53 protein-coding genes (1 of these 53 running past the window's edge) are annotated in these 55,363 nt (G+C 64.7%); 25 read left to right on the top strand and 28 right to left on the bottom strand.

Annotation, left to right across the window (positions count from 1 at the left end):
• Positions 1 to 47: 47 nt before the first annotated feature.
• On the top strand, positions 48 to 1,733 hold the full coding sequence (locus tag AC1RR3_RS05090) for a S8 family serine peptidase (RefSeq protein WP_492821403.1): 1,686 nt from the start codon (positions 48 to 50) through the stop codon (positions 1,731 to 1,733).
• Positions 1,734 to 2,214: 481 nt separating this feature from the next.
• The gene (locus AC1RR3_RS05085) at positions 2,215 to 3,009 is read left to right on the top strand and encodes a TIGR03809 family protein (RefSeq protein WP_492820007.1); all 795 of its coding nucleotides are present in this window, start codon (positions 2,215 to 2,217) and stop codon (positions 3,007 to 3,009) included.
• On the opposite strand, the gene AC1RR3_RS05080 is transcribed toward AC1RR3_RS05085, so the two are convergent.
• From AC1RR3_RS05080 to AC1RR3_RS05005, 16 genes are all read right to left on the bottom strand, one after another.
• Positions 3,006 to 4,376, bottom strand: a complete 1,371-nt coding sequence (locus AC1RR3_RS05080; protein WP_492820005.1) for a TIGR03808 family TAT-translocated repetitive protein — start codon at positions 4,374 to 4,376, stop codon at positions 3,006 to 3,008. The genes AC1RR3_RS05085 and AC1RR3_RS05080 overlap by 4 nt on opposite strands.
• Before the next feature lie 93 nt (positions 4,377 to 4,469).
• On the bottom strand, positions 4,470 to 5,129 hold the full coding sequence (locus tag AC1RR3_RS05075; RefSeq protein WP_492820003.1) for a pyroglutamyl-peptidase I: 660 nt from the start codon (positions 5,127 to 5,129) through the stop codon (positions 4,470 to 4,472).
• Positions 5,126 to 6,115, bottom strand: coding sequence for a methylmalonyl Co-A mutase-associated GTPase MeaB (gene meaB, locus AC1RR3_RS05070; protein ID WP_492820001.1), 990 nt, complete (start codon positions 6,113 to 6,115; stop codon positions 5,126 to 5,128). Before meaB ends, AC1RR3_RS05075 begins: the two co-directional genes overlap by 4 nt.
• Positions 6,116 to 6,166: 51 nt before the next feature.
• On the bottom strand, positions 6,167 to 7,678 hold the full coding sequence (locus AC1RR3_RS05065; protein ID WP_492819999.1) for a tripartite tricarboxylate transporter permease: 1,512 nt from the start codon (positions 7,676 to 7,678) through the stop codon (positions 6,167 to 6,169).
• A 4-nt stretch (positions 7,679 to 7,682) separates the two neighbouring features.
• Entirely contained in the window at positions 7,683 to 8,177 is a 495-nt protein-coding gene (locus AC1RR3_RS05060) for a tripartite tricarboxylate transporter TctB family protein (protein WP_492819997.1), read from the bottom strand.
• Positions 8,178 to 8,350: 173 nt separating this feature from the next.
• The gene (locus AC1RR3_RS05055; protein WP_492819995.1) at positions 8,351 to 9,343 is read right to left on the bottom strand and encodes a tripartite tricarboxylate transporter substrate binding protein; all 993 of its coding nucleotides are present in this window, start codon (positions 9,341 to 9,343) and stop codon (positions 8,351 to 8,353) included.
• A gap of 131 nt (positions 9,344 to 9,474) precedes the next feature.
• On the bottom strand, positions 9,475 to 10,245 hold the full coding sequence (locus AC1RR3_RS05050; protein ID WP_492821401.1) for an RsiV family protein: 771 nt from the start codon (positions 10,243 to 10,245) through the stop codon (positions 9,475 to 9,477).
• 32 nt (positions 10,246 to 10,277) lie between these two features.
• Positions 10,278 to 10,574 carry a nucleotidyltransferase family protein gene (locus tag AC1RR3_RS05045; RefSeq protein ID WP_492819993.1) on the bottom strand — a complete coding sequence of 99 codons (297 nt, stop codon included), beginning with the start codon at positions 10,572 to 10,574 and terminating at the stop codon, positions 10,278 to 10,280.
• 37 nt (positions 10,575 to 10,611) lie between these two features.
• Complete coding sequence (gene scpA, locus AC1RR3_RS05040; RefSeq protein ID WP_492819991.1) at positions 10,612 to 12,768, bottom strand: methylmalonyl-CoA mutase; 2,157 nt, start codon at positions 12,766 to 12,768, stop codon at positions 10,612 to 10,614.
• A gap of 23 nt (positions 12,769 to 12,791) precedes the next feature.
• The gene (locus tag AC1RR3_RS05035) at positions 12,792 to 13,256 is read right to left on the bottom strand and encodes a GFA family protein (protein ID WP_492819989.1); all 465 of its coding nucleotides are present in this window, start codon (positions 13,254 to 13,256) and stop codon (positions 12,792 to 12,794) included.
• The gene (locus AC1RR3_RS05030; protein WP_492819987.1) at positions 13,253 to 15,124 is read right to left on the bottom strand and encodes a methylmalonyl-CoA mutase family protein; all 1,872 of its coding nucleotides are present in this window, start codon (positions 15,122 to 15,124) and stop codon (positions 13,253 to 13,255) included. Before AC1RR3_RS05030 ends, AC1RR3_RS05035 begins: the two co-directional genes overlap by 4 nt.
• An 80-nt stretch (positions 15,125 to 15,204) precedes the next feature.
• Positions 15,205 to 15,696 (bottom strand): 2-amino-4-hydroxy-6-hydroxymethyldihydropteridine diphosphokinase, encoded by a 492-nt coding sequence (folK, locus tag AC1RR3_RS05025; RefSeq protein WP_492819985.1) that lies wholly within the window; start codon positions 15,694 to 15,696, stop codon positions 15,205 to 15,207.
• Between the two features lies 1 nt (position 15,697).
• The gene (folB, locus tag AC1RR3_RS05020) at positions 15,698 to 16,066 is read right to left on the bottom strand and encodes a dihydroneopterin aldolase (RefSeq protein ID WP_166098614.1); all 369 of its coding nucleotides are present in this window, start codon (positions 16,064 to 16,066) and stop codon (positions 15,698 to 15,700) included.
• Positions 16,063 to 16,935: a dihydropteroate synthase gene (gene folP, locus AC1RR3_RS05015; protein WP_492819982.1), complete on the bottom strand. Its 873-nt coding sequence runs from the start codon at positions 16,933 to 16,935 to the stop codon at positions 16,063 to 16,065. Before folP ends, folB begins: the two co-directional genes overlap by 4 nt.
• A 236-nt stretch (positions 16,936 to 17,171) precedes the next feature.
• The gene (locus tag AC1RR3_RS05010) at positions 17,172 to 17,579 is read right to left on the bottom strand and encodes a DUF4332 domain-containing protein (protein ID WP_492819980.1); all 408 of its coding nucleotides are present in this window, start codon (positions 17,577 to 17,579) and stop codon (positions 17,172 to 17,174) included.
• A 26-nt stretch (positions 17,580 to 17,605) separates the two neighbouring features.
• Positions 17,606 to 17,971, bottom strand: a complete 366-nt coding sequence (locus AC1RR3_RS05005; protein WP_492819978.1) for a DUF2267 domain-containing protein — start codon at positions 17,969 to 17,971, stop codon at positions 17,606 to 17,608.
• A gap of 349 nt (positions 17,972 to 18,320) precedes the next feature.
• On the opposite strand from AC1RR3_RS05005, the gene AC1RR3_RS05000 reads away from it, so the two are divergent.
• From AC1RR3_RS05000 to AC1RR3_RS04990, 3 genes are all read left to right on the top strand, one after another.
• Complete coding sequence (locus AC1RR3_RS05000; protein WP_492819976.1) at positions 18,321 to 19,943, top strand: helicase HerA-like domain-containing protein; 1,623 nt, start codon at positions 18,321 to 18,323, stop codon at positions 19,941 to 19,943.
• A gap of 151 nt (positions 19,944 to 20,094) precedes the next feature.
• A complete protein-coding gene (locus AC1RR3_RS04995; RefSeq protein ID WP_492819974.1) occupies positions 20,095 to 21,444 on the top strand; it encodes a glycosyltransferase family 87 protein in 1,350 nt (449 codons plus the stop codon).
• A gap of 24 nt (positions 21,445 to 21,468) precedes the next feature.
• Positions 21,469 to 22,863, top strand: coding sequence for a M20/M25/M40 family metallo-hydrolase (locus tag AC1RR3_RS04990; protein WP_492819972.1), 1,395 nt, complete (start codon positions 21,469 to 21,471; stop codon positions 22,861 to 22,863).
• Positions 22,864 to 23,065: 202 nt separating this feature from the next.
• On the opposite strand, the gene AC1RR3_RS04985 is transcribed toward AC1RR3_RS04990, so the two are convergent.
• Complete coding sequence (locus AC1RR3_RS04985; protein ID WP_492819970.1) at positions 23,066 to 23,845, bottom strand: class II aldolase/adducin family protein; 780 nt, start codon at positions 23,843 to 23,845, stop codon at positions 23,066 to 23,068.
• Positions 23,846 to 24,028: 183 nt separating this feature from the next.
• Positions 24,029 to 25,678 carry a glycosyltransferase family 39 protein gene (locus AC1RR3_RS04980; protein ID WP_492819968.1) on the bottom strand — a complete coding sequence of 550 codons (1,650 nt, stop codon included), beginning with the start codon at positions 25,676 to 25,678 and terminating at the stop codon, positions 24,029 to 24,031.
• 318 nt (positions 25,679 to 25,996) lie between these two features.
• Between AC1RR3_RS04980 and AC1RR3_RS04975 the strand changes: the two genes are divergently transcribed.
• Positions 25,997 to 26,884: a DUF308 domain-containing protein gene (locus tag AC1RR3_RS04975; RefSeq protein ID WP_492819966.1), complete on the top strand. Its 888-nt coding sequence runs from the start codon at positions 25,997 to 25,999 to the stop codon at positions 26,882 to 26,884.
• Positions 26,885 to 27,040: 156 nt separating this feature from the next.
• On the top strand, positions 27,041 to 27,457 hold the full coding sequence (locus tag AC1RR3_RS04970) for a Ros/MucR family transcriptional regulator (RefSeq protein ID WP_492819964.1): 417 nt from the start codon (positions 27,041 to 27,043) through the stop codon (positions 27,455 to 27,457).
• Positions 27,458 to 27,555: 98 nt separating this feature from the next.
• Here the strand turns inward: AC1RR3_RS04970 and AC1RR3_RS04965 are convergent, their stop codons facing one another.
• The 5 genes from AC1RR3_RS04965 to AC1RR3_RS04945 form a co-directional block, all read right to left on the bottom strand.
• A complete protein-coding gene (locus AC1RR3_RS04965; protein WP_492819962.1) occupies positions 27,556 to 27,984 on the bottom strand; it encodes a SufE family protein in 429 nt (142 codons plus the stop codon).
• A gap of 112 nt (positions 27,985 to 28,096) precedes the next feature.
• Positions 28,097 to 30,982: a phage exclusion protein Lit family protein gene (locus AC1RR3_RS04960; protein ID WP_492819960.1), complete on the bottom strand. Its 2,886-nt coding sequence runs from the start codon at positions 30,980 to 30,982 to the stop codon at positions 28,097 to 28,099.
• A 7-nt stretch (positions 30,983 to 30,989) separates the two neighbouring features.
• Complete coding sequence (locus tag AC1RR3_RS04955) at positions 30,990 to 31,847, bottom strand: hypothetical protein (RefSeq protein ID WP_492819958.1); 858 nt, start codon at positions 31,845 to 31,847, stop codon at positions 30,990 to 30,992.
• Entirely contained in the window at positions 31,847 to 33,583 is a 1,737-nt protein-coding gene (locus tag AC1RR3_RS04950) for a hypothetical protein (RefSeq protein ID WP_492819956.1), read from the bottom strand. The genes AC1RR3_RS04955 and AC1RR3_RS04950 overlap by 1 nt, the downstream gene beginning before the upstream one ends.
• 206 nt (positions 33,584 to 33,789) lie before the next feature.
• On the bottom strand, positions 33,790 to 34,221 hold the full coding sequence (locus tag AC1RR3_RS04945) for a DUF5330 domain-containing protein (protein WP_492819954.1): 432 nt from the start codon (positions 34,219 to 34,221) through the stop codon (positions 33,790 to 33,792).
• Positions 34,222 to 34,629: 408 nt separating this feature from the next.
• Here AC1RR3_RS04945 and AC1RR3_RS04940 point away from each other — a divergent pair, with 408 nt between their 5' ends.
• The 5 genes from AC1RR3_RS04940 to AC1RR3_RS04920 all read left to right on the top strand — a co-directional run bounded on the left by AC1RR3_RS04940 (position 34,630) and on the right by AC1RR3_RS04920 (position 38,198).
• Complete coding sequence (locus tag AC1RR3_RS04940) at positions 34,630 to 36,501, top strand: PAS domain-containing sensor histidine kinase (RefSeq protein WP_492819952.1); 1,872 nt, start codon at positions 34,630 to 34,632, stop codon at positions 36,499 to 36,501.
• Positions 36,494 to 37,210, top strand: coding sequence for a peptidoglycan-binding domain-containing protein (locus AC1RR3_RS04935; RefSeq protein WP_492819950.1), 717 nt, complete (start codon positions 36,494 to 36,496; stop codon positions 37,208 to 37,210). Before AC1RR3_RS04940 ends, AC1RR3_RS04935 begins: the two co-directional genes overlap by 8 nt.
• Positions 37,211 to 37,315: 105 nt before the next feature.
• A complete protein-coding gene (locus AC1RR3_RS04930) occupies positions 37,316 to 37,576 on the top strand; it encodes a BrnT family toxin (RefSeq protein ID WP_492819948.1) in 261 nt (86 codons plus the stop codon).
• A complete protein-coding gene (locus AC1RR3_RS04925) occupies positions 37,557 to 37,850 on the top strand; it encodes a BrnA antitoxin family protein (protein ID WP_492819946.1) in 294 nt (97 codons plus the stop codon). The genes AC1RR3_RS04930 and AC1RR3_RS04925 overlap by 20 nt, the downstream gene beginning before the upstream one ends.
• 3 nt (positions 37,851 to 37,853) lie before the next feature.
• Positions 37,854 to 38,198, top strand: coding sequence for a DUF1491 family protein (locus tag AC1RR3_RS04920; RefSeq protein WP_492819944.1), 345 nt, complete (start codon positions 37,854 to 37,856; stop codon positions 38,196 to 38,198).
• Here AC1RR3_RS04920 and AC1RR3_RS04915 read toward each other — a convergent pair.
• Positions 38,195 to 39,172 carry a DUF2336 domain-containing protein gene (locus tag AC1RR3_RS04915; RefSeq protein WP_492819942.1) on the bottom strand — a complete coding sequence of 326 codons (978 nt, stop codon included), beginning with the start codon at positions 39,170 to 39,172 and terminating at the stop codon, positions 38,195 to 38,197. The two genes, AC1RR3_RS04920 and AC1RR3_RS04915, sit on opposite strands and share 4 nt — an antisense overlap.
• A gap of 256 nt (positions 39,173 to 39,428) precedes the next feature.
• On the opposite strand from AC1RR3_RS04915, the gene AC1RR3_RS04910 reads away from it, so the two are divergent.
• The 3 genes from AC1RR3_RS04910 (at position 39,429) to AC1RR3_RS04900 (ending at position 42,333) form a co-directional block, all read left to right on the top strand.
• Positions 39,429 to 39,617, top strand: a complete 189-nt coding sequence (locus AC1RR3_RS04910; RefSeq protein ID WP_492819940.1) for a hypothetical protein — start codon at positions 39,429 to 39,431, stop codon at positions 39,615 to 39,617.
• A 15-nt stretch (positions 39,618 to 39,632) separates the two neighbouring features.
• On the top strand, positions 39,633 to 40,394 hold the full coding sequence (locus tag AC1RR3_RS04905) for a hypothetical protein (RefSeq protein WP_492819938.1): 762 nt from the start codon (positions 39,633 to 39,635) through the stop codon (positions 40,392 to 40,394).
• A gap of 160 nt (positions 40,395 to 40,554) precedes the next feature.
• Positions 40,555 to 42,333, top strand: coding sequence for a WG repeat-containing protein (locus tag AC1RR3_RS04900; RefSeq protein ID WP_492819936.1), 1,779 nt, complete (start codon positions 40,555 to 40,557; stop codon positions 42,331 to 42,333).
• Positions 42,334 to 42,344: 11 nt separating this feature from the next.
• On the opposite strand, the gene AC1RR3_RS04895 is transcribed toward AC1RR3_RS04900, so the two are convergent.
• Positions 42,345 to 43,205 carry a LysR family transcriptional regulator gene (locus AC1RR3_RS04895; RefSeq protein ID WP_492819934.1) on the bottom strand — a complete coding sequence of 287 codons (861 nt, stop codon included), beginning with the start codon at positions 43,203 to 43,205 and terminating at the stop codon, positions 42,345 to 42,347.
• A 93-nt stretch (positions 43,206 to 43,298) separates the two neighbouring features.
• Here AC1RR3_RS04895 and AC1RR3_RS04890 point away from each other — a divergent pair, with 93 nt between their 5' ends.
• Positions 43,299 to 44,126, top strand: coding sequence for an MBL fold metallo-hydrolase (locus tag AC1RR3_RS04890; RefSeq protein ID WP_492819932.1), 828 nt, complete (start codon positions 43,299 to 43,301; stop codon positions 44,124 to 44,126).
• A gap of 24 nt (positions 44,127 to 44,150) precedes the next feature.
• Here the strand turns inward: AC1RR3_RS04890 and AC1RR3_RS04885 are convergent, their stop codons facing one another.
• From AC1RR3_RS04885 to AC1RR3_RS04875, 3 genes are all read right to left on the bottom strand, one after another.
• Positions 44,151 to 45,350 (bottom strand): hypothetical protein, encoded by a 1,200-nt coding sequence (locus AC1RR3_RS04885; protein ID WP_492819930.1) that lies wholly within the window; start codon positions 45,348 to 45,350, stop codon positions 44,151 to 44,153.
• A 241-nt stretch (positions 45,351 to 45,591) separates the two neighbouring features.
• Positions 45,592 to 46,455, bottom strand: coding sequence for a fumarylacetoacetate hydrolase family protein (locus tag AC1RR3_RS04880; RefSeq protein ID WP_492819928.1), 864 nt, complete (start codon positions 46,453 to 46,455; stop codon positions 45,592 to 45,594).
• A gap of 98 nt (positions 46,456 to 46,553) precedes the next feature.
• Positions 46,554 to 47,255: a GntR family transcriptional regulator gene (locus AC1RR3_RS04875; protein WP_492819926.1), complete on the bottom strand. Its 702-nt coding sequence runs from the start codon at positions 47,253 to 47,255 to the stop codon at positions 46,554 to 46,556.
• Between the two features lie 108 nt (positions 47,256 to 47,363).
• Between AC1RR3_RS04875 and AC1RR3_RS04870 the strand changes: the two genes are divergently transcribed.
• The 9 genes from AC1RR3_RS04870 to AC1RR3_RS04830 form a co-directional block, all read left to right on the top strand.
• Positions 47,364 to 48,356, top strand: a complete 993-nt coding sequence (locus AC1RR3_RS04870) for a zinc-dependent alcohol dehydrogenase family protein (protein ID WP_492819924.1) — start codon at positions 47,364 to 47,366, stop codon at positions 48,354 to 48,356.
• Positions 48,357 to 48,390: 34 nt separating this feature from the next.
• The gene (locus AC1RR3_RS04865; protein ID WP_492819922.1) at positions 48,391 to 49,278 is read left to right on the top strand and encodes a VOC family protein; all 888 of its coding nucleotides are present in this window, start codon (positions 48,391 to 48,393) and stop codon (positions 49,276 to 49,278) included.
• 74 nt (positions 49,279 to 49,352) lie between these two features.
• Positions 49,353 to 50,330 carry a tripartite tricarboxylate transporter substrate binding protein gene (locus AC1RR3_RS04860; RefSeq protein WP_492819920.1) on the top strand — a complete coding sequence of 326 codons (978 nt, stop codon included), beginning with the start codon at positions 49,353 to 49,355 and terminating at the stop codon, positions 50,328 to 50,330.
• A gap of 130 nt (positions 50,331 to 50,460) precedes the next feature.
• A complete protein-coding gene (locus tag AC1RR3_RS04855) occupies positions 50,461 to 50,778 on the top strand; it encodes an ArsR/SmtB family transcription factor (RefSeq protein WP_492819918.1) in 318 nt (105 codons plus the stop codon).
• Positions 50,779 to 50,825: 47 nt separating this feature from the next.
• Positions 50,826 to 52,196, top strand: a complete 1,371-nt coding sequence (locus tag AC1RR3_RS04850) for an NAD(P)-binding domain-containing protein (protein ID WP_492819916.1) — start codon at positions 50,826 to 50,828, stop codon at positions 52,194 to 52,196.
• Between the two features lie 84 nt (positions 52,197 to 52,280).
• Positions 52,281 to 53,462: an MFS transporter gene (locus AC1RR3_RS04845; protein ID WP_492821399.1), complete on the top strand. Its 1,182-nt coding sequence runs from the start codon at positions 52,281 to 52,283 to the stop codon at positions 53,460 to 53,462.
• Between the two features lie 108 nt (positions 53,463 to 53,570).
• On the top strand, positions 53,571 to 53,933 hold the full coding sequence (locus AC1RR3_RS04840) for a hypothetical protein (protein ID WP_492821397.1): 363 nt from the start codon (positions 53,571 to 53,573) through the stop codon (positions 53,931 to 53,933).
• A 103-nt stretch (positions 53,934 to 54,036) separates the two neighbouring features.
• Positions 54,037 to 54,429 (top strand): FixH family protein, encoded by a 393-nt coding sequence (locus AC1RR3_RS04835; RefSeq protein WP_492819914.1) that lies wholly within the window; start codon positions 54,037 to 54,039, stop codon positions 54,427 to 54,429.
• Positions 54,430 to 54,513: 84 nt separating this feature from the next.
• Positions 54,514 to 55,363 carry the 5' portion of an efflux RND transporter periplasmic adaptor subunit gene (locus tag AC1RR3_RS04830; protein ID WP_492819912.1) on the top strand. 575 nt of this gene lie beyond the right edge of the window, so only the first 850 of its 1,425 coding nucleotides appear in the window; it begins with the start codon at positions 54,514 to 54,516; its stop codon lies beyond the right edge, outside the window.

The raw sequence follows: 55,363 nt of genomic DNA, 5'->3' as shown, positions 1-55,363 counted from the left end.
GTCCCCCCCCCCCCCCCCCCCCCCCCCCCCCCCCCCCCGCTGCACCGATGACACGCAGATCCGAGAGTAAGGTACGAGCCGGGGCGTACGCGTCCTCGGTCGGAGCCGCGCTGCTGCTCGCCGCCTGTCTCGGCGTCGAGGTCGCGCAGGCGCAGGCGATCATGCGCACGCCCACCATCAGCGTCCCCTCGCGCACGCCGACCATCTCTCCGAGCATTGCTGCACGGGCGGTGAGCGTCGATCGCGGCCCCCGCACGATCACGACCGCACGGATCCCGGCGGCCCGAATGGGGCCGACGCCGGTGCTGCCCTATGCGCGTTACTCGCCGAATCTCTATCCGGCCTGCACGGCACCTTACCGCGACGCCGCCGGCGAATGCCTGGCCCAGCCAAATGCGGGCGGCGAGGGCACCGGCAAATCGGGCAAGAAGAGCGCCGGCAAGGGGCGTGGCAACAACACGCAGGTTGCGGTGAGCCAGCGCAGCTTCGCAGGCGAATTCGTCGCCGAGATCGACGGTGCCCTGTCGGTTGCCGATGCCGACGCGCTTGCGCGGCGCCATGGGCTGACGCGCATCGCGTCCGAGAATTTCCCGCTGATCGGAGCGACGTTCGGCCTGTTCCGCATCACCGACGGCCGGCCCTCCGAGACGGTGCGGCGCGAATTCGCCGCCGACGGCAGCGTGCGTTCGGTCCAGCCCAACTTCCGCTACGTGCTCCAGGACCAGAAGTCGGCTGTGCCGACCGAGGGCGATCCGGCGCAATATGCGCTGGCAAAGCTCCGGCTGCCGCAGGCGCATACGCTGGCGCACGGCGCCAACGTCACAATTGCCGTGATCGATTCCGGCATCGACGCCAACCATCCCGAACTCGCCCATTCCGTCGCCGACAATTTCGATGCGCTGGGCAGCACCGAGGGCCCGCATGTCCATGGCACCGGCATCGCCGGCGCCATCGTGGCGCATGCCAGGCTGATGGGCAGCGCCCCCGAGGCGCGCATTATTGCAATCCGTGCCTTCGGCGGCACCACGGGTGGCGCCGAGAGCTCGTCCTACATCATCCTGCGCTCGCTGAACTACGCCGCCGAGCACGGCGCCCAGATCGTCAATATGAGCTTCGCCGGCCCGAAGGACGCGGTAATCGAGCGCGCCATCGCCGCGACCGCCGCGCGCGGCCTCGTGCTGATCGCGGCCGCCGGCAATGCCGGGGCGAAATCGCCGCCGCTTTATCCTGCCGCCAATCCCAACGTGATCGCGGTCAGCGCGACCGACCAGCAGGACAAGTTGTTTTCCGCGTCCAACCGCGGCAATTACATCGCGCTGGCCGCGCCCGGCGTCGACATCTTCCTGCCGGCGCCCGACGGCAAATACCAGATGACGTCGGGAACCTCGTTCTCGGCGGCCTATGTCTCCGGCGTCGCGGCGCTGCTGCTCGAGCGCAACTACGCGCTCAAGCCGGAAGCGCTGCGCATGACGCTGGCGAAGACCGCGCGCGACCTCGGTTCACCCGGGCGTGATGATCTGTTCGGCGACGGCGAGGCCGATGCGTTTGCCGCGGTCATGGCTGTTCCGGCAGATAGCGCGACGCCCGTTGCCGCGGCTTCCGGTACAACTAAACGTGAAGATATCGAGAAGCGTCGCGATGAGCCCGGCATCCGCGCGCTGGAACAACCCTCGCTGTCGAGCGCAGGCGATAAATCCGCGATTTCTCAGGCGGATAGGCCGGCGACGCGATAGCGGCTGAGACAAGTTTGCGCGCAGGCCCAAGGTCAAAAAATCGAACGCCGCATTGAACGTTCAGCTGGCTGCCACGACCAAATTATGTGGGAGCGGTCATCCCTCCCCATCAGTCATATTAGGCGCGAGCGCCCATCCACCCCAAGCGCCCATATGGCTCGACCCGTCCGGTTGTCCCCCCGGACGGGTCTTTTCTTTTGGGGCATCCGATTCCTTGAAGCCATGTGCGGGATCAGCTTGCGGTTGAGCAAACGCGACTGCGTTCATCGCCAACCTCGTTCAGGTCCACCGCAAGTCCGTCATGCTTGCGCGAAGCTTGACTCGGAAATGCCTGAAAACTCCGCACGACTACGGTGTTTCATGACGAACGCCGTGTCGTTGCTGGACAAGTCAAAACTTTTCCACAAAATATTCATGTCGCTTCTAAATTGATTCGTGTGCGTTGCGTCGCGTCCGTATTTTTCTCCTCACGGGCAGGTTTATGACACATCGCCAGAGCACGGCTGTTAGCCGTGACATTGCGGCACGCTGGTGCGCTCTCGCCGAACAGCGGCTGGAACATCTCTCCGAAATGTTCGAGACGGGCCGCTGGCGCCGCTATCACTCCGAAATCGCATTCCTCGAAAACATCCAGGAAGCCAAGCGCGCCGTTCAAACCTGGCGCGCCATCGCCACAGGCGGAGACGTCGCCGCGGCCGCCGCGAGCGTCACCTCCGCATTCGGCTGGTCGCCGGCGACGATGCCCCGCGTGTTTCCGCGCGACCAGGCGCAGGCCGTGCAGCCCAAGATGTTGCAGCCAAAGGCCGTCCACATCGCCCCCGAGACCGCCGTGCCGGTCAGGCTCGCCCCCAAGCCGGATGTGCTGGCGGAAATCATCGAGGCCCCGATCGCGCCGCTTGCTGAACCTGAAGCGGTTGGGGTGTCTGCGCTGGTGGCGTCGTTCATCGCCCCTGCCGAGATGCCGCCGCTGAAGGCACCCGCTGCGAGGGCATCGGCCGCCGCACCTGCGGTGAAGTCACCCCTTGCCGAGCCCACCGCGATGACACCGCGCACGGCCCCCGCTGTGAGGTCGCCGTTCGCAATGCCTGTCGCGACACCGGCCGCCGCGCCCGTGGTGAGGCCGCCTGTCGCAACGCCCGCCGCGATGGCAACCCTCCTGCCGCAGTTCGCCCCGCCAGCCGTCGAAATCGTCGCCGCTCCCGAGCGCCTCGTCGAATTCACCTTCAGCCTCGACGGCCTCGAAGCGAAGTACCCGCTGCTGCGGAACGCGTTCTAGCGCCGCACCGCATTCCCGCCGATCACGACCTGTGCAAAGCGCTGTGCGCCGTCGGCGGACAGGTCCGCCGTCACGGCGCGCGCGTGGTCGAGGCCGACCACGGCGCCGCGCGGGGTCTCCGAGATCATGTTGTTGTTGACGAGCGCGGTGCCGGCGCCCGGCACCACCGAGACGCCGATGCCGGCCAGCGCCTTGCGGATCACGTTGCCGGTGATGGCGACGTCGCGCAGATATTTGCCCCAGCCGGCGACGATGCCGTAGGAGGGCGCATTCTCGATCACATTGCCGGTCACGGATGAATCCGCCTCGATATAGATGCCGACGCCGGCGTCATCATCGGGCGCGGTGCCGATTGGCCGCTTCGGGATGAGATTGCGGATGATATTGCCCTGGACCACCGCGATGCGGCCGCCCTCGTTGAAATTGCAGACGGAGACACCGACCGCGGCGCCATCCACAATGTTGTTGGCGATCACCGCGGCCTCGAACGCAAACTCGGAATAGAGCGCGACCTCGCGCACGTCGCTGACGCTGTTGCCTGATATATGGATGTTTGAAGCGGAGTTGCCGCGCACCGCGGAATAGTCGCAGTTCCTGATGCGGTTGCCGCGCACGATCACATTGCCGGCGCGAAAGGCGTTGATGGCGTTGCCGTACTGGCCGGAGCCGCCGGGGCCGGCCTTGATGTCCTCGATGCGATTGTCGGCGACCAGCGTGCCGTCGTCACCGATCGCGGTGCGCAGGATCTCGATGCCGTTGTCGTTGGTGCCGGTGATGGTGTTGCGGGAGACGCTGAGGCCCCTGGCGTCGAAGGAGACGACCGCCGTCACGGCGGTGTTGACAAAAATGTTGCCGGAGATGTCGCCGGACACCTGCTCGAGCCAGATGCCGCTGCCGCCTGAGTTCGCGATCTCGCAATCGGTGATGCGAACGTCGCGCCCGCCGAGCAGGTGGATCAGCCCGCGCCGGGTCGGCAGCGGAATATTGCCGCCGTCGAAGGTGATGCCGGTGATGCCGATCGAATCCGAGCCATCGCTCTGGATCGCCGAGGCGCCACCGGTGAAGACGAATTTCGTCGCGCCGCGCACGCCGATCAATTGCGCGCCGTTCGGTAGCCGCAGCAATCCGCTGCGGTAGACGCCGGGCGGCAAGGCCAGCGGCATCTGCGCCCGTGCGGCCTCATCGATGGCGCGCTGAAGCGCGCGGGTCTGGTCCTCGCTGCTGCCGGGGCGCACGCCATATTGGGTCGCATCGCGGCCAAGCAGCGACGTCAGCGGCGCCGCGCGCGCGGCATCGGCGGGCATGGCGAGCGCGCCGGCGATGCCCGCGGTCGAAGCTCCGATGAGATGACGGCGATTGAGGTCCATGGCTGCGTCCTCCGGCGGACGCGGGGGTCCGCGCGGATTAGGTAGCGCAGGGCGGCCGCGGGTGCGGGGATTGTTCGCGGTAGGGTTAAATGTTTACCGCGAGGACGGCGTGTTCCGCCGCTTCCTTGCCAATCCTGCCAGCTCCATCAGCATCGCTTCCCCGGCATCCACCAGCTCCTCCAGCGTGATCCGGGCTGCGCCCTTGCGTCGCACGGCTCCGCTGCGCGCGAGCAGAGGAATATGGATAAACGCCGCCAGCTGCGGCCCGCCTGCCCTCACGTTCTCGATCGCGCGCCAGCTCAGATAGTTGCAGAGATAGGCGCCGGCATCACGCGAGGGGCGGGCGTCGATGCCGGTGAGGCGCGCGGCGCGCAGCAGTTTTGCCGTGTGCGGACCGAACATCATCGCATCCGCATGGCCGGCGATGCCGCGCTTGCTGGAGCGCGTGTTGGCGGCATCGGGCCAAAGCATGGTGACGGCGTTGCGCGCGCGGGTCTCGATGCGCAGGTAAGGCGTGCGTGCAGCGAGGCCGAACATCAGCAGCGCGTCGGGCTTTTGCGCAGCAAGCACTTCAGGCAATTGCCGGTCGACCGCGGCATAGGTGACCGGGAAGATGTGGCTTAACAGCTCGACATCGTCGAGCGCCGGCCGGCGCAGTTGCGCGAGCCGCGCCACCAGCGGCTGGGTCGGATTATAGGGGGCGCCGGGGAACGGCCCGAAGCCGGTGAGGAGAATGCGGAGCTTTTGGCTCATTGCAGCAACTCCAGAATCTGCTCGGCGGCGAGCGCCGGGGTGAGGTGGCCATCGGCGACTTCGGACTCGATCTTCTTCACCTTCGTCCGCACCGATGCCTCACTGCGCAGCCGTGCGAGCATGCGCTGCTCCAGCATCGACCACATCCATTTCACCTGCTGGTCGCGCCGCCGCGCGGCGAAATCGCCGGATGCATTCATCGCCTTGCGGTGATCCAGAACCTTCTGCCAAAGCTCGGCGATGCCAGTGCCGGCCAGCGCCGAATAGGTGACGACCGGTGGGTGCCAGTGTTCCGACCGGGGGCTGAGAATATGCAGCGCGCCGCGATAGTCGGCGGCGGTGATGTTGGCGCGCTTGAGATTGTCGCCGTCGGCCTTGTTGATCGCGATCATGTCGGCGAGCTCCACCAGGCCCTTCTTGATGCCCTGGAGCTCGTCGCCGCCGCCGGGCAGCATCAGCGCGAGGAAGAAATCGGTCATGTCGCAGACCGCGGTCTCGGACTGGCCGATGCCGACGGTCTCGACCAGCACGACGCCGAATCCGGCCGCCTCGCACAGCAGCATCGCCTCGCGCGTTTTTGCAGCGACGCCCCCGAGCGTACCCGAGGACGGCGAGGGACGGATGAAGGCATCATCCGAGGCCGACAGCCGCGCCATCCGCGTCTTGTCGCCGAGGATCGAGCCGCCGCTGCGCGCCGAGGACGGATCGACCGCGAGCACCGCGACCTTGTGGCCCTGCTCGATGAGATAGGTGCCGAGCGCGTCGATGGTGGTGGATTTGCCGACGCCGGGCGAGCCGGTGATGCCGACGCGAAATGCCTTGCCGGTGTCCGGCAGCAGCATCTGCACCAGCTCCCGCGCCAGCGCCTGATGGTCGCCGCGCCGGCTCTCCACCAGCGTGATCGCGCGGGCGAGGGCCGCGCGGCTGCCTGCGCGGAGGTCGCGGGCGAGGGATTTGATGTCGAGCGGGGCCTTCTTCTCAGTCATGCCCTGCTTTACAACGCCTCGGCGGAGCAGGCGAGGGCCGCCCGCCGCCTATCACCGGGATGTTGCCGCGGCCGCTTGCACCGGTTTCACCTTGCGCCAGACCCACACCATCACCGGCCAGAGCAGCGCGCCGATCGCCATGGCGGCGAGGATGGCGGCGACGGGGCGCTCGAAGAACGGCAGGATGCTGCCGTCGGATTTGATCAGCGAGGTGACGAAGGCCTGCTCGACCATGGTGCCCATGACGATGCCGAGCACCATCGCGGCCACCGGATAGCCGTTCGCCTCCATGACATAGCCGATGACGCCGAAGGCGGCGACGGTGACGACGCCAAACATGTTGTTGCCGATCGCGAACGAGCCGACCGCGCAGCACAGCATGATGATCGGCATGATGGCGGAGCGCGGTGCCAGCAGGATGTAGGCGGCGATCCGGATCATGGCGATGCCGAGCGGGATCATCAAAATGTTCGCGATGATGAACATCAGATAGATCGCGTACATGCTCGACGCCTTCTCGGTGAACAGCGTCGGGCCGGGGTTGAGCCCCTTCATGTAGAGCACGCCGATCGCGATCGCCGCGATGGTGTCGCCGGGGATGCCGAACAGCAGCGAGGGCACCCAGCCCGAGGCGATGCTGGCATTGTTGCTGGCGCCGGCCTCGACCAGGCCCTCGACATGGCCGGTGCCGAATTTCTCCGGCTCCTTGGAGAAGCGTTTCGACATCGCGTAGGAGACCCAGGCGGCCATGTCGGCACCGGCACCGGGCAGCACGCCGATGATGATGCCGACGATGTTCCCGCGCGTCATCTGCCAATGGTACTTCTTGGTCAGCTTCCACTGGCCGGCCATGATGCTTCCGAACTTGCGCCGGGGCAGTGGCGGTGGCTCCGGCGTCAGCATCGCGCGCATCACCTGCGCCACCGCGAACACGCCGACCAGCGCGGGGATCGGCTCGATGCCACCGAACAGATCGGTGATCCCAAAGGTGAAGCGCGGCACGCCGCCGGGGTTTTCGATGCCGATGCAGGAGACCAGCAGGCCGAGGAACATGCCGGCGATCGCCTTCACCGGCGAGGAGCGCGCGACCAAAGTGGCGCACATCAGGCCGAGCAACGCCAGCCAGAAATATTCGAAGGTCGAGAACGACAGCGCGATCTCGGCGAGCGGCGGTGCCAAAATCATCAGCGACAGCACGCCGGCGATGCCGCCGACCGCGGAGAACCAGACGCCGGCTCCGAGCGCCAGTTCGGCCTGGCCCTTGCGGGTCATGGCATAGGCCTCGTCCGCATAAGCGGCCGAAGCTGGCGTGCCGGGAATGCGCAGCAGCGCGCCGGGGATGTCGCCCGAGAAGATCGCCATCGAGGACGCCGCGACGATGGTCGCGATCGCCGCGATCGGCGAGAGATAGAAAGTGACGGGGACGAGCAGAGCGGTCGCCATCGTCGCCGACAGGCCCGGTAGTGAGCCGATGACGAGGCCGTACACGGAGGCCGCGAACATCGCGATGATGACCTCCCAGGTAGAGATCAGTGCGAACGCTTCAATGAGGGTCTTGAGCATGGGATCACCAGGGCGTCGGCAGCAGGCCGGCGGGGAGCGGCACGCGCAGCAGCTTGCCGAAGATGAGGTGGATGCCGAACGGCGAGAGCGCGGCGAGCGGCAGCGCCAGCTTCCACTTCGCCCCGAGCGCGGTCGAGGTGACGTAGACCATGATCGCCGCGGTGATGATGAAGCCGAGCCGGTCGGCGGCGACAACGTAGAACAGCAGTAGCGCTGGCGGCAGCAGCGCGCGCAAGCTGTAGAGCTTGCCCTGCGGCGGCGCTGCGGCTGCCGTCTGGCCGTCTTCCAGCGGGATCAGCTCTTCCTCTTCCTCGAAGGAATGGCCGATCCCGAACACGATCGCCAGTCCGCACAGAGCGAGCCCGGTGCCGATCACCAGCGGAAACACGTTGGGGCCGACCGGCTGCCCCGGCACCGGCGGCAACAGCCAGCCGCCATAGGCGGAAGCCGCACCGAGCACGACGAGAAACGATCCCGTGATGGAGTCGGGAAGACGCATGGGAGGGGTCCTGTGAGTGTCCTTCTCCCTCGCCCCGCTTGCGGGGAGAGGGTTGGGGTGAGGGGGATTCTCCGCGGGGACGGTGAGAGATGGACTCGCGGAGAGTCCCCCTCACCCGGATCGCATCTGCGATGCGATCCGACCTCTCCCCGCAGGCGGGGAGAGGTGAAACATCACGCCTTGCTCAGGCCTGCTGCCTTCATCGCTTCGCCCATCTGGGCATCGCCCTTGTCCATGAAGCCGGCAAAGTAGCCAGCATCGCCCCACACCGTGCCGAAGCCGCGATTGCTCATGAAATCCTTGAACTCGGCGGAGTCGAAGACCTTCTTCAGCGCGGCAGTGAGTTTCGTTGCGATCTCGGGCGGCAGGTTCTTCGGCGCGCCGATGCCGCGCCAGGCGCCGGTCGCGTAGTCGATGCCCATCGCCTCCTTCAGCGTCGGCACGTCCTTGAAGATCGGGTTGCGCGCCGGTGCCATGATGGCGAGGCTCCTGGCCTTGCCGGCCTCGATGATGGCGCGCGCTTCCGGCACCGAGCACGTCGTGAGGTCGAGGCCGCCGGCGGCGAGATCCTGCATCGCGGGTGCGGCGCCGTTCGACGGCACCCAGGCCACCTGGTTGGCGGGCAGGCCCATCGCCTGCATCCAGCCGACCAGCGCCAGATGCCAGATGCCGCCCTGGCCGGTGCCCGACGCCTTGAACTTGCCGGGCGGCGCCGCCTTGATCGCCTCGGCGAGCTCCTTGACCGTCTTGTAGGGCGAGGATGAGGAGACCTGGATGCCCGGCGGATCCTCGTTCATCAGCGCCAGCGGGGTGTAGCTCCGCGGCGTCAGCTCGGTGAGACCCTGCCAGTGCATCATCGAGATCTCGACCGTGAGCATGCCGATGGTGTAGCCGTCCGGCTGGGCGGTTGCGATCGCGCTATGGCCGACCACGCCGGAGCCGCCGGTGCGGTTCACCACGTTGAAGGGCTGGCCGAGATCCTTTTCCAGCAGGGCTGCGACAATGCGCGCAGTCGCATCGGTGCCGCCGCCGGCGCCCCAGGGCACGATCACGGTGACTGGGCGCGCCGGATAGGCCTGCGCGCGTGCGGGTGTGAGACCGAATGCGGCGGATGCGGCAATCACAGCGGAAGAAGCCGCAAAGCTGCGGCGCGAAATCTTGGACATCAATGCCTCCCAGCGGCGCCCGTGACACCGGGCGCTCTTGTCAATGGCGGCATTCTAGTCGGCTTTGTGAGCTCGCTGCAAGGTAGCGCTACCAGCGCGCTGTGAGCAACATGTCGCTGCTCAAATGGTGATCACTGCTCTTCCGCATCGCCCTTCGGTCGAGCGCCGCCGAAGATGCGCGTGCCTTCCGCAGTGAGGAAAGGCTTCAGCGTCTCCCACGGCACGAATGCGACATATTCGCCTTCGGCGTAAGGGCCGACCGCATAAGGCGGATAGTGGAATGTGAGGCCGGAGCTCTTGCCGGTTTCAGTCGACGGCGAAAGCGTCACCGCGCCGATCTTGAGCAGGCTCGGCTCCACGCTCTTGAACCATTCGTCGGTCGCGGTCTCGCTGGTGTCACGCTTCTTCTTCTCAGCCTTGAGCGAGGCGATGACAGCTTTCACCATCGACTTGATGGTGGGGCCGCTATCGGCGGTCTCGGCGAAGAACGGGCGGATCGAGATGCGCTTGTTCGAAGTCTTGTCCCACAGGATCGTGTTCACGTCCGAGTTCGGATGAGCACCATGGGTGTCCATGTAGTCGTTGCGCAGCACGCTGGCATAGCGGTCTGCGACGACAGAGCGGATCGCATATTTACGTTCAAAGTCCCAACCGCCGTCCTTGAAGAACTGCGGATCCTGCTTGCGCGATGCGGCGGCGTCCGCTGCATTCTTGTCGAGCCACTTCTTGCCCTCGGCGAGGCAGTCGGCTGCCAACGCCGCATCGGCCTTGATCCTGTCGTCGAGGAAGATTCGCGCCTCGATGCTCTTGGTCTTGACGACGGCGTCGGGCTTTGGGTCCGCGGCGAGGGCGGGGATCACGCAGGTTGCGCCAAGCGCCACGGCGACGCTCAAACCGATCATGAACTTCAAGGGGAGTGGTCCTTACGTGAGCGTCAGAATATCTCGAGGATGTCGTCTGCGATCTGCTGCGCAGAGTGGGGGGAGGCGGAGCGCCGGACTGTTGCCTGCGCCTGCAAGCCGGTCGCGTCCTCGATGATCTGCTCGACGTCGATCAGGTTGAGCAGCGAGAAAGAGGCTTTCGGTTCGACCTCGACGAGGACATCGATGTCGCTGTCCGGGCGATAGTCGTTGCCGGCCCGCGAGCCGAGGATGGCGAGCTTCGAGACGCCCTTGCCTTTGATGGCACCAGCATTCTTGCGTATCGCAGCGATGACCTCATCACGTGTCATGGACACAACCTGGCCGGTGACGCGGCCAGCGTACCATCTACTCCGCCGCCTCGCTATGCCCGAGCCGCGCATTCAGCTTGCGGATCAGCTCCTCGGCGGCGTCCGCGATCACCGTGCCCGGCGGGAAGATCGCCTCGGCGCCGGCGGCGTAGAGCGCATCATAATCCTGCGGCGGCACCACGCCGCCGACGATGATCATGATGTCGTCGCGGCCCTGCTTCTTCAGGGCGGCCTTCAGCTCCGGCACGGCGGTGAGATGGGCGGCGGCGAGCGAGGAGACGCCGAGGATGTGGACGTCGTTCTCGACCGCCTGCCGCGCGGCCTCGTCGGCAGTTGCAAACAGCGGCCCGATGTCGACGTCGAAGCCGATATCGGCAAACGCAGACGCGATCACCTTCTGGCCGCGGTCGTGACCGTCCTGGCCGATCTTGGCGACCAGGATGCGCGGGCGGCGGCCTTCCGCCTCCTCGAAGGCGTCGATCAGCGCCTGAACCTTCTCGACCCGGTTACCCATGCTGGACGCCTCCCGCTTGTAGACGCCGGTGATGGACTTGATTTCGGCGCGGTGGCGGCCGAACACCTTCTCCATCGCGTCAGAGATTTCGCCAACGGTCGCCTTGGCGCGCGCCGCGTCGATGGCGAGCGCCAAGAGATTGCCGTTGCCTTCGCCGGCCGAGCGCGTCAGCGCGGCGAGCGCGGCATCGACGTCCTTCTGGTTGCGCTCGGATTTGAGCCGCGTCAGCTTGTCGATCTGCAAGCGCCGGACATTGGTGTTGTCGACCTTGAGGATGTCGATCGGGGCTTCGTCTGTCGGCTTGTACTTGTTGACGCCGATCACCGCCTGCTTGCCGGCATCGATCCGGGCCTGGGTCTTGGCGGAAGCTTCCTCGATGCGCAGCTTGGGCACGCCGGCCTCGATGGCCTTGGCCATGCCGCCGAGCTCCTCGACCTCCTGAATGTGGCTCCAGGCCTTCGCCGCGAGGTCGCGCGTCAGCCGCTCGACATAATAGGAGCCGCCCCAGGGATCGATGATGCGCGTGGTGCCGCTCTCCTGCTGGAGGAACAGCTGGGTATTGCGGGCGATGCGGGCCGAGAAATCGGTCGGCAGCGCCAAGGCTTCGTCGAGCGCGTTGGTGTGCAACGACTGGGTGTGGCCTTGCGTTGCCGCCATCGCCTCGACTGTCGTGCGCATCACGTTGTTGAAGACGTCCTGCGCGGTCAGCGACCAGCCCGAGGTCTGGCAATGCGTGCGCAGCGACAGCGAGCGCGGATCCCTGGGGTTGAACGGCTTCAGCAGCTTCGCCCAGAGCAGGCGCGCGGCGCGCATCTTGGCGACTTCCATGAAGAAGTTCATGCCGATCGCCCAGAAGAACGACAGCCGCGGCGCGAAGCGGTCGACGTCGAGACCGGCGGCAAGGCCGGCACGCAGATATTCGACGCCGTCGGCGAGCGTATAAGCGAGCTCGAGATCCTGCGTCGCGCCGGCCTCCTGCATGTGATAGCCGGAGATCGAGATCGAATTGTACTTCGGCATCTTTTGCGAGGTGTACGCGAAGATGTCCGAGATGATCCGCATCGAGGGCGCGGGCGGATAGATGTAGGTGTTGCGCACCATGAACTCTTTCAGAATGTCGTTCTGAATGGTGCCCGAGAGCTTTTCCGGCGCGACGCCCTGTTCGCCGGCGGCGGCGACGTAGAGCGCGAGGATCGGCAGCACCGCGCCGTTCATGGTCATGGACACGCTCATCTGGTCGAGCGGAATCCCCGCGAACAGCGTGCGCATGTCGTAGATGGAATCGATGGCCACGCCGGCCATGCCGACGTCGCCGCCGACGCGCGGATGATCCGAGTCATAGCCGCGATGGGTGGCGAGATCGAAGGCGACCGAGAGGCCCTTTTGCCCGGCCGCAAGATTGCGGCGGTAGAACGCGTTGGAATCCTCCGCCGTGGAGAAGCCGGCATATTGCCTGACGGTCCAGGGCTGGTTGACATACATGGTCGGGTAGGGGCCGCGCAGATAGGGCGCGATGCCCGGATAGGTCTCGAGGAAATCGAGCCCGGCCAGATCGGCCTCGCCATAGGCTGATTTCACCAGGATGCCCTCGGGCGTCAGCCACGGCTCGGCGCTGCCGGCTGGTGCGGTGGTGGCGATGCGCTCGAAGGCGACATCGGCAAAATTAGGAATGCGGCTCATGGCTTCAACCATATCATAGGCGTTTAATCATGATCCGGATGCTGATGGCTGACGATGGTCGCCATCTTCTCCGGTCCGTAATTCTGTTGCGTGGTCTGGCTCGGCAGGTTGGAAATGCCGACCACCCAGCCGAGGCGGGACTCCGTTCCGTATTGCCGCGTCGGCACCAGCCGGTCGGGGCGGTCGAAGGCGCCGGTCATGATCTCGATGCGGTCGCCGTCAATGCGGCCGAAACTCAAGGGCGTGCCGCAGGCGGCGCAATAGCCGCGATCGGCGATCGTGGAGGAGCGGAAGAACGACGGCTGTCCCTTGGTCCAGGCAAAATCCGTCCGGTTGATGTCGGCGAAGGAGGCGAACGGCGCGCCGCTCGCCTTCTGGCACATCCGGCAGTGGCAGATCGAGATCTTGTTCGGGGCTGCCGTCAGCGCAAAGCGCACCTCGCCGCATTGGCAGCCGCCGGTGAGAACGGGTTTGCTGGCGTCCGTCATGCCTGCTCCATCCGAAGGTAGGCCTCTTGCAACGTCGCAAGCGCATCGCCCCCGGCGAAAACAAAACCCGTGACGCCGGCGGCACGCAGTGCCGCTTCGGCCTCGGCCGGGCGGCCTGCCAGATAGATAAGCCTGCTGCCTGCGGTTTGCAGGGCCTGTGCCGCGGCTTCGGCGTGTTCCGCATAGACCTTGTCGCTGGAACAAAGGCAGGCAAGCTCGGCGCCCGAAGCCTTGAACGAGGCCGCCAGCTTGGCCGGATCGGCAAAACCCTCGCTGTCGACGGCCTGGATGCCGCCGGCCTCGAAGAAGCTTTTTGCAAACGTCGCGCGCGCCGTGAAATCGGCGGGCGCGCCGAGATTGGCCAGAAACACTTTTGGCCGCGCGCCGCGCGCCTTCAGCGCCGCGTCGGATTTGTCGCGCAGCGCCTCGAATGGCTGCGCCAGCCGGATCGGCGGCAGCGCATCGAACTTGTACTTTTGTTCGCCGTAAGGCGCGAGCGCGACGGGCGTTGCCTTCAGCACTGCCGTCTCGCGCTCATGCAGGTTCGGAAACTCGCTTGCGCCGGTCAGCACGTCGCGGCGCTTTGCGATGTTGGCGTCACGCGCTTTTCGCGCGGCCGCGACCTTGCTCTGGAACAGGCCCTGTTGAAGCGCGGCAAAGGCGCCGCCAGCTGTCTCGCTCTCCTGGAACAGCACCCAGGCGGCGTCGCAGAGCTGCGCGGTCAGTGTCTCGATGCCGCCGGCGCCGGCCGCGGGATCGCTGACCTTGGCGAGGTTGCTTTCTTCCAGCAAAAGAAGCTGCGTGTTGCGCGCCACGCGCCGCGCGAACGGATCGGGCAGGCCAAGCGCCAGCGTATGCGGCAGCACGGTGATGGCATTGGCGCCCGCAAGGCCCGCCGCGAACGTCGCCATGGTCGCGCGCAGCATGTTCACATAGGGGTCGCGCTGCGTCAGCATCCGCCAGGCCGTATCGGCGGCAATGAACAGCGGCTTTGGCGTCAGCCCGCACGCGGTCTCGATGCGCGCCCATAACAGCCGCAGCGCGCGAAATTTGGCCATGGTCAGGAACTGGTCGGCATCGGCAGAGAGCCGCGCATAGACCATGTCCTGCGCGGCTTCCAGCGGAACGCCGGCGCCTTCGATCGCGCGAAGATAGGCGACGCCGCAAGCGAGCACGAAGGCAAGCTCCTGCACCTCGGAGCCTCCGGCATCGTGGATCACGCGCCCGTCGGCGGACGCGAACGGTCCCTTGAAGCCGAGCGCGGCGAGGCCCTTGATGGCGCCGGTGACGGCGGGAGCGATCTCCTCCCAGGTATAAGGGCTGTGGCCCCACACCGCGCCGGCCGCGAGCGGATCGAGGCCGAAGCGGATGTTGCAGGCCGCGGGGGCGAGGCCCTTGCTCTTCACATATTCCGCGACATGGATCGCGGCCATCCGCGATTGCGGACCGATCTGGAGCTCGATGCCGATGCCGGCGTCGAGATGGACATCCTTCAGGACCTTTGCGACCGCATCGGCCGTCGGTTCCAGGCCGAAACCATGGGCGCCGTTGCCACCGGCGAACACCAGCGAAAGCCCCGTTGCGCCGTTCTCCAGATCGGTCAGCGCCTGCGCATTCGCGGCCACAGCGTCGGGATGATCGACCCGCTGCATGATCTGCCACGGCGTGGCTGCAGCCCGTCCGACCACGGGCGCGACGCCCTTGGCGCGCGGATAGAGCGGGTCGATCTTGAGTCCGTCATAGGTCTTGCCGACCAGCTTCTCGAACGGCGCGCCCTTGAGCACGCCATCGACCAGCTTGCGCCAGTCTTCGATGGTCGCCTTGGGAAAATCGGCCGCCAGCGGCAGGTCGTCAGTCACGGAGGTCATACGGCCAAGGGCTCCCAAAATCTTGTTATTCGCAGGCGAAATTGCCACGGCGGGCCGCCCCTGCAAACGGTTGTTTTTGGTTAACCGGTATCCGGAAGCCGCTCAATGCCTTGCGTCGAGACGCTGGCGAGCCCGTCGCGCACACGAATGCCTGCGATCACCCGGTCCGGCGCGATCTCGGCCAGCGGTACCAGCACGAAAGCGCGCTCGAACAGGCGCGGATGCGGCAGGGTCAGGTCGGGCTTCTGGAATGACACATCGTCATAGGCGATCATGTCGAGATCGAGCGTTCGCGGCCCCCATTGCCGATCCTTGTCCCTGATACGGCCGAATTTCTGCTCGACCTTCTGCATCACGAACAACAGCGCATGCGGATCGAGGTCGGTCTCGATCTCGACGCAGGCATTGATGAAGGGATCCTGGTCCTCGTCGCCCCAGGGCGGCGTCGCGTAATCCGAGGAGCGTGCGATCATGGCGGCCTGCGCCATGCCGCAGATGTGCGAGATCGCCTTGCGGAATGTCGCGCGGACATCGCCGACATTGCCGCCGAGGGCGATGAGCACGCTCGCCATATCAGGGGTGCCGCGAGCGCGTCAGCATGATGCCGACGTCGTCGAAGATCGCGGCGATGGGCGCATGCGGCTTGTGCACGGTGATCTTCACCGCGCGGATGCGCGGGAAGTGCGACAGGATGGCATCGGCGACCGCGCCGGCCGCGCGCTCCAGCAGCTTGTAATTGGTGTTCTTGAACGCCGCCGTCGTGGTCGCCACGACCTCGGCGTAGGATACCGTATCGGCGAGCTTGTCGGAGCGTGAAGGCTCCGACAGGTCGGTATAGAGTTCGAGGTCGATGACAAAACGCTGGCCGACTTCGGTCTCGTGATCCATCACGCCGTGGCGAGCATGGATCGACAGGCCGGTGACGAAGATCGTATCGGTCATTGCGTGTTCTCTGGCTTGCTCTCGATTGCGTGGGCGACCCGCAGGGCCTGCAAGGTCTCGGCGACGTCATGGGTCCGGATGATCTTCGCGCCCTTCTGCGCGGCGATCAGATGCGCGGCGATCGAGCCGGCGAGCCGCCCCGATGGCTCGGATGGCGACACCGAGGCGATGAAGCGTTTTCGCGAGGCACCGACCAGGATCGGCAGGCCGAACATTTCGAGCTCGCCAAGCCGCGCCAGTGCAATCATGCTCTGCTCGGCCGTCTTGCCGAAACCGATGCCGGGATCGAGCACGATTTTTTCGCGCGCGATGCCGGCCTTGGCGGCGATGTCGAGCGAGCGCATGAAGAACGCCTTCATGTCCACGACGATGTCGATGGCGGGATCGACGCTGTCGCGGTTGTGCATGACGATGACAGGCGCGCGCTTCGCGGCGACCAGCGGCGCCATCGCGGCGTCGCGCTGCAGGCCCCAGACATCGTTGGCGATCGCCACGCCCTGGTCGAGCGCGAAGGCGACCACTTCGGCCTTCATGCTGTCGATCGACACCGGTACGCCGAGCGCAACGAGGCCTGCCAGCACCGGCTTCAGCCGGGCGAGCTCGTCCGCCGCCGTCACGGCCTTGGCGCCGGTGTAGGGTCGGGTGGATTCGGCGCCGATGTCGATGATGTCGACGCCGGCCTCGATCATCGCCCGCGCCCGCTTCAGAGCCTCCTCGGGGGCGATGAATTTTCCGCCGTCGGAGAAGGAGTCCGGGGTGACGTTGAGCACGCCCATCACCGCCGGGATCGGTCGTTCCAGCAGCGTCCGCAGCACGTCGGTCCCGGCCGAGACTGCCGGCGGGACGGATGGAGAGGGCGAGGCATTCATGCGGCCCGCTTTAGCGGTCGGGGAGGGGGGATTCAAGCCGGGATTGGCGGCAACACGCGCCGCTCCGATGCGCTCCGGGGTCCATGAGGGAGCGATGCTCCTGCCCAGACTCCGGCGTTGCGAGCGCAGCGAAGCAATCCAGGCTGCCTCTGCGGAGAGACTCTGGATTGCTTCGCTGCGCTCGCAATGACGACCTGGAAGGGGCGGTACTCTATCTGCCCAGTTTCGTCCTCGCCCTAATACGTAATCTTCGGCGGCAGCTTCTTGGCCTTGGCGATGATGTCGCCGACCGATTTCTCGGACGGAAGGATGCGGACGAGCTTCTTCTTCTCGTTGGCGTCCCGCATGCTCTGGGCGAGCCTTGCCGGATTCCGATAGGCGAGCTCGCGCACGGTGGTGACGCCGGCGGCGCGGACCAGGCCGACCTTGGCGCGGCCCATCCCGGGGATGCGCATGTAGTCGGAAACGTTGGCCCATTCCAGCAGCTGCTGCTCGCTGATGCCGGTCTTGGCGGAGAGCGTCTTGCGGCCCTTTACGGTCGAGGCCGCCTCGAGCAGCGCGTCGGTGGTGCGGATTCCCTGCGCCTTCAACTTGTTGGCGGCAAAGGCCGACAGGCCCTCAATCTCGGAAATGGGATATGTCATGATACTCGATATGAAATGCGCAGGCTTCAGGCGAATTGGCTGAGGCCCGGTGTCCCCGCGATGATCTTGCCCATCTGATCCGCTCCGATTTTGTCTCGGCCGAAGCGGAAAAGTTCACGGGCAATCGTCTGAATGTCGGACATGCCAAGACCCAGGCTCATCAGGCGCGTGCCGACCGCCATCAGGCCGCCGCCCATCAGCCGCGACAGTCCGCCGCCGCTCTTGGACGCCTCGATGGCTGCTTCTGCACCTGGGATCTGGTCGATCAGGGCCTGGACGCTGTCGGAGGGACCCTCGTTGCGGAGGAAGCCCAGGATAATGCCGACGGTCTTTTCCGCGACAGCATTATCTATGCTGGCGTTCGACGCCAGCCGTCCGATCAGCTCGTCCATATGGCCTGCCCCTCAGCCGGTTCACATGCCGGAGTATTGTTTTCGAAAATGATCTTGAGCCGGTGTGATGTGAAATACAAGCTATGAACGGAGGCGAACATGCGATTCATCTTCGAACGCGCGAAAAGTGTTGCAGCGATGCAAGAGCGGAGATGGAATCAGCGAAGAATTGCCGCGGTGCGAACGTCTCGTTCCTACTTTCGGCTGATGTCGTCCGCATGTTTCCGACAATGTCGCATGCTCAGGGCGCGTTGAACGGTTTTAATCGGCGCGCAACATGCGTTAAACTACGGAACTGGTGCATTCGAGTTTCAATACGCGAAACACGGCAGAGAGATCAGAGAGAATAATGACGGCACAGGACAGCAAGCTCGGCGACACCGACGACAAGATCTTCGTCGGCAAGGGAGACGAGCAGGCATGGCTGACACTGGCGCTCGCCAATCGCCATGGCCTCGTCACCGGTGCAACCGGAACCGGCAAGACGGTGACGCTGCAAGTCATGGCAGAAGGATTTGCGCGCGCCGGCGTTCCGGTCTTCGCGGCCGACATCAAGGGCGACCTCTCCGGCATCTCCGAGGTCGGTGAAGCCAAAGACTTCATCGTCAAGCGCGCCTCCGAGATGGGGCTGACGTTCCAGCCCGACCAGTTCTCTACGGTATTTTGGGATGTTTTCGGCGAGCAGGGCCATCCGGTGCGGGCGACGGTCACCGAAATGGGGCCGCTGCTGCTGGCGCGCATGCTCGACCTGAACGATGTGCAGGAAGGCGTGCTTAACGTCGCCTTCCGCGTCGCCGACGACGCCGGGCTGACCCTCATCGATATGAAGGATCTGCGCGCGCTGCTCGACGCCATCGTGCCGGATGCCGGCAAGAAGGGGACGGATGCCGAGGACGGCCCGCTTGCCGACATCAAGAAAGCGGCGCAGGGCTTTGGCAACGTCACCAAGGCCACCGTCGGCACCATCCAGCGCCAGCTCCTGGTGCTGGAGAACCAGGGCGCTACCAAATTCTTCGGCGAGCCGGCGCTGACGCTGAAGGATTTCATGAAGACCGACCGCGACGGCCGCGGCATGGTCAACATCCTCGTCGCCGACAAGCTGATGCAGAGCCCGCGGCTTTACGCGACCTTCCTGTTGTGGATGCTGTCGGAGCTGTTCGAGGAGCTGCCCGAGGCCGGCGATCTGCCCAAGCCGAAGCTGGTGTTCTTCTTCGACGAGGCGCACCTGTTGTTCAACGACGCGCCGAAGGCGCTGATGGACAAGATCGAGCAGGTGGTCCGCCTGATCCGGTCCAAGGGGGTCGGCGTCTACTTCGTGACGCAAAACCCGATCGACGTTCCGGACCGCGTACTCGGGCAGATGGGCAACCGGGTGCAGCACGCGTTGCGCGCGTTCACTCCGCGCGACCAGAAGGCGGTCGCCGCTGCAGCCCAGACCTTCCGGCCCAACCCCAAGCTCGATACCGCCAAGGTGATCATGGAGCTCGGCAAGGGCGAGGCGCTGGTGTCCTTCCTCGAAGGCAACGGCACGCCGGCGATGGTCGAGCGTGTCATGATCCGGCCGCCATCGGCCCGGATCGGACCGATCACGCCGGAAGAGCGCAAGGCGATCATGGATGCGAGCCCGGTGAAGGGCAAATACGACACCGCCGTCGACGCCGAGTCCGCCTACGAGATGATCCAGAAGCGCATCGCCGGCACGGCTGCGACGGCCCCCGCCGAAGAGTCCGGTGGAGGCGGCGGCATCCTCGGCCAGATCGGATCGATCGTCGGCACCATCTTCGGCACCAACGTCAAGCGCGGCCGGCTGTCGGCCGGCCAGGTCATCGCGCGCGACGTGACGCGATCGGTCACCAACCAGGTGATCGGGGGAATGGCCGCCAATCTCGGCAAGTCCGTCGGCGGCCAGCTCGGCGGCTCGATCGGCCGCACGCTGGTCCGCGGCGCGCTCGGCGGATTGCTGCGAAGGTAGGCAGCCAAGCTCGGATTGAGGCAGTCCCTGTCGGCTTGCTTGACCTCGGCCTTCATCTCGAAGGATGGCCGCGGGGAAACTGCCCATCACGACCACCACAATTTCAGGTGAGGGGGACTCTCCAAGCGTCCGCCGGTCTGCTACGTGCTACATGTTGCCGACTGGACATAATGTGACATCACCGAATCTATCAGACAAACCGGGCGCATTCCGAACCCTCTCGCTGCGTGCGCCGCTCGATCTGCTCTTCCTGTTCTGCTGCTTGATCCTGACCGCGGATGTCATCGGTCCGGAGATATTCGGCAATGGCAAGACCAAGGACTATTCGCTTTGGTATTGGGCCGGGCAGCAAGTGCTGCAAGGCGGATCGCTCTATCCGAGCGCGCTCAATCACCAGTTCGAATTCATCTATCCGCCGCTGCCCGCGATATTGCTGGCGATCCCGAGCTGGTTCGGCAAGCTCACGCTCTACATCGTCCTGTCGATCCTGAACGTGGCGGCATGGTGGTACACGGGGATGCTGTCCAATGCCATGACGGGATCGGGCCGCAAGGCCGGTCCCTGGCTGGAAGCGCTGCCTGCCTTCGTCACCGTGACCTTCGTGTTCGATCAATTCGATCTCGGCCAGCCGAACCTGGTCCTGCTGGCTATGATGCTGTGGGGGTTCTGGTGCTTGCAGCGTCAGCGATCCTCGCTCGCGGGCCTCATGTTCGCGCTCGCCACCGCCATCAAGGTGTTTCCAATCGCGGTGCTGCCGTATCTGGTCTGGCGGCGGCAATGGACTGCCGTCGTCGCGACAGTCGCCTTCACCGGCATCCTTCTTTATATCGCGCCGGCCCCGATCCGCGGCTTCGAGCGCAACGCGGCCGAGCTCAAGACCTGGTACCAGGGCATGGTGGGATCGAGCTCGGAGAAAGGCTTCGGGCAGCGCGACGAGCAGAACTGGTCGTGGGTCAATCAGTCCCTCATTGCCGTCACGCACCGCCTGGTCCGCCCGATCAACTACAATCAGGAGGACCCCAACAAGCCGCCGCGCACGATGAATATCATCGACGTCGACTACAAGACGGCGAACTGGATCGTGCTGGCGGTGTCGGCACTGCTCGGGCTCGGCTTCGTCGCGGTCATGCCGCCACAGCGGCGGCGAACGGCGCGCTCGGATGCCGAGGAGCTCGGCATCCTGTTCTGCCTGATGACGGTGGCCTCGCCGCTCGCGCGGCAATACTATTTCATATGGCTGTTCTTCCCGATGACGGTGCTGATGCATCGCGCCGCCTTCGATGAGCGGGCGAATGTGCGGCTGGGAACCTGGCTCGCGCTGGGCGCCGCCGGAATTCTCATGCTGCTGGCGCTGCCGTGGTTTCCCAATGTCATCCAGGCCTGGGGCAATAACCTGGTTGCGACCGCAGTCCTGGCAGGTAGCCTCGCATGGCACATCCGCCACCCGCCGGTTGCGGCTGGCTCCGGCGCCGCCGCAGCGGTAAAACCCGGTACGTCTTGAGACTCAAAAGTCAGGAATCCGACCATGGCCAATGCGCAGCTTCAATCCGTGCTCGATCACATCGACAAGGATTTTGACAACAGCCTGGAGCGACTGTTCTCGCTGTTGCGGATCAAATCGATCTCAGCGGATCCGGCCTTTGCCGCCGACTGCAAGGCGGCGGCCGAGCATCTCGCCAAGGATATCGCGAGCCTCGGCGTCGCCACCGAGGTGAGGCCGACCGCCGGCCATCCCGCCATTGTCGGCAAGACCAAGGCGGGCGGACGGCCGCATGTGATCTTCTACGGCCATTACGACGTGCAGCCGGTCGATCCGCTCGATCTCTGGCACCGTCCGCCGTTCGAGCCTGTCGTGACCGACCACGCCGACGGCCGCAAGATCATCGTCGCGCGCGGCGCCGAGGACGACAAGGGCCAGGTGATGACCTTCGTCGAGGCCTGCCGCGCCTGGAAGAAGGTCACGGGCTCGCTGCCGATCGACGTCACCTTCCTGATCGAGGGCGAAGAAGAAGTCGGCTCGAAGAATTTCGTGCCGTTCATCGAGGCCAACAAGGACGAGTTCAGGGCGGATTACGTGCTGGTTTGCGATACCGGCATGTGGGACCGCAACACGCCGGCGATCACGACCTCGCTGCGCGGTCTGCTCTATGAAGAGCTGAAGATCACCGCCGCCAATCGCGATTTGCATTCCGGCGTGTTCGGCGGCAGCGCGATGAACCCGATCCGGGTGCTGACCAAAATTCTCGGCGGGCTGTTCGATGACGACAACCGCATCACCATCCCCGGCTTCTATGACGGGGTGAAAGATACGCCGCCTGATATCCTCGAACAGTGGAAAAAGCTCGGCTTCACGCCGGATTTCTTCCTCAAGCCGATCGGGCTGTCGATCCCGGCGGGCGAGAAGGGGCGGCTCCTGATCGAGCAGGCCTCGACGCGTCCGACCTGCGATGTCAACGGCATCTGGGGCGGCTATATCGGCGAGGGCTCCAAGACGGTGATCCCGTCGCATGCCTCGGCAAAGGTCTCGTTCCGCCTGGTCGAAGGGCAGGATCCCGCGAAGATACGCAAGGCGTTCCGTGAGTATGTGACGGCGCGGCTTCCTGATGACTGCAAGGTCGAGTTCGGCGACCATTCCGCCGGGCCCGCCATCGCGCTCGACTGGAACATGAAGCCGCTCGCTGCCGCCAAGCAGGCGCTGACGGAAGAGTGGGGCAAGGAGACCGTGCTGATGGGCTCGGGCGCCTCGATCCCGATCGTCGCCGACTTCAAGCGCACGCTCGGCCTCGACTCGCTGCTGGTCGGCTTTGGATTGGACGACGACAACATCCACTCGCCGAACGAGAAGTACGACCTGCGCAGCTTCCAGAAGGGCATCCGTTCGTGGGCCCGCATCCTCGCCGCGCTGGCGGACGTGAAGTAGGCCGGCGCTCCATCCTCGTCATTGCGAGCGTAGCGAAGCAATCCAGAAAGCCCTCCGCGGAAGCAGTCTGGATTGCTTTGTCGCTTCGCTCCTCGCAATGACGAGCGGGCCAAAATAAAAACGCCGCCCGGAATTGGGCGGCGTTTCATTCCGTGACGTGCAGAGGGTGTTGGCGACTACCCTACACGAAATCCGCCAAATCTCAAGACCGGTAGCCCGGCAGCTCGCGGTCGAGCTTGCGCAGCAGCGGCGGCCACACCAGGTTGGTCGCGCGCAGCTCGGCACGGTCGCGGTTGGCGAGCAGCTCGGTGTTCTTGTCGATCGCGATATCGTCCACCGGATAGACCGGCGTGCCCAGCGCGCGCGTGCGCACCTGCATCGAGCAGGCGCGCTCGAGGTGATACATGCGCTCGAAGGCGGAGGCGACCGAGCGGCCGACCGTCAGCGTGCCGTGATTGCGCAGCAGCATGTGGTTGTGGTCGCCGAGGTCCTTCTGCAGCCGCGGCCGCTCGTCGTGGTCGAGCGCGATGCCTTCATAGTCGTGATAGGCGAGGTCGTGGGTGACGAGCTGGGCGGTCTGGTTCAGCGGCAGCAGGCCTTCGGCGCTGCTCGACACCGCGGTGCCGTCGAGGGTGTGGAGATGCAGCACGCAGATCGCGTCCTCACGCACCTCGTGGATCGCCGAATGGATGGTGAAGCCGGCCGGGTTGATGCTGTATTCGCTCTCGGAGAGCTGGTTGCCGTGCAAATCGACCTTGACGAGGCTGGAGGCCGTGATCTCGTCGAACATCAGCCCGTAGGGATTGATGAGGAAGTGGTGCTCGGGGCCGGGCACGCGCGCGGAGATGTGGGTGTCGACCAGATCGTCCCAGCCGTACAGCGAGACGAGGCGGTAACAGGCGGCGAGATTGACCCGTTGCTGCCACTCGGCCTCCGTCATGTTCGACGGCACTTCCTTCAGGCGCGCTTCCGCTGGTGACATGGCTGATCTCTCCGAACCTCGTTGTTGCGGAGAGGGAGCCTAGTCTTGGTCGGGGTTGACGGCAAGGCGCCCGCAAAGCGCGGCAGTTCAGCGTAGCCCGCATAGAGCGCAGCGAAACGCGGGGAGTCGTGTGGCCCCGGATTGCGCTTCGCTCCATCCGGGCTACAGTTCAGGAGAAGAATTTTACGGTGCCGGGATCGACAGCAGGCTGGAAATGCTGCTGCCGCGGATGTCGTAGACGCGGGCGAACACGACGTCGTCGCGCTTGATCTCGACCATGACAGGCGCGGTGAGGCCCTTGCAGTAGAACTCGCCGAGGGTCATGGCGAAATCGGCCGCGTTGGAATCCCAGCCGATGGTGAAGTCGGGCCCGAGCGCGACCTGCGCCGGACGCTGCGGACCGCACACCGCGACCTTCCACTTGCGATTGCGTGGCGGCACTTCCTGGCGCTCGACCAGCTGCTCGCGGAGTTCGTCGGAGGCCTGCTTCAGTGCGAGGCCCCAATAGTCCAGCATGAAGCGGTCGTCGGCGCCGCGCACGGTGCCGGCGATGTGGTTGAAATGGGTGTATTGATAGGGATGCAGCCGGATCATCTCGGCGAGCGAGAGCGCAAGGCCGAAGCAGAAGGTGGCGAGCACGACCGGCTGCCAGGTGCGGTGATTGGCGCGCAGCCGCTCCATGGTCCAGGCGAAGGCGACGCCGCCGAGCACCGCCATCGGCGGGATCACGAAGACGAAATGGCGGATGCCGTTGTAGAGTGCCGGACGCTTCACCATCGCGATCGCGAGCGGCAACGTCGCGGCGAGCGTCAGCATCAGCAGGATGGTCTTGCGGCGGGCCGGAACCTCGCGGCGCGGCAACAGCGCGAAGGTGCCGATCACGGCGCCGACCATCAGCACCAGCATCACCTCGGACAGCTGAAGCGCGAACAGCGTCGGCAGATAGGACCAGGGCATGTCGGGCACGGACACGATCGCGCCGTCGAACATTTCCTTCCAGGGTTTTTCGAAGAAGTGCGAGAAGTAGGTCAGCGCCTCGAAGGGATTGCCGGGCTCCATGATCGACCACGGCCAGATCAGGCCCATCACGAGATAGCCGAGCGCAAGGCCCGGCAGCAGCACATAGACCACATGGGCAAAGCGGCGGACCGACTCGCGCAGGCCTTCGGTGCGCAGCTCCTCCAGGAACAGCGGCATGAATCCGATCACGGCGTAGACCAGCGAAAGACCGCCGAGAATGCGCGTGCCGAGCGAGAGGCCGGCGCCCAGGCCGACGATCAGGATGGTGCGGGGTGACGGCTGCGGATATTCCTCGGCGAGCCGGACCAGGCCCAGCATCAGGATGATCATGGCCACGGCGAAGGGCGCGTCCTTCGGGTTCATGAACATGTGGCCGTAGAAGATCGGGCAGAGTGCGAGCAGCAGGAGCGCGGCAAGACCGGCAAGCGGCCCGCCGATGCGGCGGCCGAGCCGCCACGTCACCGCAAGTCCGACTACGCCGACGATCGCGCCGACCAGACGTCGCGTCTCGAACAGCTCGAGCGGAATGACCTTGTGCAGGAGAGCGGCGACCATGTCGAAGCCGCCGCCATACATGTAGAGGTTGGCAAAGGAGAGCGCTGCGGTGTCCCGGAAACCGGAACCGTACATGCGCAGCAACAAATCGGCATATTCAGCGTGGGTGTAATCGTCCCAGCCGAGCCCGTAGTCGCGGAAGGTCAAGCCTGCAATCACGGCGACCGCAGCCAGCACCAGCATGGCGAGATCGTCGCAAGTCCGTTCGACCGAGCGCCGCAGAGGCGTGTCGATCGCCGAAGTCGTGATGGATGTCATGGCTATTGGTGACCCGGAATCCCCTCTTGGCCCTGCTGGTGCGCGCGGGCCACTTCCCCGGAATCCCTATAGCGCAGTTCCATTACCAAGTAATTGGGCATTATGGCTAAATTCCTGATGCGACGCAGCAAATCCTTGCAACTGGGAGCAGACTAGCAGTAGCGATCCGTAGCTGAAGGGAATGTGAATAAGTCCCTGATTTCCTTCCTTTAAGGAACGCTGCCCACAATTGGCCGTTGGCGTGGAACACAGTATGACGGTATCGTGGCTTAGAGGTAGAGGATGTCGCGTGTAGATGCGCGGCTTGGGGTGGGTTCGATGACGTTGGCATTGTTGATCGCGGGCATCGTCGCCGCCGTGGCGGGCCTCCTTGCGGTCGCTTTTGGCTTTACCGTCAGGGAATTCAGCCTCGGCAGTACCCTCATAATCTCCGGCACGATCGGCGTCTGCTCCGGAATGTTACTGACAGGTCTCTACGTCGTGGTCGTGGAGTTGAAGGGCATCGCCCGCCGGTTGGCCGGATCAGCTGCATCGTCCGAGGTCAGGGTCAGGCCCGTGCTGCCGGGTCTGGCGGTAACCGGCGCTCCTGCGCCCGAGCCTGCTGCGGTGATGCGGGCCGAGCCGATGGCCCCGCCGTCGTCCGCCGCGCCGCCGCCATGGCAAGGCGAACTGCCGGGGCGGGAGCGATCGCGGGTCGAGCCGCCGCCCGCGCTGGAGCCGGAACCGCCGACCCCACCCGCAGCTCCGGAATCGCCGCGCCGGCGCAACCTGCTGTTCGCCTCGACCTCGCGCAAGGAACGCGAGCGCGCGGAGGCAAAGACCGGCGACGGATCCCCGCAGCCGCATACGGAAGCCCCGGCACCCAGCGCCCAGGATACGCCGCCGGCGAGCTTCGATGACGCCTGGCCGCGGCCGGATCGGATGCGCACCCCTGAGCTGCCGGCCGCCTCACGCCGCCCGCCACCACGTTCGCCCTCCACCTTTACCGAGGCCGCTCCGCCGCCACCACCACCGCCAGCACCCGAGCCGGAGACGGAGCTGGCGGTCGAGCAGCCGCCGGTGACCGTGCTCAAATCCGGCATCGTCGACGGCATGGCCTATTCGCTCTATTCCGACGGCTCGATCGAAGCGCAGATGCCGGAAGGCATGATGCGCTTTGCCTCGATCGACGAGCTGCGCGCCCATCTCGACCAGCGCGGCGGCTGACGCCCGTTGCACCCACGTCAAGCGCCGCCGTTCTTGTCACCTCAGCAGTCATCAGCGCATATTCGTCAGTCCTGTATTTGGCCGAACGTATTGTTGACACGGAATACTTTGGCGTCGTCTCTCCGGTGAGACGCAAGGTGGAGAAAGGTCGGGCCCATGTCGGATGCCGGGGCTAAGAATTTCATCGAGCTGACGGCGAGCATCGTGTCGGCCTATGTCGGCAACAACCCGACGCCGGCCGCCGAGATTCCGAACCTGATCAGCCAGGTGCACGGCGCGCTGGTGCGCGTCTCGTCAGGGCGCAGCGAGACCGTGCCGCTCGAGCCGGCAAAGCCTGCTGTGTCGCTGAAGAAGTCGATCGCGCCGGACTATCTGGTGTGCCTCGAAGACGGCAAGCGTTTCAAGTCGCTGAAGCGCCATCTGCGCACCCAGTACAACATGACGCCGGAGCAATATCGCGAGAAATGGGGCCTGCCCGCCGACTATCCCATGGTCGCGCCGAACTACGCGGTGGCGCGCTCGCAACTGGCCAAGCAGATGGGATTGGGCCAGCAGCAGCGGAAGCGGAAGTAGTCCAATCCGAGATCTCTTGCCGATCACACGCAAGTGGTGGGCACGCTGCGCTTTGCCCACCCTGCGGCACCTTGTGCGTGGTTCGGGACGTGCGCTCGCTACGACGCTTCCGCCAGCGCCTCTTTCGCATCGGTCTTGATGCGCTCGACCATCGAGCGCAGGCCATTGGAGCGCTGCGGCGTCAAATGGTCGCGAAAGCCGAACTCGTCGAACACGGCAATCGCGTCGGTATCGAGAATCTCCTGCGGCGTGCGGCCCGAATAGAGCGCGAGCACGATCGCGACCAGCCCGCGCACGATATGCGCGTCGCTGTCGCCGCGGTATTTCAGGATCGGCGCGCCGCCATCGCGATTGACCAGCTTCTGCAGCCAGACCTGGCTGACGCAGCCGTTCACCTTGTTGGCCGCGGAATGCTCGGCCTCGGGCATCGGTTCCAGTGTGCGGCCGAGCTCGATGACGTACCGGTAGCGGTCGTCCCACTCGTCCAGAAGCTCGAAATTGTCCCTGATTTCGTCGATCGTCGTCATGCTGGCCCAAAGTTCCCGTTCAGGCCAATATAGGGACGCGGGGGGGCGAAATCGATAGGGTTTTAGAGAGCCAGACGAGATTCCAGGCTGCTGGAAGCCGTAGATCTGCGGCTCACGAGGGAGACAGTTCCGCCGCGTTGGCATGCAGACGCCCAAAGAGGGGAAGGTAAGTCGCAGCGAGCGCCGCTCGCGCTTCGCGAGCTGCTTCCTCTGGTTTTCCGAGAGCCGCATACGCGCGCGCTCTGTAATAGCAGCCGCGGCCATCGTCACGATCGGCGCCCGACGATTCGATATCAGACCGGGCGTGCTCGCTTTTTCCCAGCTGTACTCTCGCCCATGCGCGAGCCGCGTAGGCCCTCGATCGCGCGTGCGCCAGACTGTACGGAATGCCGCGGCCCTCCATGACCTGCTCGTGCTTGTCTGTCGCGCTGTTTTCGGCAAACCCAAGTGCTACCGTCAGCATTTGATCCGCCATTTCGGTTTGTCCGAGCTCGAGCAATATCTCGGCTTGGGTGACCAGGGGCTCGAAGCCACCATCTTCGAAACCGAGACACATCGCGATGGACTGGCGAGCTTGATCGAGCCGACCCGCCTGGAATTCCAGAAGTGCCCGGCAAGCGAGCAATTCGGGAGCGAGCGGAAAATAATCGCTCGACGCATTGATGGCCTCGATCGCGGCGTCCGGCTCGCCGGACGTGAAGGCTTCCTGCGCCATGTTGCCGAGGTGCTCGCACCGTTCGCCCACGCGCCTTAGAACCTCGGTTCGAACATAGGCCAGGAATTCGTGACTCGCCCCTTCTCGGGCCGCCAGGTCAAGCCAGTGCGAGGCGCCCGGCATGTCGTTGTCTTCCATCGCCAGCTTGGCCAATTCGGTGTAAGCTGGGACAAAGCCTCGATCGCGCGCGATCACCTCACGCAGGCAATATGAAGCGGGCCCGCTCGCCTCCGGACGGAGGAGGCGCAGAGCGAGCCAGGTTTCGCCTTCATGTTGATACGAGATGGCTGATCTTCCATTCTCCTTGGCATACGCTTGCCATACGCTGATGGACGACAGCAATGCCCGCTGGGCCTCCGCTCGCCGTTCGGCTTGGAAAAGTTGCGCTCCGTTCTGGTAATAAATGGTCCCTTTGATCAGAGTTTGCACGAGCGCGTCGCGCGGCGCCGCTTTCTGAATTTTCAGCAGGAACTTCCCGGCGGTCTCGCCGTCGTCGGTCTCCGCACCAAGCATCGCCTGCTTCCAGGCAAGCTCGAGGCACCGTCGTACGGTGGCCGTATCGCGGCGACCGCGGCCGAACCAGCGCCATTTGGGAGTCGTCTGTTTCCACAGCGCTTGGGCATATTGCAGCTGAAGTCGACGGAGTCGCGGAGAGCTGCTTTTGGCGGCGTCCGGAAGAACATTGAGTATGGCCTCCGGCGAGGCCGATTGCTCAAGCCGCTCACCAATCCAGATCATCGCCGGATCGGCGAGCGGCAATTTTGAAGACAGCGCCGTACAGGTCAGTCTTTCTGCGAGCGCCGCCGATTCCGAAAGTTGAGCGGCGCGAACCACAACCGCGGCCAGTACCGGATCGGTTGACGCCAGACGTTCGAATGAACCGAGTAGCTGCTCGTCCGTCAGCCTGTCTGCGCAGCTGAAATGTTGCTCCTCGGCTGTCGGAACAATCGCGATGTTCGCCAGAGCAGCGGCGCTTGACGGATGGTCGATCCACCAGCTCGGTGGAAGCACGATGGTGAGACTTCTGTGTTGGCGCTCGGCCATCACGCCGTCCTTGCCAAAGAGAACGCTGGATGCCTGGCCATCCCGAAGCGGCATGGTTACGCGCGCGCGGCGAAAGACGTTCGCGGGGTGGATCAGATCGCGGATTTCGATTGTGGCTTCAGCGGCGCACCCCTTGAGCAATTGGTCGGAAACGTCCTCGGAAAAGGCCAGTTCGACCAGCAGCGTCGCCTCCAGGTCGAATGACCAGCTGCAGGATGCCTGAGCCTTGACCGGGAAGCTGGAAGGCAATGAGATCGGCTGTTGGCGCCGGACCAGCGTCATGGCAGCATTCATGTCCTGCCTAAGTCCCGGATCCGAGGCAACAGCCGCGGCCAGCACGCTCAGTCTGTCGGGCGCGAAAGGATGATGGCGCTCCTGCACATTCGCACCATCGTCGTAATCCGAGAGAAATGCGAACAGGAGCGCGATGGCGCGCATGTCGAACCCCTCGACGTCGGCAAGGACCTCCGCCGCCTTTACGTCGGCGCGAACCTCGTCTTCGCGCATCCGCTCGGTCGAGGCCGATACATCCAAGATGTGGCCAAGCACGATATGGGAGGCTTCATGTGCAACCACGAGAAGGATGGCAGACCACAGGATGCGCTCGAACAGCAGGAGCTTGTGCGCGAGAGGCTCGACGCCAAAGTCCGCACCTCCTTCAAAATAGCCTCGCTTGAACTCGGCAATGTCGTCCATCGCCTTTGCCATGTAACCCGAGGCCGATTTTAACCCTGCGACGGATGTCGTGGCTCCCGTCGAGGAAAGCGCCTTCATGGTCGCCATCAATGCATCGAAATCTGAGCCGACCGCCTCGGTCTTTGGCAGCAAATGTGCCCGGAATAGACCGAGCGCCGCATCGGCGAATTTGCGCGCCGAGATGAGCTGCGGCAGGGGCACCGTGGGACCGAAGCCAGCGTGCTGGGAAACATAGTTCGAGATCAGATAGTCGGTGAACATACGGCAGTCATCGAACAGCAATCGCAGGAAACCGAGACCCATCATGATCCCGTGGGCATCGCTGACGTCGGCGGCAACGCTGTGCTCGGGCTCAAGCGTCAAAACCAGCTCGCGCTGCAGCCGGTTGGCCACGCGCGACAGGGCACGCCTGGCCGTTGCGAAAAGGTAGCGGTCGACAGCTGGCTGATCGCCTCGCGTACTGGCGATCGCAAGCGTCCAAAGCCGCTCGAACTGCTCTGGCGGGCAAACGGCTGCTTCGGCTGCGCCGGTTTGAGCTGACATCCTGCGGCTAGAGGGTTGACGTGAGTGCGGCGACGACGTCGGGACTGGTCAAATATCGTGCGACGCTGTGTGGATCTTCACTGCCGTTGTCGACGTCGCCGATATTTTCGATGCCGTTCCCGAACGTCGTCGGAGTGAGCGCCCGGCCAACCGTGACGGCGTCATTCGGGTCGATCGCATTGACCCAGCGCTTGATGCGGAAGCATCGGCCAAACGGCGGCCCGATCGCAAGCTTGACTGCCTGGACGGCGAGGGGCGAACCTAATGTGAGGTAGAACGGGACGTCTGCACCAGGTTCGCCGCGCAGCAGTCTGAACGTGACGACGGTTCCCAGCGAGTGAGCTATCACGATGCAAGGGTCGCCGGAGAGATGGGGGCGAACGATCCGGTCAATATCGCGCGTTGCGCCTTGCCGGTTCAGGTAGGTAAAGGCCTGCGGGATGAGCCGCAACACCGCCTTTCCCCTTAATGGTGAGATCGTCTCCAATGCGCGCAGCAACGCCAGGAGGCGGCGGTCGTGCGGCAATCCTTGCTCGACCGGCGCGGTGGTATCCTCCATCGCCCTGATCTCGGATTCGCTAATGCCGGCGGCCGGGAGGAACTCCTCGAGCGCGCGCTTGTAAAATCTGGCTTCGTCGCTGTCTGCATCACCCGCGGCTTGTGCGATGGGGCTGGCGCCTCGGCCGCGCTTTTCCGTCCATTCATGCAGAACCTGGCCGTAGAACGGCGCGGCGATGTCGGCGCTGCGCATCCTTGAAAAAATGGCTGGATCCATGTGCGGCTTGATGGCCGCCAGCCATCCGTCGATAATTCCTTCGCTGGAATTGTTCTGATTGTTGATGCCATGCACCAGGACAATGCGCATCAAATCTCTCCTTGAAGGATCAGCCGTTGAAATTCATCGCCGATGTCCGGCACGAATGTCGTGAAGGTGCTGGGAGCCAGGTGCCGGGCGAAACGATAGAGCTTGCGGAAATCCGGACGAAAGTCGTCCTCCAGCAAGGCCCAGCCCTGCCGAAGCCAGGGAAAGCCGCCGGCCACGGACACATCGATGGCGGGTGTCGCTTCGAAGGTATATCCGTGTGCTGCTTCCGTTGGCGATCGCGGCGTGCGTTTAGCTACGGCAGGAACGTGGGCCGACCATCCTGATGCGGATCGCGTAATGGGGATTCGGGCAAGCAAAACCGCATCAAACGGTGCCGGCTGTCCTCTTTCGCCGTAGAAATAGAGCAGCCGGCGTATCTCATCGATCTCGCTGCCGCGCGCATAGAGATATGACGCCAGCGCGCCATAGACGGGGTCTCTGTGCTTCATCTCACGCAGCTTGGCGGCCACGTCGTAGGGCTGGCCGAGCAGTTGTCCGGTCGCAGTTCTTGCCACGGCGCGCGCCGCACTTGCGCTTTCCTCGCGCGTATATGAAGAGCCCAGGATAAAACTCTCGATGCCCAGTTCATCCTGAGCAAGCAGTCCCATCAGATCTCTATAAACCGCGCCGGCGGCCCAGCGGCCGTTTTCCAGCCTCAGTGCAAACGAGGCTGCTCCCACGTTCAAATTGATGGACAGACCCCAGGGGGTTCGGGTGACCTGACCAAACCGGAGGCAGATCGCGACATCCTCGATACGTCCGTTCGCCAATCGGAGCCCGGTGCCTGGCTGCGGCTCTTCGCTCATGAGCTTGGCCGCAAACGCTGACGTTGCGCGCTCCGTCCGCTCCGCCTTGATCCTGTCAGGCGACAAACCGAACTGCCTGACCGCTTGCCGCGGCACCGCGACGGCCGGCGGAACGTTTCCCTGACATTGCCTGGGGACGCTCCATATATTGTCCGGCGTCGATCGCCATGATCCCCGAAGGTCTGGAACCTGACGCCGATCGTATTGGCTGGCAAGGAGCGGCAGCTCGCGTTCGATTACCGTCATCAGTTGATCGTTCCGAACGACGCCACCGCGAGCTGGATCGTTCTCCGTCACATCGGCCGGGATCCCCAGCAGTGCATCGGTCAGCACTCTGGTGAAGAAGCAATAGGCCTCGTTCTCCGAAAGTGGCGTTGCGAAAGATGGCTGGGCGGCCTGAGTGCCGTACCAGTCGGCGGTCTGGACGGGCTTCTGGTCGTAGTCCTTGATCGGGACAATCCCGTTGCCTTCCACAAAACGTGCTGCCGAGCTGGGCAAGGAGCGGCACGCGTCGCTGATAATGGCGAGCTGACCAATTCCATAGGTCGCCAACCGGTCGCGCATCTTGATGTAGTTGACGGCCTCGGTTGCTTCTGTGCGCCAGTTGTTGAGCAACCAATATTCTTCGGCGCCGCCGCGGATCAGGCCGTGTCCGACGAAGGCAACGATCACGCGCTCCTGGCCGCCATCGCCGAGCTTTTCAACCAGGACGTCGCGCAATGTCGCGGCCGTCACCGGGTTGTCGGGGGCGCTGTCGGTGACCAACGCGGTGTCGTAGCCCTGCGACCTGGCCCATGCGGCAAGCCGGACCGCCGAGGGTATGGCTCCGGGAAGCCGCGAGAGCTCGTCTGGTTTCGAAACGGCAATACCAATGAAAATTCGTGAAACCATTGGATAGGCAATCTCCGCCGCACAATATTCGGCATCCAACTATACAACCAAACCGGGAGCTGTACATTGGAGATGACCGGGCGGCAGGCGCGCGGTGCGCGAGCGCTGGCGGCGAGCCTGATCGCCCGCCGGCAGGTCCTGTCGAAGTCTTGCGCTGTCGAAGTCTTGCGCTGTCGAAGTCTTGGGCTGTCGAAGTCTTGGGCTGTCGAAGTCTTGCGCGATATTTCGCGTGCCGTGACAGCCGGTTAATTCGGGCTCTGCGGGCCGCGCCATTCCAGCGCGAGGTCGTCCTGGCTCAGGGTGTCGCGCGGCGCCTCGCTCGATGCGGCATCGCCTTCGCCGGCCAGCGCGATCGAGCCGGTGTGATCGGGCGCCTTCTTGCTGTCGGTCTTGTCGGTCTTCTCGAGCTGCTCTTTCTTGTCGTTGATCATCTGATAGATCTTCTTCGCGCCGTCCTGGGCGCGCTGGCCGATGATGGTCGCGGCCTGGCCGCCGACCTCGCAGGCCGCCGGCTGGCGCTTGCAGAACTGGGTCATGTCGGAGACGGCCGCGGTCGCAGCCTGAACCGCGTCGGCGGCGCCGATTTGCGGCAGCTTCTCCGATTCGGGCGTTTTGTCCCGCGGCAGGAGCACCAGCACCAGCCCGAGCCAGAATGTGATGCGGAGCAGAAAGCGCATCTTGTCGACCTGTACGTTAGATCCCGCCGCGGCGATCTCCGCGAGGCGTTGGACCTAGCAACTCTCGATAAATCGCAAGTGATTGCCTTCCGCTTAATTCGCGGAAAATTTACGCAAAAATCTTCGCATCCTCAGATCTCGTAAATTTTCCATTGATACCGCGCCTCCGTGGTGTTCCGGGCCGCGCATCCACCAATTCGAAACCATGCCGGGGAAGGTGAAACCCTGTGTTCACCATCCTCGCTGAAGACGTCGTCAAATCGTCTAAAAAGCCCCGCGATGACACGGTGTCCGGCTGCACGCCTTACCGCCTTAGCACTCGTTTAAGGTCGCTCTGACAGGTTGGCTCAACGATAAGGAGGCGTTCCGGCGCGTCTTCTCCGACGAGCAAGCCGAAGCGCGAGACCCGTGACAGTTTTGAGTATCATCCGCGATTGTCTCGATGCGCTGCTGCATCCCTCCGCGCGTTACGATGCGCTGACGCGAGCACGCCATCGTGCCTTCATGGCGCCGCGGCTGCTGGGCAGCCTCGCGGCGTTTGCCGCATTCCCCGTCTATCTCGCCATGCGTGGCGCGCCGAGCGCGGTCGAGGTCGCGGCCTTTGCGTGGCTGATCGCGCCGATCATGTTGTCGTGGTTCCTGTCGCGCACCGGACGCTATGAAGGCGCGCATGTGCTGTCGTCGCTGGCGCTCGCGGGCCTGATCATGGCGGTTGCGGTCACGACCGGCGGCATCGAATCATTCGCCGCGGTCTGGCTGGTCGTGGTTCCCCTCGAAGCCGCACTGTCGGCCTCGCGCCGCGTCGCGGCCTTCGCCTCTCTGCTCGCGCTCTCCTGCGTCGGGATGCTGATTCTTGTCGGCCAGCTCGGCTGGCTGCCGCTCGACGAGCCGAGCGCTGCGGAGCGCGGCGTGCTGATGGCGTTCGGCGTCGCCTCGGCCACTCTTTATGCTGCGGGCCTTGCCTTCGGCGCGGAGTCGCTCGCGCGCACCAGCGTCGCGCTGCTGTCGCGCGAGGAGGAGCGCTATCGCCTGCTCGCGCGCAACATGAGCGACGTCATTTCCCGGCATCAGCGCAATGGCGCGGTGCAGTTCATCTCGCCGGCCGCCGAGGCCATGCTCGGCATATCAGTGACGCAACTGCACGGCCACGGTCTGTTCGACCGCGTCCATGTCGCCGATCGTCCGGCCTATCTCACGGCGCTCTCCGATGCCGCGCGCGGCGACGTGCGCAGCGTCGAGTTCCGGTTGCGGCGCGAGCCTGCTGGTTCCGAGCGCAGTCAGGTCGATTTCATCTGGGTCGAGATGCGCTGCCGGCCGCTCGATCAGGAGCCGGGGCGCCAGAATCCCTACGGTGATGCCACGCGCGAAGCCGAGGTCGTCGGCGTGATGCGCGATATCACCGATCGCAAGCTTTCCGAGCAGGCGCTCGACCAGGCGCGCAGCGCCGCAGAGGCGGCCGACGCCGCCAAGACGCGCTTCCTCGCCACCATGAGCCACGAGCTGCGCACGCCGCTCAACGCCATCATCGGCTTCTCCGAGATGATCGCGCAGGAGCAGACCCTGATGCTGGGGGCGGCCCAGCGCAAGGAATATGCGGAGCTCATCAACGATTCCGGCCAGCATTTGCTGTCGGTCGTCAACGGCATCCTCGACATGTCGAAGATGGAATCGGGCAATTTCGAGATCGCGTCCGAGCCGTTCGCGCCGCGCGCTTCACTGATGCATTGCTGCAATCTGCTGGCGCTGAAGGCGCGGGAGAACGGCATCGATCTCGTCACCGACGCGCCGCAGGATTTGCCTGTCATGACCGGTGATCCCAGGGCCTTCAAGCAGATCGTGCTCAACCTCGTCGCCAACGCCATCAAGTTCACCGAGCGCGGCGGCCAGGTCGCCGTGACGGCCGCGGTGACGGGCTCGCAGCTCACGCTGCGCATCAGCGACACCGGTGTCGGCATTGCGCCTGATGATCTCAAGCGCATCGGCGCGCCGTTCTTCCAGGCCGGCAAGACCTATCAACGACGTCACGAAGGAACCGGCCTCGGCCTTTCCATCGTGAAGAGTCTGGTGGCATTGCATCTCGGCGAATTGACGGTACAAAGCAGGCTCGGCGAGGGCACTGCCGTCACCGTCAGGCTGCCGCTGGTCTACACGCCGCCGCAAGCCAAACCTGCCGATAGAATGCCGGCTGAGAACAAGATCGCGACCTTGACGCCGGTGCTGCGTCAGGAAACTCTGGAACAACTTCACGACCAACCTGCTCCGGTGAAGAAAAGTGCCTAAGAAGTCTGCCAAGGACGAAGCTGCTCCGCGCCGCCGCGGCGCCAGGGCTGGCGCAAAGGCCGCGGTCATCGATGTCGAGACCGAGCGCAACCTCGTGATGCGTGTGCTGCTGCACAGCCCCAAGGACACGCTGGCCGGCCTCGTCGCCGTCGCCGCGATCACTGCGATCGTTGCGAACGCGCTGTTCCTTCAGACCGGCCGGCATCCGGCGCCGATGTTCGGCACCGTGATCAATCTTCCCGCGCCCTCGTCGGTGCCGCTGTCGAACCCGTTGCCGCGTTCGCGCCCCGTCGGCGCCGATACCTCGCCGCTGGAGCCGAAGGCGACCGAGTTTCGCGTCGAGCCCAAACCTGCCGAGCGAGCTGCCGAAAAGCCCGTCGAGTCGACCGCATCGACGCCGCGCCCGGGTAGTGATCCCATGACCAATCTGGTCAAGCAAACGACGTCGGCGCCGCAAGCCGTTGCGGTTGCCCGTCCGCCGGCGCCGATCCCGGTGCAACAGAACCCGGCCGCGCGGCGCATCGCCGGCGTGCAGCGCGCGCTGTCCGAGTACGGCTACGGCAATCTGAAGATCACGGGCGCGATCGGTGCCGAGACCCAGTCCGCCATCCAGAAATTCGAGCGCGAGCACAAGATGCCCGTCACGGGCCAGGTTTCCGACCGCCTGCTGCGCGAGCTCGCTGCCGCGATCGGCCATCCCGTCGAATAATCGTCACGCCTGCACGTATCCATAATCCCAAGCTCTCGCGGCCCCTTGCGTGACGGAGGGGATCACGATTGACTTGCCATTATTTTGTAGTTACAAAATAACCTTGTGAAAATCGTTTGGGACGAGCCGAAGCGCCGAGCCAATCTCGACAAGCACGGGATGGATTTCGCTGATCTCAACGAGAAGTTCTTCGATAATGCTTTGGTCTTGGCCACATATCGCAACCGCTGGCGTGCGATAGGCATCAATATTCGCGGCGTCGTCTCGGTCATCTTTGCAACTCGCGGAACCGAGGGCGTCAGCATTATCAGCATGCGCCCTGCCAGCAAGAAGGAAAGGGAGCTCTATGAAGAGAGCCGCCGCTAAGAAGGGGTACACCGCGCGCGACGTGCGTGCGGTGAGTGATAATCCGGAATGGACCAAGGATGACTTCGCGAGGGCCAAGACTTTCGATGAGGTCTTCCCGGGCCTGCGGAAGGGCCGCGGTCCCAATAAGGCCCCCACGAAGCGTCAAGTGACCTTGCGCCTGAGCCCTGTCGTGGTCGACTATTTCAAGGCTGAGGGCCCGGGTTGGCAGAGCCGGATTGATGAAGCGCTGGTCAAGGTGGTGAAGCGCAAGCGCAGTTCTACCGCGGGTTAGTCGATGCGTTTGAAATCCAACATATGGGTCGCAGCCTATCTGCGCCGGTGCCAGACCGAGGGCGTGTTCGGCGCGGTGCGCCGTCGCGGCGCCGAGGAGGCGGGCGCGGTGTTCGTGAAGGTGGCGCTGCTCGACGGCAATGCGCTGCTCTACGTGCCGGCGCCGCAGACCTCTTATGACGACGGCCGTCCGGTCGATCGCTTCTTCGTGCCGGCTGGGCCGCTGCCGATGCCGGAGCCTGCCGTGGAGGAACGCCTGACCAAGGAGCTTCGTTTCGATCCCGACGCCTGGATCGTCGAGACCGAGGACCGCGCCGGGCGGCATTTTCTCGAACTGGCGAAGATTTAGCGATCCGATGATCCGCCGGTGCCGGTCCGCACCCCCGGCGCGGAGCCGGGCTGTACGCCCGGCCGCGTCTGGCTTGCGCCCGCGCGCGCGCGCTGGCGCTCGCTGTCATGCAGCGACGACTGGTATTTGGCACGGGTGACGGCGAGCGTCGAGCCGCGCCAGGCCGCCAGCAACACCAGCGCGGAACGATCGCTGATGCGATCATAGAGCCGCGACAGGCGGTACACGTTGTTCACGGAGTTGCCGATCTCCGGCTTGAAGAACAACAGGATGCGCTGGAAGTTCGGGCTCGGCATGTCGAGCGCGCGCGCGGCGACCGCGAGCGCTTCGCCGCCGGCATCGTCGACGATCTGGGCTGCGACGCGCGAGAGCAGGATCAGGCTGTCGCCGAGCTCATAGGTGAAATTCTCGATATCGCCCGCGATCGCCGCCATCTCCAGGATCTGGATCGCGCGCTTGGCGCGCACGGTCGGAATCCGCGGCGCGGCCTTCAGCGGCGTCTGCGCCAGATTGTGCAGGATCATCGCGCGCTGGGACGCATCGGCGCGAAAGAACATGTCGTGGATCTCGGCGGCGTCCTTCGGCTGCATCGCCATGTTCGAGGCCATGCGCAGTTCGGCGTCGGTCGGTGTGCGGGCCGGGGAGGGGGCTGCTGGAGGAGAGGGGATTTCGCGCGCGAGCGGGACCCTGCGGCCTTCCTGGGCCGCGACCAGCCCGAGCTTCTGCAGGACCGGGACGGGTGTCTGCGGATAGACCGCGAGCTTTGCCTTGATGGCCGCTCGCGTCGCATCGTCGACCTGGTCGATCAGCCGCGTCGCAAGCTCGATGAACTGGCGCTGCTCGTCATCGCTATGGACGCGCGTCTGGACATAGAGGTCGGTCAGCACGCGCAGCAGCGTCGGCCGAACGTCGACGCCTTCGCGACGGGACAGGTTCATCAGCCCGTCGAATCCGGGAAACAACGACTTGGTCATGGAAGCGTACGCAACTCGGAAAAGATACTTCGGCCAAGCCTAGCGCAGGTTCCTTTAAAGGCTCGTTAAGGAAAACGAGGCGTGAAGCCGGCCCTGCAATTTAAGGGATTGTCGTGCCGCAACGGGACGGGGCGGCGTTAGCTCCGTGCGGTTACGGTCCAAGGGGCATGTTTACACCCCGTTAACCATGAGCTGATCTTAATGATCCGCATGTTGCAGGGGCGTATTTCATCGCGCGGCAATTGAGAGAGCTGACATGGGGACCATCATCGAATTTCCGGCCGGTCGCCGGGTAGGCTCGTCAGGGGACGTCACACCGCGCCCGGACATGGGAACGATTCTGATCCTCCCGGTCATTCGCATCGAGCGCGAGGCGGACGAAACCAGCGGCGATCGCGGGCCGGAAGCAGGCACAGCGCCGGGGCGCCGTCGTCGTCGCCGCTAGCGTCCGGCTTTTGCAATGCCGGACATCATCCGCCATATCCGGCCTTTCGTATCGGCCATCCTGCTCGCGCTGCTGGCTGCGACGCTGGGGGCCTGTAGCGGCGGCGATTTCGGCCGCACCCGCGAGAGCATGCGCAGCGACGACATGCATCGCTGGCTCGGCACCGAGGTCACTGGCAGCCTCGGCCTCAAACCCTCGCAATTCCAGCTCACCGACGAGGAGCGCCAGATGCGCGACCTCGCTTATCCCCTGATCGAGCCGCCGCTGTCGCGCCCCGCCTGGAAGAGCGTGTTCGGCGACTACAAGGCCTTGCCGTCACCGTGGCGGCAGAAGGTCGTGTTCGACCGCACCATGTACGGGCGTACGCTGATCGACGAGCCGCACCGCTCGCATTCCTCGCGCTATGCGCAGCTGATCGAGGACGTGCGCAACGACACCACGCGCTTCGAGCCGTTCTTCGGCTCGGCGATCCGCGTCATCGACCTCGACAAGAAACGCAACGCCAGCATGGCGCGCGTCTCCGGACTCTCGCCGAAGGAGAAGGAGGATGCGGTCGAGCGCATGCAGGAGAATTCGCTGATCATCCAGTGGGTGCAGCAGTGCCTCGAGCAGCGCGTCTCGTCCTATCGCTGGGCGCTGGAGCGTCTGGTGATCCAGGCGCCCGACGGCATGGCCGCCGACGCCGACCGCCTGATCGGCGAGCTCGCATCCCAGACCGCCAACCCGCCGGTCGCAGCACAGCCGCCTTACGGCCGCGCGGTCGTCTCGAAGGGCTGAAATCGTATCCGGGCTGCGGTCACGCTAACGGGCTATTTTAGCGCAATGAGGTAACGGTCGATTTGGCAAAACCGCCAAATGACCGACGCCTGCGTCAGGGAAGAGCTAAAAATCGCCGAAGTTGAGCCTATCGTGTCAGGCTCGTCGGAGGTTGTCGGCCTTGAACGCTCATTTTCGTCTGCTCCTTGGTATCGCCATTGTTCTTGCGGCAATGCCGGCCGCTCGTGGGCAATCCCCCGTACCTCTGCCCGTTGCCATTGCGGCGGGATCTGACGATCTGGAAAGCCAGGCCCTCAAGCAAGGCGCGTCCCTGATCCCCACCTGCAGATTCGAAGGTGCCCGCTGCGGCTATATCGACCGCGGCGGCAAAACCGTCATCGCACCGCAATTTGATTGGGTCGATCTGTTCGTTGGCGATCGCGCGCTGGTCGGGAGCGCCGGGAAGTATGGTGCGATCGACATGACCGGCCGTTACGCGGTTGCGCCGACTTATGCGTCGATGAGCAGGTTCGATCGCGGCCTCGCGCTAGTCGTCGTCGGAAATCAGTTGGGAGCAATCGACCAGGATGGTCGTACGATTGTGCCGGCGGAACACGGTGCGATCATGCGCATCGCGGAAAATGCCTTTCTGGTCGCGGAGCCGCCCTATGCCAGCCGCCAGCAACCGGATTTGTCGAGGGACTTCGCTCCCTATGCATACGGCAAGCGATGGGGCATCGTCGCTAGCGGCGGGAGCTGGATCGTCCGGCCGACATTCGCGCAAGTGAGTCTGCTCTCAGACGATCTGAGTAGCTTTTTCTGGGCCAGCAGCTCCACAGGCGCACAGGTGCGGTGGCAGCTGACGGGGCGGGATGGAGCGCCCGTCAACAACGAGGTGTTCGACCACGTCCAGAAAATTCTGGCGGGCCAGGACCGCGCAATCGTGCAACGCGGCGGGCGCTGGGGCGCCGTCAACGACAAGGGCGAGATCGTCGTCGATCCGAAATTCGACTGGCTCGGATATTTCCGCGACGGCTGGGCTCCCTATCGGCTCGCAGGACGGGAGGGGCGCATCGACCGGACCGGCGCGATCCTGTCGAGCGCAGTGACCCAACCATCGATTTTCAGCGGCAAGCTCGGCGCCGTCGTCGATGGCAAGTCGCTGTACACCGACCAGGCTGGCACGGAACTGCTCGGCTCCGATCATCCGAAGTGTCCCGACGGCCGCCATCTTCGCTTCGAGCAGGGCCGCTGGACGATCGTGACGGGCGACGGGCGGCCCGCGCCGGACGTGGCGTTCGAATATGTGAGCCTTGCGTGCAGCGGTCCCTCGACCGTGAAGCACGACGGCAAATGGGGTTTCGTCGCCGTCGACGGCAAGCTTCTGGCGGGGCGTTACTTCGATCGCGCCGATGGATTTCACGACGGGATCGCCGTGATCGTTGAGAACGGACAATGGGCCGTGATTGGGGACGACGGATCGCTACTGCTTGGGCCGCTGAAGCTGGCCAGAGCCGCGGCGATCAGCGGTACCGGCGAATACAGCATCGAATTAGAGGAAGGTTTTCGGACGCTCGACAAGGCACTGCTGGCGGAGCTCGTGCGCGATCCCAGTGTCCTGATGCGTCCGCGCCTGCCGTGGTCCGAAGGGCTCGCGGCACAGCTCGACGACAAGACCGGCAAATGGGGGTTCATCGATGCGACGAAAAGTTTCGTCATCGCGCCGCAATTCGACGCAGTGGGTCCATTCCGGCACGGCTCTGCCTGGGCTGCATTCCCCGACCGTCGCGAATGGTGCTCGATCGACAAGACGGGAAACGTCACGTCCGGTGTCCCCTGTGGGTGCGGCCAACCGCTCATCATTATCGAGCGCTACATACCCCCGCCCAACGTCGCATGCTATGACGACGGTATTCGCATCGTTCGCGGCGTCCCAGTGATCCGCGGAACGGCGCGCTAGCAGCTGGCTCGTCAGCGCCTTCGGTCAGCAGATTTGCGCCGGATCTGTTTCGGCTTGCGTCGCTGCTTCTGAAGCTTCCCGACAAAATCCTTCAGTGCGTCCACCAGCGGCGCCGATCCGCGGTAGGCAAGCCCGACCTCGCGCCTGACCTTGACCTCGATCTCGCGCACTGCGACATCGGGATTGCCGCGCGCAATGCCTTCCGGGACGATGGCGATGCCGACGCCGGCGGCGACCAGCGCCATGGCCCAGTCTTCCGATTGCGCGATCGCCGCGGTCTGCCGCGCCTGTGCGTTGCGGCCGAAGAATTCGCTCTGTTCGCAATGGCAGCGATCGATCAAGGGGACTCCGGCGAGATCGGCGGTCCGGAGCTTGTCCTTCAGCGCCAGCGGATGTGACGGCGGCAGGGCCGCAACATAGCGCTCGCTCCACAGCGCGACGAAATGCTCGTCGGCGCGCAGCATGCTTTTCGAGATGATCCGCGCATCGGCGCGCTCGTCGCTGCCGACGAGGCGGAGCGCAACGTCGGTACGCGCCGTGATCGGCTTGAGCAGCGCGATGGTCCGGGGCACGTCGAGCGTGCGCATCAGCCCGAGCGTCAGCGTGGTCTTGGTGCTCGGCTTTTTGAACAGGCTGCGCGCGGCGTCGGTCTCGTCGATGATGCGGCGGGCGAGGGTGTGAAACTGCTCGGCCGAGGCGGTCGGCGCGACGCCCTTCTTGTGCCGGAGGAACAGCGTGGTGCCGAGCTCGGCCTCCAGATGGGTGATCGCGGTCGAGATCGACGGCTGCGACACGAAGCAGGCGCGCGCCGCTGCGGTCAAATTGCGTTCGCGATAGACGGCGGCGAAGTAGCGAAGCTCGCGGATGTCCATAGGATATGCCTAGAGATAATATCAATAGTTGATATTTTAGCTATGGATTGGACGATGGCAAGAATGCCCTGTTCACAACGGGCGAGGCATTTCATGAAAATCCATCATCTCAACACCGGCACGATGTGCCCGATCGGCCGCCGCCTGGTGAACGGCACCGGCGGCCTGTTCCAGCGCGCCCGCATGGTCTGCCATTGCCTGCTGATCGAAACCGGTGACGGGCTTGCCCTGGTCGACACCGGCATCGGGCTTGGCGATATCGCAGCCCCTGAACGGCTCGGGCGGCGGTGGTTGCGGCAGACCGCGCCAAGGCTCGATCCGGCGGAGACGGCGGTCGAGCAGGTGAAGTCGCTCGGCTATTCACCCAAAGACGTGCGCCATGTGCTGCTGACCCATCTCGACCGCGATCACGCCGGCGGCGTATCGGACTTCCCGCATGCCGCGATCCATGTTCATCGCGCCGAATACGACATGGCGGTGCAGCGCAAGCCGGCGCCGCCGGAGGGGCGCTATGTCACCGGGCAGTGGAGCCATGGACCGAGCTGGACATTCTACGATGAGCCGGGCGAGGACTGGTTCGGCTTCAAGGGCGTGCGCGCGCTCGGCGACAAGGAAGCGGACATCCTGATGATCCCGCTCGCCGGCCACACCCTCGGCCATTGCGGCATCGCGGTGCGATCAGGCGATACATGGCTGCTGCATGCCGGCGACAGCTATTTCCATCACGGCCAGCTCGACGCATCGCCGCGCATGCCGCTGGTGCTCGGCTATTTCCAGCGCAAGGCCGACATGGACCGTAAGCAGCGGATCGCCAACCAGGCGCGGCTGCGCGCGCTGAAGCTCAACCACGGCGATCGTGTGAGGATCGTCAACAGCCACGATCCCGCCGATTACGCGCGCTGTCGCTGCAGCTTGCATTGAGCGCGCGCCGCTGGCGCCATCCGGCTAGTGCGGCAGCACATGTGCGATTGCGAACAGCGTTCCCTGGCGTTGTTGCGGATTGCGGAGTTCGCCCGCGAGCTTCAGCCCTGACGCAACATCGCCTTCCCTGGCAGAATTGACCGCGACAGTTCGAAGCAGAGCCGTTCGCGCGAATGTCTCCTGGGAGCTGCTCATCGACGCAAGCAGCGCACGGGCGTCGGCAAGACGCCGGTTCGATGCGTCCCAGCTCCCGATAGTTGCAAGAATGGCATCCCGCGTGTCGTCGGGCGGGAGCGACTTTGCCAGGGTGAGGGCGGCCTCATGCTGCTTGGCCTCGAGCAAAGCGGCGACCACCTGCTGATAGCCCTGGCTGCGCATGTAGCGGAGGCTCGCATCCTCGAGCGACGGGCGCATCTCCTGGAGTGCGGCGTTGACGTCGTCTGGTTTGCCGCGAAGTGCCAGCACCCTGATCGATGCGAAACGAACTTGCAGGCCGGCCGCGGCCCCGATAGCATGGCTGCGTGCAGCCTCCAGAGTCCGCATCGCCTGATCGTATGCGCTTTCAGCGAGCTTCGCGTCCCCACGCTTGGCAAAGGCCTGCCCGACCGACGCTTGCAAGTCGGCGATGGTCGCCTCGGCGAGATATCTCTGGTCGGCGATCAGCATCAACGCCTGATCGGTCTTGCCGGCCTCGGCGAGCGCCTTGATCGCCGCGACAACGACGCTGGTGCGAATCTGCGTGAGCGCCGTCAGATCAGGTGGCGGTTGCATGCGGTCGGGCAGGGCCAGAGCGGTTTCGACATCGCCGGCCTTGACGAGGTCCTTGACCAATTCGTTGATCGAAATCGATTGCCGGGTGCTCTTGAGCGAAGCGACGAGATCGATCGCCTGCTGTTTCTGATTGGCGGTGACAAGCCATGGGATGGCGAGCAGCGCATAATAGTGGCCGGTGACCTCCGTGGTCGATTGCGCCAGTCGTTGCGCTTCGGCGATATCGGCGGCATCGGCCCAATCGGGATGGGCCAGCACGCCGCCCGCGATCATCACGTCGATCCGGTCCTTGCCCGTCAGCGGCCCGCCATTGCCGCGAAAAGCTTCTTCAAGGAGACAATCCGGTGTCGGCTTGTTCTGGCAACTGGTCCAGTCGGCCCGTGCCGTTGATCCGAAGCCGAACGCGCAAGCAAAAAGTGCAGCCGCCCAAAAGCAGCCCGGAGCAAGCCTCACGATTCTCCCCCCGTAAAATCGTTGACGTCTCGGCTTTCTGCCATGGATCAACTCGCCGCGACAGGTTGTCTCAGCTTAAGGTAGAAGCTTTAACGTCACTGTTGCGCAATTGCATCGGCGCCGAGAAGGCGCTCCGCGCTCATCCTTGCCAAATGCAAAGCATGTCGTGGCCGCCGGCTTCGTGCCAGACGGTCTCGACACCGAGCGTGGTCTTGCGAATGTCCTAGGAGGACATGCGGCTCTAGGCTTCGTCCACGACGGAATTGCGCAGCACGCCGATGTTCTCGATCTCGACCTCGACCACGTCGCCGGGCTTGAGGAAGACCGGCGGCTTGCGGGTGAAGCCGACGCCGGCCGGCGTGCCGGTGGCGATGACGTCGCCGGGGACGAGGTCGAAAATGGTCGAGCTATATTCGATCAGCCGCGGGATCGAGAAGATCAGCATCGAGGTGTCGGAGGACTGCACCACCGCGCCGTTGACGCGCGTCTCCAGCTTCAGCTTGGTGGGATCGCCGATCTCGTCCGGCGTGACCAGCCACGGTCCGAACGGGCCGGTGCCGACAAAATTCTTGCCGGAGGCGATCTGCTGGGCGTGGCGCTGCCAGTCGCGCACGCTGACGTCGTTGTAGATCGAGTAGCCCGCGACGTGATTCCAGGCGTCGGCCTGGCTGATGTGACGGCCGCCCTTGCCGATGACGACGGCGAGCTCGCCCTCCCAGTCGAAATTGTCCGAGACCTTGGGCCGGATCACCGGCGCATTGTGCGCGACCTGGGAGCGCCAGATCCGCAGGAAGATCGGCGGAAACTCCGTGATCTCGCGCTTCATGCCGAACGCCACCGCCTCGTTGTGGTGGTCGAGATAATTGCGCACGGCGCAGACGATCTTCTCGGGCCGCGGGATCACGGGCAGGTATTTGATGTCGCTGAGCGCGAGCCCTGGCTTGTGCGCGGCGACGATGGCCTCGCGGCGCGCGTAGTCGTCGCTGCCGAGGAAGTCGGCGAGAACAGGGTACTGGGGCAAAGCGCGGCCCAGATCCACCACGCCGTTTTCGACAACGGCGCCCCAGCTTTCCCGATTTCCGGCCAAGAACGACAGCAGCTTCATAGTTTCGCTCCCAAATGGTCATATTTTCGATATTTCATATTATTTTCGAAAATAATGGCGAGCGCAAGCCCGCGCCGAGGTGAAAGCGCGGTTGCGGCCTATTCGGCGTTGAGCAGGTGGCCGGCGTATTTCGCCACGTTGTCGGAGGTCGAGCGGATATGCGCCTCGATCAATTGCACCGCGAGATCGGGATTGCGCGAGATCGCGGCCTGCATGATCGCCTGGTGCTCGCCCGCCTTGTCGCGCGGGCGCGGGCGGAAGGCGGCCGACAGGTGGCGGTAGCGCTCGGCGCGGTCGAACAGGTCGGCGCGGATCGCAAGCAGCGTCGCCGAGCCGCAGGCGGAGACCAGCGCCTGGTGGAACTGGCGATGCGCGATATTCCATTCGGGATCGCGCAACGGATGTCCGGAATCGCGCTGCTCGATCCGCTTCAATCGGTGCAGCGTCGAGATGACGGCGATTTCCCAGTCGTCGTCGCCGCTTTGAATCGCGCGGCGGATCAATTCCACCTCGATCAGCACCCGGGCATCGGTGACCTCCACGAGGTCCTGGCGACTGACCGGTGCCACACGAAATCCGCGCTGCTCCTGGGCGTCGACCAGGCCTTCGGCAGCAAGGGCAGTCAGCGCCTCCCGCAGCGTGGTGAAGCTCGCGCCGAACCGCTCGCGCAGGACGTCGAAGCGCAGCGGCTCGCCCGGGGCAAGGTCGCAGGCGACGATCTCTTCGCGCAGCCGATGGGTGATGTCGGCGGCAATCGTCTTGCCGAATTCCTTGCGGGGGCGAATGGCGCTGTCGGACATAGCTCTGCCAATGAATCGATGCCTCAACATGCCGCGCCAACGACCATCTTGCAATAATTTTCGTAAACGGTATGATTTTCGAAAATATCGTCTAGGGAGCAGGGTGAGATGAGGGCAGTGCTGGTGCGTCAGCCGGGTGGGCCGGATGCACTTGAGGTGGTCGAGCTTCCGGTGCCCGTGCCGGGCGCCGGGCAGCTGCAGATCCGGGCCGAGGCGTTTGGGGTCGGGCAGCCCGACGTGCTGATCCGGCGCGGCGTCTACAAATGGATGCCGCCGCTGCCGGCCAATCCAGGCAATGACGTTGCGGGCCGTATCTCTGCGCTCGGACCCGGGGTCGAGGGCTTTGCGATCGGCCAGAAGGTGCTGCTGAGCGCGCGCGATCTGTCCCAGCGGGGCGGTTGCTACGCGGATTATGTGGTCGCCCCCGCGGATGCCGTGCACGCGCTGCCCGACCATGTCGATCTGCAAGCAGCTGTGTGCCTGTCGAACTACCAGGTGGCCCATGCGCTGCTGCACGAGTGCCGCCACCCGCGCGCGCCCGCAAGCGTGCTGGTGATCGGGGCTGCCGGCGGCGTCGGCACCGCGCTGGTGCAGCTCGCCAAGCTCGCGCAGATGAACGTCATCGGCACGGTCTCGACCGAAGAGAAGGCCGCGTTCGCGAAGGCGAACGGCGCCGATCATGTCGTCTTCTACCGCCGCGAGAACGTGGTGGCGCGGACGCGCGAATTGACCGGCGGCGAGGGCGTCGGCCTTGTGCTCGATCACGTTTGCGGGCCGGAGTTTGCCGGCTATCTCGGCGTGCTCGGCAAATGGGGCACGCTGCTGTCGTACAATGCCTTCGCCGGCCTGCCGGAAGAGAATCTGATGGCGGCGATGCGCGATCACCTCGACATCTGTCCGGCGATACGCTGCTTCTCCTTCCACATCTACGACCACGACCGCGACGGGCGCCGCGCCCTGATGCGCAGCGTCATCGATGCGCTGAGCGGCAATGCGATCAAACCGGCGATCTCGGCGGTCCTGAAGCTCGAAGCGGTCAGGCAGGCCCACACGCTGCTCGAACAGGGCTCCGCGCTCGGCAAGATCATCATGACGCCATGAGGGGATGGACCGCACGATGAGCACACGAGCACCCATGGCACGCTTCACCCGGTTGCGGCACGCGACCTTCACCTCGCCCGATCCCGAGCGGCTGCTCGACTATTACCGCGCCGTGATCGGCCTCGGCCTCGTCGCCCGCGATCGAGATCGCATTTTTCTCGCCAACGATTGCGAGCAGCTCTCGCTCGTGATCGAGCCCGGCGAGGCGGCGCTGAAGAGCATCGCGTTCGAGATATCTCCTGACGTCCAGATCGAGGCGCTGGGCGCTGCGCTGAAGCAGGCGGATCTGCGGCCGGAGCTTCACAGCGATCCCTTGCCCGGTGTCTCCAGGCTGCTGTCGTTCAATGACCCCGAAGGGACGCGCTTCGAGCTGATCCAGGGCTGGACGCCGACACCGGCGCAGGAGCGGATCGGTGGCCTCGCTGTCACCAAGCTCGGCCATGTCGCGCTTCGCACGCCCGATCCGCTCGCGGCTTCGGAGTTCTATGCGAGCGTCATGGGCCTGCGGGTCTCCGACTGGATCGAGGATCGCTTCGTCTTCATGCGCAGCGGCTTCGAGCATCACACGCTGAATTTCGCTCGCGCGCCCGATCGTGGCCTGCATCATTTTGCTTTCGAGCTGCGGGGCGCCGCCCATATCCATCAGGCGTGCGATCATCTCGCGCGGCACAAGCTCCCCGTGCTCTGGGGACCGGTTCGTCATGGCCCGGGACACAACACCGCGATCTACCATCGCAATCCCGACGGTCATCTGGTCGAGCTGTTTTGCGATCTCGACCGCATGGCCGACGAGGCGCTCGGCTATTTCGAGCCGCGTCCCTGGCATCGCGATCGTCCGCAGCGGCCGAAAGTCTGGGTCGGCCTGCCGCGCGACGTCTGGGGCATGCCGCCTTCGCCTGAATGCACCGAGTTCGCGCGGTAACGGCTCGACGACGACTTGAAGGACGCCGCAACGCGTTGCGGCCAACGACATAACAATCAATGGGAGAAGCATCCATGCTCTGGATGAAGCGGCTTGCTGTGGCCATTTTTCTGCTGGGCAATTGTCTCGCAACCACCCCTGTGTCAGCTGACAATTATCCGTCGCGCCCGATCCGTCTGCTGCACGGATTTGCTGCGGGCGGTGCGGCCGACACGCTCTCGCGCATCGTTGCCGACGGCCTCTCGAAAAAGCTCGGGCAACCGATCATCGTCGAGGCCAAGCCGGGTGCCGGCGGCAACATTGCGGCGGATGCCGTCGCGAAGGCGGCGCCCGACGGCTACACGCTTGGTCTCGTCACCGGCGCCCACGCGATTTCTGCGGCGACCTACAAGAACCTCGGCTACCAGCCGGCCGAGAGTTTCGACATGATCTCGACGCTGGTCTATTACGCGCTCGTCATTGCCGTGCGCAGCGACCACCCCGCCAAGTCGCTGGGCGAGCTCATCGCGATGGCCAGGGAGAAACCCGGCGCGCTCAGCTTCGGATCGGTCGGTTTCGGCAGCACGCATCACCTTGCGGGAGAACTTCTGAATGCGACGGCCGGCGTCGAGATCGTGCATGTGCCATATCGCGGCGACTCCCAATCCGTCACGGCGCTTCTCGGCGGCGAGGTTCCGGTCATCGTCGGTACGCCCGTCCTGCTCGCGCCGCAGATCCAGGGCGGTGCGATCCGCGGTCTGGCGGTGACCTCGCCGGCGCGAACCGCATTGTTGCCTGATGTCCCAACAGCTCAGGAAGCCGGCATCAAGGGATACGACGTGCGCACCTGGGCCGGCCTGCTGGCCCCGAAGGGAGCGCCGCCCGCCATCGTGGCGAGGCTCAATTCAGCGACGCTCGAGGTGCTCCGGGATCCCGACCTCAAGCAACGTCTGGAGACTGCGGTCGGCGGCGAGGTCCGCGGCAGCTCGCCGGAGGAGATGAAGAAGCTGATCGAGACCGAGATCAGTAAATGGACCGGCGTGGTGGAGCGCGCCAAGATCCCGAAGATCTGATTCAGGGACGGCCGCAGCGCCGCCTCGGCGTCAGATTGCAAGACGGTACGCGGAGGTCCCTGAATCACTATTTCGAACATTCTAGAAATACAGTTGACAGCCGGAGCCTGGCGCGCGCAGGATGCCGCTCATGAAGATCGACGACGCAGCAGCACGCCTGGAAGCTCTGGGCAACCGGACACGGCTTCAGATCTACCGCACCCTGGTCCGGGCCGGGCACTCCGGCATGCCCGTCGGCCGCTTGCAGGACAAGCTGAAGATTCCGGCCTCGACGCTATCGCATCATATCAAGTCTCTGGTGGCGGTCGGGCTCATCAGCCAGGTCCGGGAATCGACGACGCTGGTCTGTCATGCGAATTACGATCTGATGCGGGGCCTGGTCGATTTCCTGGCGGCGGAGTGCTGTGCGGATGAAGCCGCCTGCAAGGATGCGAAAACGGCGGCCTGATTTTTTTGCGCACTTATTCGAAAATTCTAGAATTACGGGAGGACAAGATGGGTGATGGGAAGACAGTAGCCATCGTCGGGGCGGGCCCCGTCGGCCTCGCTGCGGCCGCGCATGTGCTCGAACGCGGCATGTCGCCAATTGTGCTCGAGGCCGGACCCGAAGCGGGACATGCGATCCGCCAGTGGCAACAGGTCCAGCTGTTCTCGCCCTGGGAGTACAATGTCGACAAGGCCGCCGCGCGCCTGCTCGCGCCGACCGGCTGGAATTCGCCGGACCCCCAATCCTATCCGACCGGCGGCGAATTGCTCGACCGATATTTGACGCCGCTCGCAATGCGAACGCCGTTGCGCGAGACGATCCGCACGTCCAGCCGCGTCACGGCCATCAGCCGCGTCGGCTTCGACAAGGCGAAGACCAAAGGGCGCGAGCAGGCGCCTTTCGAAATCCGCTACCAGAACGGCAAAGGCCCCGAAGTCCTCCGCGCAAATGCCGTGATCGATACGTCAGGCACATGGTTCTCCCCCAATCCGGCCGGAGGCAATGGTCTGCCGGCGATCGGCGAGCATGAATGCGCCGAGCACATCGCCTACGGCATGCCGGATGTGCGGGGGGCCGGTCGTTCCAGATATGCCGGGAAGACCGTCGCGGTGCTCGGTGCCGGTCACTCCGCCGTGGGCACGCTGATCGATCTCGTGCATCTTGCGGGCGAGGTGCCGGGTACAGAGCCCGTCTGGCTCCTGCGCGGCGCCGATCCCGCCAAGGCTTTTGGCGGCGGCCACAACGATAAGCTCGCCGCGCGTGGTGAGCTTGGCGTTACCTTCGCCGCGCTTGTCGCCTCCGGAAAGATCAAGGTGGAGACCGAATTCGGCGTCACGCATCTTTCGGACTCCGAAGGTCGTCTCAAGATCGCCTCGGGCTCCTGTTGTGGTGCGCGACACGTGATCGCGGATGAATTGATCGTATCCACGGGTTTCCGTCCCGACTTCTCGTTCCTGTCCGAGCTACGCCTGCGGCTCGATCCTGCCATCGAGGCGCCGGTCGCTCTCGCGCCGCTGATCGATCCCAACGAACATAGCTGCGGCACGGTCCGCCCGCACGGCGCGCGCGAGCTCGCGCATGACGAGCCGGGTTTCTACCTCGCCGGCATGAAATCGTACGGTCGCGCCCCGACCTTCCTGATGATGACGGGCTATGAGCAGGTTCGCTCGATTGCGGCCGATCTCGCCGGTGACAAGGAGGCGGCGGCGCGGGTTGAGCTTGTGCTGCCGGAGACCGGCGTCTGCACGCGTGGTGGCGTCGAGACTGCCGGGACTGCATCGGGATGTTGCGGCGGCCCGGCGAAGGAGGAGGCGTCAGCCTGCTGTGCTGCCGATGAAGCGGCGAGGAAGGCCGGTAGCGCGGGTTGTGGTTGTTCATGAGCCGCTCATGCCAATCATCGCGCTGTCGTCCTCTCGATGGAGGAACCCATTCGTAAGCTGAGCGGTCGGTTGCTGATTGCGGTGATGTGCATCGGCCAGGTCGGCAATTTGCTGCCGCATGTGACGTTGTCCGCAAATCTGGCGCAGCATTTGATGCCGGCATGGGGCCTTTCGGCCGCCGAAGGCGGCTTGATGGCGAGCGGCTACGCGTTCGGCTACATGCTCGCGGTGCCCGTGCTGACGACGCTGACGGACCGGATCGATGCGCGGCTCGTTCTGCTCTGGGGCTCGATCGTCAGCGGGCTCGCCACCGCAGCGTTCGGCATCTTCGCGCAAGGGTTCTGGTCGGCGACCGCGATCTGGTCGCTTGCAGGGCTTGGTTTTGCCGGCGCCTACATGCCCGGCCTGAAGGCGCTGACGGATCGGCTTCCCGCCGGCGACACCTCGCGCGCTGTGACGCTGTACACGTCGAGCTTCTCGGTCGGTGTCGGCCTCTCGTTTCTGGTCGCGCAACTCATCGCCGACCGCTGGGGATGGCGGACGGCGTTCCTCGTCACCGGCTTCGGTCCCCTCGCAATGGTGGTCGCGTGCCTTCTGATGGAGGAGCAGCGGCCTGCGCCGAAGGCGGGGCGTCTGCTCAACTTTGCCCCCGTCTTCGCCAATCGCGAGGCGCTTGGATACATCTTCGGCTACGGCGCCCACTGCTTCGAGCTCTACGGCATCCGTACCTGGCTGGTCGGGTTCTGGACCTTTGTCGTCGTCCATCAAGGCGCACCTTCATGGCTGAGTCCCATCGTGCTGAGCTTCTGCTTCGCGGTGATCTCGATGCCCGCAAGCATCCTCGGCAACGAGGCGGCGCTGAAATTCGGCCGCCATCGTGCGATCACCATCGTGATGATTGCGTCCGCCTGCGTCGCGCTGGTCATCGGGCTCAACGCCACCGCCCCGGCATGGCTGCTCGCGCTGCTACTGCTCGTCTATGGCCTGACGGTGCCGGCCGATTCCGGCGCGTTGACCGCGGGCATGTCGGCCGCCGCCGAATCCGAACATCGCGGCGCGACCCTGGCCTTGCACTCGACCGTCGGCTTCGGCCTGTCAGCCCTTGGAGCCTGGGGAACCGGCGCCGCGCTCGACGCGGCTGGCGGCCCGCAGAGCCCGACCGGCTGGCTGCTGGCGTTCATCGTTCTCGCGGCGGGAATCGCACTGGGGCCGCTGGCGTTGCTGTGGGCGCGCGGGTCTGGGTCCCCCAGCATGGAAAGAGGCTAGCTCGTCGCGCCCCTCGGTCACGAACCCTTGACCAAGGTCAATGACTGTTTTTGGCTCCGGTCTATGGTACTGAAACAGTGTTCCAGCCCAAAGGCTAAGTCGATATTGATGCAGTTCGTCCGCACCATCCTGGCATTCGCCATCGCCATATCCTTGGCGGTGCTGCCGGTTGGTGCGTCCGCGGCGAACCTCGCAATGTCGTCGGATGACATGCAGACCATGCACATGAGCGGCGACGCCGACATGTCGATGGACGATTGTTGTCCCGACATGAAGGGAATGGGCTCCCATACCGGCGGCTACAAGTGCGGGATGGGCTTCTGCTGCGTCGGCGGGATCATCGCGCTCGGCGATGTCAGGCCCGTCGCTTTCGAATATCTCGCCGTAGCGGCGAGCAAGATGGCCATTCCCGCGGATCAGGTTGTCTCCTTCCGCGGCGCCAGTCCTCCCTTCCGACCTCCTCGAATCTGATCTCGCAAAGCCCGAGACGCGCGCGGCATGGCTGCGCGCGACGACGACAGACGTGCGCGCTTCCGTGCGCCACGGCGAAAGATCAATTCATGAGGACAGGACAATGCTTTCCAGATTCAGCACCGCGGCTCTCGCCGCCACCCTTTCGCTTGCCGCCTCCGCCGCGATGGCGGGGGCCGGCGACTACGCCTTCGAACCCGTTAATCCACAGCTGAAGAAGGGCGATGACGTCACGCTCGCCGTTCGCTTGACGAACAAGCAGACCGGCAAGCCGGTGCCGGACGCGGTCGTCTTCAAGACCCGCGTCGACATGGCCCCGGACGGGATGGCCGAGATGGAGTCGGCGGTCGCGCCGCTGCCCTCCAGGGAGCCGGGTGTATACGCCTTCAAAACCGACCTGCCGATGGCCGGCCGCTACCAGGTGACGTTGTCTGTGAAGGTGCAGGGCGAACCTGAGACCGTCACCGGCAAGGTGATCGTCACCGCGACCAAGTGAGCGTTCGGGCGCTGCCCGGCGGCGCCCGACATTCCCCTTTTTGATTCACACGGACGCGCGCTCGCGGGCGGGCGGATATGCAACATGAAAACGCTGCGTCTCCTGACGGCTCTTGCGCTGGGCGGCCTGGTTCTGGCCGGCTACTGGCATTCGAACCATGCGCGCTGGTTCGCTGATGCCGCAATAACATCGGCTGCGGCTGCCGCGGAGCGAACTCCGCTCTACTACCGCGATCCCAGCGGTGCGCCGCTTTGGTCTGCGGGCCCCAAGCACGACGATCGCGGGCGGGACTACCTGCCGGTCTACGACGACGATCAGGCGGTCCGGGCGGGAACGAAGCCGCAGCAGGCAGCTTCCCCGCAAAAGATCCTCTACTACCGCAACCCAATGGGCCTGCCCGACACTTCGCCAGTGCCGAAGAAGGATTCGATGGGGATGGACTATGTCCCCGTCTACGAAGGCGAGGACACCGACGACGGCACGGTGAAGCTCTCGCCCGGCAAGATCCAGCGCACGGGCGTGAAGTCCGAACCGGTCGGGCGCCGCGCGATCCGGGTCTCGGTCAAGGCGCCCGGCACGATCCAGCTCGATGAACGGCGCGTGTCGGTGATCGCGATGCGCGCCGAAAGCTTCGTTCAGAAGGTCGCCGATGTGACCACCGGCACGCGCGTCAAGGCCGGCCAGCCGCTGATGGAAATCTACAGTTCGGCGGTCGCTTCCGCGGCGGCGGAATATCTCGCGACGATCACCTCCAGGACGGTCGGCGGTGTCGAGATGTACGGCCGCGGCGCGCGACAGCGGCTTGTCAATCTCGACGTGCCCGAGCCTGTCATCGCGGAGATGGACAGGACGCACACCGCGCCCGTCACCATACGCTGGTCGGCGCCGCGCAACGGGGTCGTGCTCGAACGCAACGCGATCGAGGGGATGCGGG

The sequence above is a fragment of the Bradyrhizobium sp. GW821-FHT13H05 genome (assembly GCF_058804065.1).
This window is presented reverse-complemented; position numbering and strand designations above follow the sequence as displayed.

Coding starts and splice junctions, on each gene's coding strand:
- AC1RR3_RS05090 (WP_492821403.1), top strand. CDS start 48: ATGACACGCAGATCCGAGAGTAAGGTACGAGCCGGGGCGTACGCGTCC.
- AC1RR3_RS05085 (WP_492820007.1), top strand. CDS start 2,215: ATGACACATCGCCAGAGCACGGCTGTTAGCCGTGACATTGCGGCACGC.
- AC1RR3_RS05080 (WP_492820005.1), bottom strand. CDS start 4,376: ATGGACCTCAATCGCCGTCATCTCATCGGAGCTTCGACCGCGGGCATC.
- AC1RR3_RS05075 (WP_492820003.1), bottom strand. CDS start 5,129: ATGAGCCAAAAGCTCCGCATTCTCCTCACCGGCTTCGGGCCGTTCCCC.
- meaB (WP_492820001.1), bottom strand. CDS start 6,115: ATGACTGAGAAGAAGGCCCCGCTCGACATCAAATCCCTCGCCCGCGAC.
- AC1RR3_RS05065 (WP_492819999.1), bottom strand. CDS start 7,678: ATGCTCAAGACCCTCATTGAAGCGTTCGCACTGATCTCTACCTGGGAG.
- AC1RR3_RS05060 (WP_492819997.1), bottom strand. CDS start 8,177: ATGCGTCTTCCCGACTCCATCACGGGATCGTTTCTCGTCGTGCTCGGT.
- AC1RR3_RS05055 (WP_492819995.1), bottom strand. CDS start 9,343: ATGTCCAAGATTTCGCGCCGCAGCTTTGCGGCTTCTTCCGCTGTGATT.
- AC1RR3_RS05050 (WP_492821401.1), bottom strand. CDS start 10,245: ATGATCGGTTTGAGCGTCGCCGTGGCGCTTGGCGCAACCTGCGTGATC.
- AC1RR3_RS05045 (WP_492819993.1), bottom strand. CDS start 10,574: ATGACACGTGATGAGGTCATCGCTGCGATACGCAAGAATGCTGGTGCC.
- scpA (WP_492819991.1), bottom strand. CDS start 12,768: ATGAGCCGCATTCCTAATTTTGCCGATGTCGCCTTCGAGCGCATCGCC.
- AC1RR3_RS05035 (WP_492819989.1), bottom strand. CDS start 13,256: ATGACGGACGCCAGCAAACCCGTTCTCACCGGCGGCTGCCAATGCGGC.
- AC1RR3_RS05030 (WP_492819987.1), bottom strand. CDS start 15,124: ATGACCTCCGTGACTGACGACCTGCCGCTGGCGGCCGATTTTCCCAAG.
- folK (WP_492819985.1), bottom strand. CDS start 15,696: ATGGCGAGCGTGCTCATCGCCCTCGGCGGCAATGTCGGCGATGTCCGC.
- folB (WP_166098614.1), bottom strand. CDS start 16,066: ATGACCGATACGATCTTCGTCACCGGCCTGTCGATCCATGCTCGCCAC.
- folP (WP_492819982.1), bottom strand. CDS start 16,935: ATGAATGCCTCGCCCTCTCCATCCGTCCCGCCGGCAGTCTCGGCCGGG.
- AC1RR3_RS05010 (WP_492819980.1), bottom strand. CDS start 17,579: ATGACATATCCCATTTCCGAGATTGAGGGCCTGTCGGCCTTTGCCGCC.
- AC1RR3_RS05005 (WP_492819978.1), bottom strand. CDS start 17,971: ATGGACGAGCTGATCGGACGGCTGGCGTCGAACGCCAGCATAGATAAT.
- AC1RR3_RS05000 (WP_492819976.1), top strand. CDS start 18,321: ATGACGGCACAGGACAGCAAGCTCGGCGACACCGACGACAAGATCTTC.
- AC1RR3_RS04995 (WP_492819974.1), top strand. CDS start 20,095: ATGTTGCCGACTGGACATAATGTGACATCACCGAATCTATCAGACAAA.
- AC1RR3_RS04990 (WP_492819972.1), top strand. CDS start 21,469: ATGGCCAATGCGCAGCTTCAATCCGTGCTCGATCACATCGACAAGGAT.
- AC1RR3_RS04985 (WP_492819970.1), bottom strand. CDS start 23,845: ATGTCACCAGCGGAAGCGCGCCTGAAGGAAGTGCCGTCGAACATGACG.
- AC1RR3_RS04980 (WP_492819968.1), bottom strand. CDS start 25,678: ATGACATCCATCACGACTTCGGCGATCGACACGCCTCTGCGGCGCTCG.
- AC1RR3_RS04975 (WP_492819966.1), top strand. CDS start 25,997: ATGACGTTGGCATTGTTGATCGCGGGCATCGTCGCCGCCGTGGCGGGC.
- AC1RR3_RS04970 (WP_492819964.1), top strand. CDS start 27,041: ATGTCGGATGCCGGGGCTAAGAATTTCATCGAGCTGACGGCGAGCATC.
- AC1RR3_RS04965 (WP_492819962.1), bottom strand. CDS start 27,984: ATGACGACGATCGACGAAATCAGGGACAATTTCGAGCTTCTGGACGAG.
- AC1RR3_RS04960 (WP_492819960.1), bottom strand. CDS start 30,982: ATGTCAGCTCAAACCGGCGCAGCCGAAGCAGCCGTTTGCCCGCCAGAG.
- AC1RR3_RS04955 (WP_492819958.1), bottom strand. CDS start 31,847: ATGCGCATTGTCCTGGTGCATGGCATCAACAATCAGAACAATTCCAGC.
- AC1RR3_RS04945 (WP_492819954.1), bottom strand. CDS start 34,221: ATGCGCTTTCTGCTCCGCATCACATTCTGGCTCGGGCTGGTGCTGGTG.
- AC1RR3_RS04925 (WP_492819946.1), top strand. CDS start 37,557: ATGAAGAGAGCCGCCGCTAAGAAGGGGTACACCGCGCGCGACGTGCGT.
- AC1RR3_RS04920 (WP_492819944.1), top strand. CDS start 37,854: ATGCGTTTGAAATCCAACATATGGGTCGCAGCCTATCTGCGCCGGTGC.
- AC1RR3_RS04915 (WP_492819942.1), bottom strand. CDS start 39,172: ATGACCAAGTCGTTGTTTCCCGGATTCGACGGGCTGATGAACCTGTCC.
- AC1RR3_RS04910 (WP_492819940.1), top strand. CDS start 39,429: ATGGGGACCATCATCGAATTTCCGGCCGGTCGCCGGGTAGGCTCGTCA.
- AC1RR3_RS04905 (WP_492819938.1), top strand. CDS start 39,633: ATGCCGGACATCATCCGCCATATCCGGCCTTTCGTATCGGCCATCCTG.
- AC1RR3_RS04895 (WP_492819934.1), bottom strand. CDS start 43,205: ATGGACATCCGCGAGCTTCGCTACTTCGCCGCCGTCTATCGCGAACGC.
- AC1RR3_RS04890 (WP_492819932.1), top strand. CDS start 43,299: ATGAAAATCCATCATCTCAACACCGGCACGATGTGCCCGATCGGCCGC.
- AC1RR3_RS04880 (WP_492819928.1), bottom strand. CDS start 46,455: ATGAAGCTGCTGTCGTTCTTGGCCGGAAATCGGGAAAGCTGGGGCGCC.
- AC1RR3_RS04875 (WP_492819926.1), bottom strand. CDS start 47,255: ATGTCCGACAGCGCCATTCGCCCCCGCAAGGAATTCGGCAAGACGATT.
- AC1RR3_RS04870 (WP_492819924.1), top strand. CDS start 47,364: ATGAGGGCAGTGCTGGTGCGTCAGCCGGGTGGGCCGGATGCACTTGAG.
- AC1RR3_RS04865 (WP_492819922.1), top strand. CDS start 48,391: ATGGCACGCTTCACCCGGTTGCGGCACGCGACCTTCACCTCGCCCGAT.
- AC1RR3_RS04860 (WP_492819920.1), top strand. CDS start 49,353: ATGCTCTGGATGAAGCGGCTTGCTGTGGCCATTTTTCTGCTGGGCAAT.
- AC1RR3_RS04855 (WP_492819918.1), top strand. CDS start 50,461: ATGAAGATCGACGACGCAGCAGCACGCCTGGAAGCTCTGGGCAACCGG.
- AC1RR3_RS04850 (WP_492819916.1), top strand. CDS start 50,826: ATGGGTGATGGGAAGACAGTAGCCATCGTCGGGGCGGGCCCCGTCGGC.
- AC1RR3_RS04845 (WP_492821399.1), top strand. CDS start 52,281: ATGTGCATCGGCCAGGTCGGCAATTTGCTGCCGCATGTGACGTTGTCC.
- AC1RR3_RS04840 (WP_492821397.1), top strand. CDS start 53,571: ATGCAGTTCGTCCGCACCATCCTGGCATTCGCCATCGCCATATCCTTG.
- AC1RR3_RS04835 (WP_492819914.1), top strand. CDS start 54,037: ATGCTTTCCAGATTCAGCACCGCGGCTCTCGCCGCCACCCTTTCGCTT.